The sequence below is a fragment of the Hydrotalea flava genome (assembly GCF_001623405.1).
Lineage (GTDB): Bacteria > Bacteroidota > Bacteroidia > Chitinophagales > Chitinophagaceae > Hydrotalea > Hydrotalea flava.
In genome coordinates, this window is the sequence record NZ_LUHG01000039.1 from 230,687 (window position 1) to 288,357 (window position 57,671).

Genomic DNA, 57,671 nt, shown 5'->3' on the forward strand with positions numbered 1-57,671 from the left:
CATTTAACAAAAGAAGAATTGGCTTTTGTTAAAAATTATTTCGATAATACCGTTCGGGTAAATGTAATTCCTTTAATGATTGAAAGTTTGCCGCAAATGCCCTATCTGCGTGATAAAAGCATTTACCTCGGGGTAGTTATGCGAAAAAAAAATTCGGCTTATCAGCAAAAATATGCGTTAATTGAAATACCTGCAAAAGCAGTAGGGCGTTTTGTTTTACTGCCCTCAAAAGAGGGAGAAAGTCACATTATGTTATTGGAAGATGTGATTCGGGCTAATTTGCCGAATATTTTTTCATATTTTGAATATGACTATTTTAGTGCACATGTATTTAAAGTTACCAAAGATGCTGAGATAGATATTGACAATGATGTATCTACCACATTTGTTGAAAAAATTGAAAAAGGTTTAAAAAACCGACGCAAGGGCAAGCCCGTAAGATTTGTGTATGATAAAGAAATGGATGCCGGATTATTAGAATATCTGATTAGACGCCTGAACCTCAACAGAAAAAGTAATATTATACCTGGTGGTCGAATCCATAATTTCAGGCATTTTATGGATTTCCCGGATGTATTTCATCACACTACCGAACGCCGGAAACCCTTTACACATCCTGATTTGCAGCATGCACAACGTATTACAGATGTTATTCTAAAGCAGGATTTAATGTTGCATTTTCCCTATCACTCATTTAACGCAGTAATCGATTTATTGCGGGAAGCTGCTATTGATCCGGATGTAAAATCAATAAAAGTAACTGCCTACAGACTGGCACCAACATCTAAAATCATTAATGCACTCATCAATGCAGCCCGCAACGGAAAAGAAGTGGTAGTAATGCTGGAATTAAAAGCACGATTTGATGAAGAGGCTAACTTAGAATGGAAAAAAGTATTGGAAGAAGAAGAAGGAATCAAAGTACTGTTAGGCGTTCCACGCATGAAAATACATGCCAAATTATGCATCATCAAAAAAAGAGTAAAACATAAAATTATACAATATGGGTTTGTAAGCACCGGCAATTTGAATGAAGATACCGCCAAAGTGTATGGTGATATATGCTTATTTACTACCAACAGAAATGTAATGGCAGATATTAACCGTATTTTCAGGTACCTGGAATTTTGGAAACTGGGTACCGGCAATTTAAAATTGTGTAAAACATTAATGGTATGCCCTACCAATATGCGCAACGAAATTAATGCCCTTATTAATAAAGAAATTAAAAATGCCAAAGCAGGTAAAAAAGCAGGCATTACACTAAAACTAAATTCGTTAAGTGATGCCCCACTCATTGAAAAATTGTACGATGCAGCTGCCGCAGGTGTACCCATTCAACTAATAGTAAGAGGAATATTCTGTGCACAAATGGATTTTGGTAAAATGCGTAAAAATGCAAGCGCCATCAGTATTGTAGATGAATATTTAGAACATGCCAGAGTAATGATATTTCAAAATGAGGGCAATCCTAAAATATATATATCATCAGCAGACTGGATGGTAAGAAATTTAGACCATCGTGTAGAAGCGGCAATACCCGTATTGAATGTAAAACTTCGGCAGGAAATTATTGATATCATCAACATTCAACTTTCAGACAATGTAAAAGCACGGATATTAGACAGTGAATTATCCAATAATTATGTTCCCCATTCAGGGAAAAAACAAATCCGTTCTCAAATAGAAACCTATTTTTACCTGTATAAAAAAACACAACAACAAATTGAGATTAGCAGCAATTGATATTGGCAGTAATGCAGCAAGGCTATTAATAGCAGATGTTATTGAATACAAAGAAAAAGTTCAATTTAACAAAGTAAATTTAGTGCGGGTGCCTTTGCGTTTGGGTTTTGATGTCTTTGAAAATGCTGAGATTTCAAAACACAAACGCGGAATGATTTTACAAACGATGAAGGCTTACAGCCATTTGCTCAATGTTTATGAGGTACAGCACGTAAAAGCCTGTGCTACCAGCGCCATGCGTGATTCTAAAAACAGCAGCGATATCATTAGAAAAGTAAAGTTGGAAACCGGAATTGAAATTAAAATACTTACCGGTGATGAGGAGGCTACCATGATATTTGAAAACCATATTGCCGAAAATTTAGACACACAGCACGCTTACCTGTATATTGATGTTGGCGGCGGCAGCACTGAACTTACATTTTTTGCAGAAGGAAAATTAAAGTACAAGGAATCTTTCAATATCGGCACCATCCGTTTATTAAAAGGACTGGTGGCAGATAATACCTGGTTAGAAATGAAAGAACACCTGAAGACCAATACCAAATCAGCTTTACCAATTATAGCCATTGGTAGTGGTGGTAATATTAATAAAATATTCTCACTAAGCAAAAAGAAAGAAGGGAAGCCATTATCAATAGACTTACTGAAAGATTATTACAAAGAATTATCAAATGTAAGCCTGGAAGAAAGAATCAGAATATATAAACTACGCGAAGACCGCGCAGACGTAATTGTTCCGGCTCTACAGATCTACACCAATGTAATGCGCTGGGGAGGCATTAATGAAATTTATGTTCCCAAAATTGGATTGGCCGATGGATTAATTCAAAGTTTATATGAAGAGCTTACACAGGCTTCAAAATAAATACATGTTCTTGTTTCTGTAAAATAGAAAAAATCAATCATCATGTCGCTTCAAAAAGAAATAAAAAAAATAACCACCCACACTTTACAAAAAATGAAATCCGGTGGAGAAAAAATATCCATGCTTACTGCTTACGATTATTCATTTGCAGGCATTTTTGATGCAGCAGGAATAGATGTAATATTGGTAGGCGACAGTGCCAGCAATGTAATGGCCGGTCATGAAACTACATTGCCTATAACACTTGACCAAATGATTTATCATGCAGCCTCCGTTATCAGGGCAGTGCGCCGTTCGTTGGTTGTGGTAGATCTTCCTTTTGGAACCTACCAGTCTAATAGTGATATTGCTTTGGCTTCAGCCATTAGAATTATGAAAGAAACCGGCGCCCATGCCATAAAATTAGAAGGCGGTGAAGAAGTGCTTGAAAGTATTCAAAGAATTGTAAAAGCAGGTATTCCGGTAATGGGGCATTTAGGTTTAACCCCGCAAAGCATTTACCAGTTTGGCACCTATGCAGTTAGGGCTACTCAAAATGAAGAAGCAGAAAAACTGAAAAATGATGTATTGCTATTGCAACAGGCTGGTTGTTTTGGCATTGTATTAGAAAAAATACCGGCCCAATTAGCCAAAACAGTAACACAATCTGTTCAAATTCCTACCATTGGCATTGGTGCAGGCCCTCACTGCGATGGGCAGGTATTGGTAATGCACGATATGCTGGGCATTAATACAGAATTTAAACCACGTTTCTTAAGGCAGTACCTCAATTTACATGAGCAAATTACACAGGCAGTTCAGCAATATATTCAGGATATAAAAACCAATGATTTTCCAAACAAAAATGAGTCTTATTAAATTTTTACCGACAGATTGAATATTTCACCCGAAAAAAATGAACAGACTGAAACTACTGATTAGCTTTATATAAAGCAACCAACTGTATGCAAACGGGTTCAAAAAAATTCATTATTGTTCTAATACATATTGTTGCATGGATTTCATTTTTCATGCTTCCCTATATTTTTGCTCCGCAGCCAAAAGATATTCCCCAACAAGTTAGTCGTTATATCATTACACTGTTTATCACCATCAACCTTTTTTTGCTGGTATTTTATTATTTAAACACCTTGTTGTTTATACCCAAACTACTTTTTAAAAAGCAATGGATTATTTACATATTACTCATTGCTATTTGTTTATACGGATTTTTAAATCTGCCACGGCAGTTAGCATTGTGGATGAACAATACCACTGAAACAAAAATCAGAACTGAGCTTAGAAGGGATTTAAAAAAAGCTGACTCTCTTAATTTTAATATACAACAAAAGGGAGTAGGTGATAAAAATTCCACTCCGGCCCCATCTATTCCCAAAAGAAGATCCAGCAGGTATTTTCCGGGAAGTTATGCTGTTTTTTTATTAGTATTTGCTGTAGGTACCAGCATTTCTGTACTGCAGCAATGGCTAAAGGTAGAGCGTACCAAAGAAAAAATTGAGAAAGAGATGTTGCAAACAGAACTTTCGTTTCTCAAATCACAAATCAATCCCCATTTCTTTTTTAATACACTCAACAATATTTATTCATTATCCATTACCGGAAGCGATCAAACACCTTCTGCCATATTAAAACTTTCGGCCATAATGCGTTATATTTTAGCCGAAACTAAAAACGATTGGGTACCTCTGCAAAATGAAATTGATTTTTTGAACGATTATATTGATTTGCAGAAAGTCAGACTTACACAGAGTGTAGCATTAACCTTTACAGTAAATGGCAATATCAGTAATCAACGTGTTGCCCCCCTTATTTTTATTCCATTTGTAGAAAATGCATTTAAATATGGGGTAAGCACAATTGAGCCGTCATTTATTCATATTAATATTGCCATTCAGAACAATACTATTATTTTTTCTGTCAAAAATTCCATTGTTTCTAATGCAGGTAATTCGCTAACAGAAACAACAGGAATTGGAATAAAAAATGTGGAAAGAAGACTTACCTTACTTTATCCGGCCAAACATGAGTTGAAAATAAAAAATGAAAAAAATATATTTAGTGTAGAATTAACACTCGTGCAGGTTGTTTAAACATTTTTTAGCTATCTAACCATAGTTTAAAACAATTAAATTTTCATTTGAAAATACAATATTCAACATCAAAAATATATGCATATGAAATGTATTGCTATCGATGATGAACCCCTGGCACTCCAAATTATTTCTCAATACTGCGAAAAAATACCATTCCTACAGTTAGAAAACATTTTTACCAATCCGAATGATGCTCTACAATATTTGTCAGAAAATAAAATGGATTTGTTGTTTTTGGATATTCAAATGCCCGATATCAACGGATTGCAGTTATATAAAAATTTAACCAATAAGCCATTGGTAATTTTTACCACCGCCTATAAAGATTTTGCTGTAGAAGGGTTTAATGTAGATGCAATTGATTATTTATTAAAGCCCTTTGATTATAATCGCTTTTTAAAAGCAGCTTACAAAGCAAAAGAATATCAGGAATTTTTATCTTCTCAGGAACTACAATTAAATTCTATTTATGTAAAGGTGAATTATGAAATGATGAAAATTAATTTGAAGGATATTGAATTAATTGAAGCATTGGATGATTACATCAAAATTCACATAAAACCCTACCCTGTATTAACTTTAATGACCTTAAAAAGTATGCAGGAAAAACTTCCAGACAAAGAATTTGTGAGGGTACATCGCTCCTATATTGTACCCATTAGCAAAGTTGACAAATTCAATAAAAATAAAATTTTTGTAGCCGGTAAAGAAATACCCATTGGCAGTAGCTATTCAGATGTATATGATTTATTATTGAGCCGTCAGCTACAATAAGTTCTCCGATATTTTCTTCCCATTCACCTATCAAATTATAAATTTATTAAAGTTGCTTCGAATTTTACATTTGTTTCAAACTGTTTTATTTTCATGCAGGGTTACATTGAAAAGGTATTGCTGATTGATCACAATCCGGGCAATACCTTTTTTATTTTTACATTTATCTTACCTTGCAGTCCTTAAATATTTATCATGGACTTTATCAGATTGCTGCATATAGAAAAAACCAATCCGGGTACATCGACCGGTTCAGAATGGATAAAAAGTTATGGTGCTGAAATAGAAAGCTTTACACCTGTTAATGGCGCTTCAATTGCTGCTGTAATTAGCACCGACAAAGAAGCTTATGAAGCTGTTGTGCATAAAGCCGCTGCAGCATTTAAAATTTGGCGTAACTGGCCGGCACCTAAAAGAGGCGATGTAGTTCGCCAAATTGGTGATGCAATAAGATTGAATAAAGAAAATTTAGGCAAATTAGTGAGTTATGAAATGGGAAAAAGTCTGCAGGAGGGCTTGGGTGAAGTGCAGGAAATGATTGATATCTGCGATTTTGCCATTGGCTTATCACGCCAGTTATATGGCTTAACCATGCACAGTGAACGGCCTAACCACCGTATGTACGAACAATGGCATCCGCTGGGTGTGGTGGGAATTATTTCCTCTTTTAATTTCCCGGTGGCTGTATGGAGTTGGAATACCGCCATTGCCTGGGTATGTGGAAATGTTTGCATTTGGAAACCAAGTGAAAAAACACCGCTTTGCAGCATTGCCGTTCAAAAAATAGTAGCTGAAGTTTTTGCAAAAAATCATGTACCAGAAGGCGTAAGTTGTTTGATACAAGGTGATAAAACTGTTGGAGAATGGATGAGCCATGATACCAGAATTCCTTTAATCAGTGCCACAGGCTCTACCAGAATGGGAAAAGCTTTGAGTACAGCCATAGCAGCAAGGCTCGGAAAATCAATTCTTGAATTAGGAGGCAATAATGCCATTATTATTTCGCAACACGCAGATTTAGATATGGCTTTACGCGGCTGCCTTTTCGGCGCCGTTGGCACAGCCGGCCAACGTTGCACAACAACGCGTAGATTAATTATTCACGAATCGGTATATGAAACATTTAAAGCCAAACTTGTTGCAGCTTACCAGCAACTTAAAATTGGCAATCCATTGCAACCCGAAAATCATGTAGGACCCTTAATTGACAAAGCTGCCGTACAACATTATTTACATGCTATTGACCAATGTATACAACAAGGCGGAAAATTTGCAGTGCCCGGAGGTGTTGTAGAAGGTACTGGATACGAAAGTGGTTGTTATGTAAAACCCTGTGTAGCCGAGGTACAACCCGGTATGCCCATCGTTCAACAGGAAACCTTTGCTCCTATTTTGTACATCATGCCTTATACCAATTTAGAAGATGCCATTGCTATACAAAACAACGTACCACAGGGCTTATCTTCTGCGATCATGACTTTAAACCTGCGTGAAGCTGAAGCCTTTTTATCATATGCCGGCAGCGATTGCGGCATAGCCAATGTAAATATTGGTACCAGTGGTGCTGAAATAGGCGGGGCTTTTGGTGGAGAAAAAGAAACCGGAAGTGGCAGAGAAAGCGGAAGCGATGCCTGGAAAGCCTATATGCGCCGACAAACCAATACCATTAACTGGGGAACCCATTTGCCTTTAGCACAGGGCATTACTTTTGAATTATAATAATTATGCCACTTATTCATGTAGCCGAACTACCTGTTAAAGAAATTGTTCCGGGTTATAAAGCACAGTTCATACATACCGGAACCAATACATTTTCGTATTTACAGGTTACTGCCGGTAGTAAATTAGGCCTGCACCACCATCCGCACCAGCAAATTGCACATGTATTACAAGGTACTTTTCAACTAACTGTTGATGGAATTGAATATACCTTACAGCCGGGCGAAGTAATGGTCGTTCCACCTAATGTACCACATGCCGGTTTAGCCATTACCGATTGTAGCTTACTGGATGTATTTTATCCAGAAAGAGAAGATTATAAAAAACTGTAAATGCAGCTTTTTACTTAACATTTAGCTAAATCGCATTGTACTGTTGCCCTTTTTGCAGGGATAATCAGACATTTGCTAATGGTAGTTACCCAATTGTAATCAAATTACTGCCTTTTATTTCTACTGTATCGCTTAAAATGCACCCCAATGAACAAACGTTATTGCCTCGTTTTATTTGTATCTATTTTTATCAGTTTCACAGCCCCCGCACAAATGGGCGATGTACCTAAAGGCTGGCATTTGATGGATGCAACTAAAGACAAATACTATGGCATTAGTTTAAATGAAGCTTATCAATACCTGAAAGCTAATCACATCAAATCAACGCCCGTTATTGTAGCTGTTTTAGATTCTGGTGTAGATACCACCCATGAAGACCTGAAAGGCATTTTATGGCATAACCCCAAAGAAATTCCTGGCAATGGCATTGATGACGACCACAATGGATATGTAGACGATGTATATGGATGGAATTTTCTAGGGAATAAAAATGGAGAAAATTTAAAAAAAGCCGGAGATGAACGATCCAGAGTATTTTATCAGTTTAAAAATCAATTTTCAGGTAAGAATATTGACACTACCCAATTCAGTCAAAAAGACAAATACGAATACCGAATTTGGAAAATGGCAGCCGATGAAATGAATAAAAGCAACGACGATCAAATGGAAATTGCTTTTTTAAACTTCACCCTGAACTCTATCAAAAAACACGATTCTTTAATACAAAAAGAAATGGGCACTAAAGTATACAATTGTGCCCAGTTAGAAAGCTTTGAACCTACTACGCCTGAAGGGAAAAAAGCCAAATTCGGGTATCTTACTTTAATGAAAATGGTAGGAATTGATCCCGATGAAAAGAATACAGCAGTAATCAGCGAATTAAACGATTATATTGAAGGAAAACAGGATGCACTCAATGAAAAAGATACACCACCCATTAATTACCGCAGCAAAATAGTTCAAGACAATTATAACAATATTCAGGATAAATATTATGGCAATGCAGATGTAATGGGCCCCGACCCCATGCATGGCACGCATGTAACCGGCATTATTGCTGCACAGCGCAACAATGGCATTGGTATGGATGGCGTTGCAGACAATGTAAAAGTAATGATGGTAAGAGTTGTTCCCGATGGGGATGAATACGATAAAGACATTGCCTTAGGCATTTTTTATGCTGTAAATAATGGAGCCAAAGTAATCAATATGAGTTTTGGGAAATCTTATTCGCCCCAGAAATATTGGGTAGATAGTGCCGTAAAATATGCCGAACAAAAAGATGTTTTAATTGTGCATGCTGCCGGGAATGAATCGGCAGATATAGATACAAAAGAAAATTATCCCAATCCTCATTTTCTATTTCAAAACAGTACAGCCAATAATTTTATTACAGTAGGCGCCAGCAACGACCCGTCAATGGGTCAGGGTATGGCTGCAGATTTTAGTAACTATGGAGACAAAGAAGTAGATGTATTTGCCCCGGGTGTAAAAATATATTCCACCTTACCCAAAAAAAATGAATACGGCAATTTACGGGGAACCAGCATGGCAGCTCCTATTGTAACTGGTCTTGCTGCAATGATTCGATCTTATTTTCCGAATTTAACTGCAGTAGAAGTAAAACAAATTATCATGGCTTCTGTTCTGCATCCTGATAGCACACTAGCCGACTTTAAGCCCGGAACACAACAAACCATTCCTTTTGCAGCTCTTTCAAAAAGTGGGGGTATTATCAATGCTGCCCATGCAGTAAAACAAGCAGAAGATTTGGGAAGGAAATGGGCTGCAGAAAAATCGAGTGCCGATAAAAAAACCGCTACGCAACTGAAATAAAGATATTATTCACCCTACAATCATCGTATATGAGCAGACCACTCCCCCGAGAATATCCTTCTTATTATGAAGATTATATTCAACAAACAGCAGGTTGCAATAACCTGAAAGAACTGGTTACAACATTCAGCCATTCCATCATTCAGTTCTTTTCAGGTATTCCGAAGGAGAAAGAAAATTTTATTTATGCTCCTGGCAAATGGACACCGAAAGACATCCTGCAACATATTATCGATACAGAACGTATTATGGCGTATCGCATGCTCACCTTTGCAAGATCAGACAACAAAAATTTACCCGGCTTTGATGAGCAATGGTACGCTGAAAGAGCGATAGCCAATAACAGAAGTTTAAAAAATTTGTTGGATGAATTTATTGCACTCAGGCAATCTACCGATTGTTTTTTGCAATCACTGCCAGAACCAACGCTCTCATTATCGGGAACTGCTAATAATTATCCCATAACAGTAAATGCCATCGGCTTTATCATCTTTGGGCATTTGCTGCATCACCAGCGGGTTTTAGAAGAAAAATACTTGCAGTAAAGCTTTTTTTAATACCATAAACACCCGTATAAGCATTACAAAAACCTTATCTTCGCATCCTAAATAGCTACGTATGAATTTACATGAATTTCAGGCGAAAGAATTATTGAAAAAATACAATGTACCCGTTCAAGACGGTATGGCGGTAGATACAGTAATGGCTGCTGAAGAAGCATACAGACAAATTAAAACACAAACCAATAACAATTTTGCGGTTGTTAAAGCGCAAATACATGCCGGCGGTCGCGGAAAAGGAAAAATTGTAGGCTCTGAGCAAAGAGGAGTTGCCGTTGCCAAAAGTGCAGAAGATATTACCAATATTGCCAAAAATATTTTAGGTGGTACATTGGTTACCATACAAACAGGACCTTTTGGGAAAAAAGTGAATAAAATTTTTGTTGCCCAAGATGTTTACTATCCGGGCCCCAATCCTGTAAAGGAATTTTATTTATCGGTTTTATTAGATCGTACAAAAGGCCAAAATGTAATTATGTATAGCACCGAAGGCGGTGTTGATATTGAAGAAGTAGCCCACAAAACTCCGGAAAAAATATTTAAAGAATGGGTGCATCCTTCCGGTGGATTGCTTCCTTTTCAGGCCAGAAAAATTGCCTTCAATTTTGGTTTAACCGGCGAAGCATTTAAAAATTGCGTAAAATTTGTAACCAATTTATACAATGCATATGTGGGATTGGAATGTTCCATGCTAGAAATTAATCCACTCTTCAAAACCAGCGATGATAAAATAATTGCGGTAGATTGTAAAATGAATTTGGATGATAATGCTTTAATGCGCCATTCAGATTTAGCAGCCTTACGCGACATTACAGAAGAAGATCCTACAGAAGTAGAAGCCGGCCAATACAACTTAAATTTTGTAAAATTAGATGGCAACGTTGGTTGCATGGTAAACGGGGCTGGATTGGCGATGGCTACCATGGATATGATAAAATTAAGCGGTGGTGAACCTGCCAACTTTTTAGATGTAGGTGGAACTGCCAATGCCCAAACCGTTGAGGCTGGGTTCAAAATCATCATGAAAGATCCCAATGTAAAAGCCATTCTTATCAATATTTTTGGTGGCATTGTTCGCTGTGATCGGGTTGCTGCCGGAGTAATTGAGGCTTATAACAAATTAGGCAATATTCATATTCCCATTATTGTTCGCTTACAGGGAACCAATGCTACAGAAGCCAAAAAATTAATTGATGAAAGCGGACTGAAAGTTCAATCTGCCATTGAATTAAGCGAAGCTGCTGCTTTGGTAAAAAAAGCAGTTGCATAAATATATTTCAAATTATTGTAAACGTTGGATGGTTTTGCTGTCTAACGTTTTTTTATTGTGCTGCATACAATTTCACTTCACAAATAGCGCTGAAAGCATACCTTAATCCTGATTGCACTTCCACACATTCATATCGCTTTCTTCGTTTATGCCCCTTTTTAAATAACCGGCCATTTTCAGTAATAAAAACTGCACCCTCCGGCACATGCGCCAACAGCAACACATCTGTTGTTGAAACTGTGTTATATTTTCGTAATACAATCAGCAATTCTGTTTCGCCATTTGCAGTAGCTGAAGGATTGCGAATGCTTTTCTGTAATGCCAACGCAATATCTTCGGGAAATACCTGCTGTTCAGTAAAGCGAAGCAATAACTTGCTGTAAAATTGTTTCCATTCTTTACCATGTGGCTCTACCCTATGGCCAAACGCTTCAAATGTAAGTAAATGCGCCAATTCATGTAAAAGTGTTATCAAAAACTCATATTTATTCAAATTTCCATTAATAGTAATGGAATGATTTCTGTGTTGCGATGCATGCCTGTAATCGCCCAATACCGATTTTCGTTTTCGGGTAATGGTTAAATGCACTTTATAGTGGTTTAAATAATCTACAACAGGTTCAAAACAGCCTTCGGGTAAGAACTCCGCCAGTATATGCATTGGATGTTGCGTAACAGCCATATCTATTTGTTATTTCCATTAATTTTAGCCGCAATAGATACTTCTAAAAAAGTATACACCAAATACAAAACCATACCCACAAAAACCGCATAAACACTTCTGTTTGGGCCGGCTAATACCAAATATAAAATAGCTGCACCTCCCAACACCAATAATTTCATAAGGGTAACCAGCATTACATTACCTACCGATGCCAAGGGTGTTTTTTTATGCGAAGCCTGTAAATGCAAGGCAAGACTTAATATGCTGATTACAAATAAAATACAATTCGCAGCAAATATAACCCATACATCTATTTGATGCGTATACATCAATTTTCTAAAGAAAATCAGCAAACTATTCACCAATACAAATAAAAAAAATAGAGGCAAAATACTTTTGGAGAATGATACGGGGTTTTGTTGTTGCATACTATTTCTTATTTGTGTCTTTAATAACTTTTATAATCAGGGTAATAATAACAATTAAAGGCAATAGCCACACCAATAAAGGGAAAGCAAATGAAAATTTTACATCCATCCACCAACCCAAATACACTGCAATAGCAATGGCAATCATCAATTCGCCGGTAAGTGCGGCATATTGCAATAATAGTTTTTTATTATTGGGAAGCCTGCTCATTCTTTAATTAACTCTTGTTTAGGAATCATTAAACTGGCGGTATCTTTCTGTGCAGGCATATTACCCGAAAGCACTTTTTTCAGATTTTCTAAATACTGATCTTTATATTGAATAGATTTCTCTAATGAATCGGTACGCATTTGCAAAAGTTGTAATTCTGTTCTGCTTTCCCTTGAACCATAACCGGGAATGTAATATTTTAGCGGGGTAAAAACAATCAGCGCTACCGTTAAACTAATCAATAAAACAAATGCAGTACTAAAAACAACATATACACTTAAACGTGATAATTTAAAAGTTACCAGCTCTTCATAAGTATCATCATTAATTAATACAAGCCGGTACTGATTTCTTAATCGTTTAAAAGTGTTGGTTTCAAAAGTTTGTTTTGCCATGCTACAAAATAAGGTTAAAGGTACATAACAAGGGCTGTTTTGCCACATTTGTTAGAAAATACCTGTACTTTTAAACAGTTTAGATTTGTGTTGAATTATGCCTATGAAGCAGAAGTATTTTTTGATGTGGTTTCTTTTCTTCCCTGCCCTGCTGTTTTACCAGCCCAAGGTATTGGGACAACCCAATACTACCATTAATTTAGATAAAGAAAAACCCGCTCAATACCAGGATCGGCAACTGGCTTCTGAAAAAACAGGCGAAAAAAAAATAGGATTTGTAAAGCGTACTTATCAGGATATGGTAAGCCATTACAACTATTTTTTTAATGCCAACAATAAATTAAGCCATATTATTGAACTGGCACAACAAATGCATACGGATGATTATAGTAAACTTCTGCCATTCTATAATTACAGCCTTTCGGTTACTGCTTTAGATAAGCGGGATATTGATTCCATTATTTACAAGTGTTATGCAGGTATTCTGTTACATGATTTAAGATCTGACTGGGTAGATGATTTTTATTTGTTGCTGGGCAAAGCTTATTTACTACGACAAAATTTTGATTCTGCCGCAACCGTTTTCCAATACATCAATTACATATATGCACCAAAAGATGATGGATATGATATTCCAATAGGTAGTAATGTAAGTAACCAACAAGGTATTTTTACCGTTGCAACCAATGAAAACAGAAGTCTGCTGAAAAAAATTATCACAAAACCAACCACCCGGAACGACAGCTTCATCTGGCAAATCAGAAATTATATAGAAAGCAACCAATTAGACAAAGCCACCGGTTTAATAGCTATTTTAAAAGCCGATCCTTTCTTTCCGAAAAGATTAGAAAAAGATTTGTTTTTGCAGCAAGCTTATTTGTTTTATAAACAAAATATGCACGACAGTGCTGCTACCTATTTAAGCAAATCCGTTTCAGTAGCTTCCAATAAACAGGAACAGGCAAGATGGGAGTTTTTAACCGGCCAGCTTTTTCAATTGGCATATCAAAACAAACCCGCCATCCAGGCATTTGAAAAAGCCATCCATCATACCATTGATCCCTATCTGGAAGTGTATGCCCGCCTGAATATTGTGGCACTTTCTGATACTGCAAATGGCAATCATTCATTGCAAAACAATTTGAAACAATTGTATCAATTGGCCAGAAGAGATAAATATGCTGATTACCGAGATATTATTTATTATGCTGCAGCTTCGCTTGAAATTAAACAACAGCATTTTAAAGAAGGTATCAATAATTTATTGAAAAGCATTGTATTCAGTGTTAACAACCCAGCACAAAAGCAAAAAAGTGTGTTATTACTGGCATCAACAGCCTACAATATCCGCCAATATCCGCTTGCTTCATTATATTATGATAGTGTGCAGGTTAATCAGTTAGATTCTTTCCGGCAAAATGAAATTACTACCCGAAAAAAAGCTTTAAAAATTATTACGAAAAATCTGGCATCGCTCCATTTACAGGATAGTTTATTGCAACTAAGTAATTTGAATGAAGCGGCGCGGCTGGCTGCTGTAAAAAAATTATACCGCCGATTACGCAAAGAGCAAGGCCTGGCAGATGAAAAGGAAGAAATTGATTTTGGCAGTACCAATTCCACCACAAACGCAGCAAGCAGTGGCTTATTTGGCAGTACCACCACAAATAGTGCCAGTGATTTTTATTTTGCCAATACTGCACTTAAAACACAAGGTTACAAAGAGTTTAAACAAAAATGGGGTAACCGGCCCAATGTAGATAACTGGCAACGGCAATCTGCCATTAACAACAGCATGCAGTTGAACAATAATAATGTAACTACAACAGCCAATGCTACCGCAGAGGCTGCTAAAACCAATGCAGCCAATGCCTTAACTTTAAAGGGCATGTTAGATAATATTCCCCTTACTGAAAAACAAATTGGAGATGCACATAATACAATTATTGACGACTTATATAAAAATGCGCAAACTTTCCAAAACGATTTAGAGAAATATCCTGACGCAGTAGATGCTTATGAAACCCTTATGAAACTGTATCCGGAAAACAAATATGAAGAGCCCGTTTTATTCAATCTGATATACTGTTACAACCAATTGGGTTTATTGGCAAAATCAGACTCAGTAAGGAAAAAATTAATGCTTGCTTTCCCGAATGGCATCTATGCTGAAAAAATAAAGAATACAGGTAAACCCACCATTCAAGACAAAGCAACGGCACAATACGAACATATTTATGATTTGTTTATTGAAGGAAATTTTAAGCAGGCATTAGCGGAAAAAGAGCAGGCCGATAAAATATTTGGAAAAAATTACTGGAGCCCGCAATTAATGTACATTCAGGCCGTATACGATGTAAAACAAAAAAATGACAGTACTGCCATCCAAACTTTGGAAGCATTGGTACACCAGTTTCCCCAGTCGCCAATGGTTGAAATGGCCAATACCCTCATTAGCGTAGTAAAACGTAGAAAAGAAATTGAAAATTATTTAACCAATTTGGTGATTGAAAAAAATGAAGACAATGTTGTGGGCAATATTGACCTACACCCGCCCACCATTGCAAAAATACCTGTTAAAAAAATAGTAGATACTTTATCAACACAAATCCATAAACAATTAGATACCACTGCATTGGTTCAGGTACCCGTTAGCAATCCGGTAATACAGGCTGTAAACAATTATGTATTCAACCCGGCCGATTCGCAATACATTGCGGTAATATTACATAAAGTTGATCCCGTTTTTGCCAGTGAAGCCAGAAATGCATTTTACCGTTTTAACTTAGAAAAATTTTATACACTTCATTTAAAAGTTACCGAAGAAAAATTAAATGATTCAACCGCAATTGTACTAATTGGCCCATTTGAAAATGCCGGAGATGCAGTTGATTATTTAGACAAAACCAAGCCAATGGCTACCGGCAGAATAATACCTTGGCTTAAACCTGATAAATATGTTTTTAGTATGATTAGTCCTTTAAACTTACAGTTGTTGCATACTAAAAACAATATTACAGATTATATTCAGTTTATGAAAAACACTTTACCCGAGAAATTTTAACTACTTAGCAGGGTAACATCTGCCGTAGATGCTTAGTTTTACAACCTTAACCATACCTTGTTTATGTTGCGTTCAGTAAAAATATTTTGGAAAGCCTTTTTTATAGCTGTTGCTGCTTTTATTTTATTTCTCCTGCTTTGTAATTGGGGTGTTTTCGGAAAAATGCCCTCTATTGAAGATATTCAAAATCCTTCAGCCTCATTATCCAGTCAGGTATATGCGCAAGATGGTACCTTAATGGGTAAATATTATTTAGAAGATAGAGTAAATGTTGATTATAAAGATATTAGCCCCAACATAGTACATGCATTGGTTGCAACAGAAGATCAGCGGTTTTATGATCATAGCGGAATTGATTTTATTTCGTTATTGCGTGCCTTAAAAGGATTGGGTCGCGATGGCGGGGCCAGTACTATTACTATGCAAACAGCCAAAAACTTATTTACTGAAAACTGGGCAACTCGAAATTTTTTACTCCGTGCCATACAAAAAGTTAAAGAGTCAATCATAGCCGTAAAATTGGAAAGAAATTTTACCAAAGAAGAAATCATTAATCTGTATTTGAATACCGTTGCTTTTGGCGATAATGTTTTTGGCATTCGCAATGCCGCTAAAACCTTCTTTCAAAAAGAGCCGGATCGGGTAAATGTAAATGAAGCAGCCGTTTTGGTGGGCATGATTAATGCGCCTACATTATACAATCCCAGACGCAATCCCAAACAGGCTTTAGAACGCCGTAACCTGGTTTTAAACAGAATGGTTACCAATGGTTATTTAACAGCACAGGATGCGGCAAAAATTAAAATGGATCCTATTGAATTAAATTATAAAAAATTAGATGAAACAACAGGTTTGGCTCCTTACTTCAGAATGATTCTGGGCGAGTACATGAAAGTATGGTGCAAAAACCACAAAAAAAGTAATGGTGATGAATATAATTTGTATACAGATGGTTTAAGAATTTATACAACCCTCAATCCACGTATGCAAATCTATGCCGAAGAAGCAGTAGCCAAACACATGAGCTACATGCAGCAAATTTTAAATCAACAAACCAACATAAAAAAAGGAACTGTATGGGATGGGCATCAAAACATTTTGGAATCGGCCATGAAACAAAGTGACCGCTGGCGTAATTTGAAAAAAGATGGGATGAATGATGCAGACATAAGAAAAACATTTTTTGTGCCTACACAAATGCGGGTTTTTGCCTGGAATAATAACCGGGAAAAAGATACGACCATGACGCCAATGGATTCTATTAAATATTCCCGCCAAATGATGCAGGCCGGTTTTATGGCATTAGACCCTTTAAGTGGTGAGGTTCGTGCATGGGTAGGTGGCATTGATTTTAAAACCTTCAAGTTTGATCATGTGAATTACAATACCAAACGGCAGGTGGGCTCTACTATTAAACCATTATTGTATAGTTTAGCTATTGAAGATGCCGGTTTTACACCAAATACAATTGTGCAGGATGTTCAACAAAGTTTTGGTGCATATGGAATGGTGCCTGCTACTTCCACCTCTTGCACCGGAGCCTCTATTCCTATGGCGCAAGCCCTTGCATTTTCCAGAAACTGTGCCACTGCTTATATTATGAAGCAGTTAGATCCCAAGGGCAATAATGCAGCCATCCGTTTTGTTGATTTTTTAAAAAACAAATGCGGCTTACAAACCAATATAGAACCACACCCCTCCATTGCTATTGGTGCATGCGAAATTTCATTGTATGAAATGATGCAGGCATACAGCATGTTCCCGGGAAGAGGATTCAATGTAAAACCACTATTTATTACCCGTATTGAAGATAGAAATGGCAATGTTTTGGAAAATTTTGCACCCATAAGAAAAGAAGTCATCAGCGATATTACTGCTTATTCTGTCATTAAAATGATGGAAGGTGTGGTTGAATTTGGTACGGCCCGTGGCCTGAAAATGCAATTTGATGTTAAAGGGAATATTGCTGGCAAAACAGGAACTACCAATGATAACAGCGATGCCTGGTTTATGGGCTACACACCGCAATTATTAGCAGGTGCCTGGGTAGGGTGCGATGATCGGTTTATACACATCAATAGCAGTAGCTATAATGGGCAGGGTGCACGTGCTGCCATGCCTATTTGGGGCTATTTTTATGAAAAAATTTTAAAAAATGCAACCACTTTAGGCATTGATGCAAATGTTGACTTCTCTAAACCGGAAGGTATGACCAACGACATTGAATTGGATTATACCAATCCCACACCCAATGTGCCTATTGGTGTTGAGGGCGACCAGCAATTAATGGGAAATGGCACCTCTCAGGATTATGTACCAGCCAATATTAAACCGGAAGATCTGGCACCCGAATCACAAATAGATACCAATAAATTACCGGAATTATCACCCAATAAAAAAAATAATAATATATTTAAATTACCTGCTCATCAGCAACCCATTCCAAAAGCTATTTTGCCCAAAAAAGTAGGAGGAAATCATTAATGTAATTAAGAAAACAAATTTTAAATATTTTTTCCGGTTAACATGGGTACAAAAGAAAATAAATCAAACGATTCTTCTTTGCAGGCATCGGCAGAAACTTTGGTAATGCGCAGCATTCTTTGAGAAGCACCTTCATCAACAGGTATTACCATTATTCCGCCTACTTTTAATTGTTCTATTAGTTTAGGAGGAATAAATGGCGCCGCTGCTGTGATGAGAATTTTATCGAAAGGTGCAAAAGTTGGCAGGCCTTCAAAGCCATCGCCAAAAAAGCATTTGATATTGGGGTATTTATTTTTAAAACTAAACTGCTTATTTAAATCAAATATTTTTTTCTGCCGTTCAATAGTATACACCCAGGCACCCATTTCGGCCAATACACAAGCCTGATACATACTACCGGTACCAATTTCCAATACTTTATCCGATTTTTTTATTTGTAATAATTGTGTTTGATATGCAACTGTATAAGGTTGAGAAATGGTTTGACCTTCAGCAATGGGAAATGCACGGTCTTCATAAGCAATTTTATCGAAAGCAGAATCTAAAAAATAATGACGTGGTACATTTTGTAACGCTAATAAAACAGCCTCATCGGTAATACCTTTTTGTTTTATCAGTTCTACCAACTGTTTACGCAGTCCTTTGTGGCGATAAGTATCTTCAAACTTTCTCATAAACCATACAAAGCTAATAGTATCGGCACATTTTAAAGCATAAATTCATTACATGGGGAAATTAAAATGCCGTGCATTTTTTTTGCACAGCATTTTAAGAAAAGTTGTTTGAGAAACTGCTTCCCTTTTATGGAATATTTGTTCACACTGTAAAAGCTGCAGTTAAGCGTATTAAGACAATTGCATGGATGCAATGATACCCGAAATTTTTTGCTTCAGTTCTTCTAACTTTTTGTCAAATTCATTTTTATTGGGAAGCCTAGTATGTACACTAAAATAGAATTTTATTTTAGGTTCTGTACCCGATGGTCGGGCCGAAATTTTGCTGCCATCTTTAGTAATAAATTGCAGCACATTGCTTTTAGGTAGTTGAATTGCCCATTGCTCACCTGTTAATAAATTAGTGCCTTTTTGTGATTCATAATCTAACAATGTTACTACCTGACTATTATTAATGGATTTAGGTGGATTAGATCGGTAACCTTCCATCATTGCAGCAATCTCTTTCTGGCCATCCATTCCCTTTTTGGTAATACTGATTAGGTTTTCATAATAAAAACCATATTGCATATACAGTTCAATCAATTTATCAAACAAGGTTTTACCTTGTTGTTTTTCATAAGCTGCCATTTCACATAATAAAGCTACGGCACTGATAGCGTCTTTATCACGTATCTGGTTGCCAATCATTAATCCAAAACTTTCTTCGCCACCAATTACATAGTTTTCTTTGCCTTCTTTTTCTTTTATTAATTCAGCAATCCATTTAAAGCCTGTTAATACATTGTAGCAAGCTACATTATTTTGACGGGCAACTTCATTAATCATTTCAGTGGTTACAATTGTAGTGATCACCATATCATTGGGCTGTGCAATTCCCTTTTTTCTGCGGGCTTCAATCAAATATGCAAAAGCCAGTACTGCAGTTTGGTTGCCATTCATTAATACCCATTCGCCTTTGTGGTTTTTTACACCAACGCCTACCCTGTCTGCATCCGGGTCGGTACCTAACAAAATATCTGCATCTAATGCTTTTGCTTTTTCAAGGCCCATTCGCATGGTTTCACTTTCTTCCGGATTGGGATAAGCAACTGTAGGAAAATTGCCATCGGGTGTGGCTTGTTCTTCCACAATATGTACATTGGTAAATCCGAATGCCGATAATGCAGCAGGTACTAATTTAATACCACTGCCATGTATGGGCGTATAAACAATTTTAAGGTCTTTTTGCTGTTGTATTACTTCCGGATACACACTCAGGCTTTTCACCATTTTCAAATACTGTTGATCCATCTCTGCGCCAATTATGGTAATATTGGCATTACCTCCACTCCATTTCACATCATCAATACTTTGGATGGCTTCCACCTCTTTAATTACGTTTTTATCGTGTGGTGGTACCAATTGGCCGCCATCATTCCAATAGGCTTTATAACCGTTGTACTCTTTTGGATTGTGTGATGCGGTACATACCACGCCTGCATTACAGTGTAAAGAACGAACTGCAAAACTCAGTTCCGGTGTTGGGCGTAAATCTTCAAACAAAAACACCTTAATACCATTGGCTGCAAAAACCTGTGCTGTTGTTTCGGCAAAAAAACGGCTGTTATTTCTACAATCATGTGCAATGGCTACCCGTATGGTTTGGTTTGGATAGGTTTTCATCAAATAGTTGGCAAAACCCTGAGTGGCCATTCCAACCGTATATTTATTCATTCTGTTGGTACCTACACCCATAATGCCACGCAGGCCACCGGTACCAAACTCCAAGTTTCTATAAAAAGCTTCCATCAGCTCATTGGGATGGTGGTTAATCAATTCCTGTACTGCGTTTTTTGTATCGGCATCGTAATTTCCATTCACCCAGCTGCGGGCTTTTTCTAAAATAACTGTATCCATGTTATAAATTTTAAAGATGGGATTTTGGCATTTGAATATACCGCACTAAGATAGAAAAAATGGATTATAATAAATAGGCTCCTTTTATTTGATGATCATCCATTTCCACAACAATATGTTCCTGAAGTGTAGTAGCAAGAGAAAGGCCAACATAATCGGGTTTTATCGGAAATAATTTATGCATTCTTTCTATCAATACCATGGTTTGTATACGTTTAGGGTATTGTTGCAATAATGGTTTTAATGCATATAACAAAGTTCTGCCCGTATTAGCCACATCATCAATTAACAAAATACATTTGCCATTTGCAGAAAATGGAACATCTAATTTTATTTCTTCAGGTTTTTGTTTATTCATGGCAATACCATTTACTTCCACTTTTTGTTTTAAATAGGGTTGTATAAGTGTAGCCACCATATTTGCCATTATATAGCCATTGTTCCGTATACCTATCAAAACAATATCTTCCGGTTCATCCCCCAAATTTTCGGCCACTTCTAATGCCAGCCGCTCTAATTTGAATTGAATAATTTGTTGCGATAATATTTCCTTCTTTTCTTTCATTCACGCTTAATTTAATGCATTATAGTTTGTATGATCTTATAACTTTTAAAAAAATTATTCAGCTATCTGTTTATCAAAATTCGAATTAATTTGTTGGATTTGACAGTTCCTAAAAACTTTTTTGAAAAAAATTTCTGTTATGTTTTCAACCACTGTATAGGCCAATGATGGCGCTATTGTTAGTAAATGTATTATTTATTGCGTAAAATATATGCACTTAACTATTAACTTAGCATTACAAGATAACTACTATGCATATTATTCCACAACTTGTTTTTATACTCATACTGGCCGCAGGCATTTATCTTTTTTCTGCAAAAGCACGCTATATCAGAAAAAATATTTTAATGGGAAGAGATGAAGTACTAAACGACCGGCCTGAATTACGTTGGCGGAATGTTTTATTGCTGGCATTTGGGCAAAAAAAAATGTTTAAAAACCCCTTAGTAGCAGTAATGCATTTTATTATTTATGCAGGTTTTATCATCATCAATATTGAAGTGCTTGAAATTATATTAGATGGTATTTTAGGAACCCACCGCTTGTTTGCAGCCCCGCTTGGGCCGATGTATGCTTTATTAATTAATTTGTTTGAATGCCTTGCAGTAGGCGTTATTGTTGTTTGTGTTATTTTTTTAGTGAGAAGGAATATATTACACATTCGGCGTTTCATGAGTAAAGACCTGAATGGATGGCCCAGAAGTGATGCCAACTATATATTAATTACCGAAATTATATTAATGAGCCTGTTCCTTACCATGAATGCAACAGATACGCTTTTACAAAGCAGAGGGTATGGACATTATGCCGAACATATAACGGGTAATTTTTTGTTTTCCGAAAAGCTGCATTCCCCTTTTAACGGCTTATCTTCCGGGCAACTTGCCTTTATTGAACGTAGTGCCTGGTGGTTGCATATTGTTGGTATTATTGCATTTTTAAACTATTTGCCCTATTCTAAACATTTGCACATACTATTGGCATTCCCCAATGCATATTATGCCAGTTTAGAGCCTAAAGGCAAAATGCACAATATGCCCGACATTCAAAAAGAGGTACGGTATGCCATGCAACCGGAATTAATACCTGCCAATGCTCCGCAAGCAACAGCCCATAAATTTGGTGCCAGAGATGTGATGGATTTAAGCTGGAAAAACCTGTTAGATGCTTATGCCTGTACGGAGTGTGGCCGTTGCACTGCCGCATGCCCTGCTAATATTACCGGCAAATTACTCAGCCCCAGAATGATTATGATGAAAACCCGCGACCGTTTGGAAGAAGTGGGCCAAAAAAGAAAAGCCATGCAAAACTGGCAGGATGATGGAAAATCATTGCTGCACGATTATATTACGGAAGAAGAATTAAGAGCTTGTACAACCTGTAATGCATGTGTAGAAGAATGTCCGGTAAGTATTTCACCACTCGATATTATTTTGCAAATGAGAAGATACCTGATTATGGAAGAAAGCAATGCACCACAAGAGTGGAACAGTACATTCAGCAATATTGAAAATAATTTTGCACCCTGGAAATTTTCGCCGGAAGAAAGAGACCAATGGGCCAAAGATTAGTGTTATTATTATAATATTAAAACATAGAAGAAAACAACATTCTGTATAATTGAATCATTGCCGCAAATAAGAAAACAATACCCATAATAATGTTTAAAGTTCGGGTACCGGCATTCATTTTCTTAATCAGCCAGTTGCCACCATGCATGTAAAATGCCAGCCCGGTAATCGTTCCAATGCCACATCCAATGGTAAATACGTTTAATGAAAGCGTATTTGTTTGCAAAGCTTTTGCATTAATTAGATAGGTGCTCCATATAAACCAAAAAGGTATTTGTGCAGGATTCAAAGCACTCATACACATGCCTAATACGAAGCGGTTCAACTTATTTTGCAGTAATATGTTTTTTTCATTCGCTTTATTTTTAACTACCATTACAAAACTAATGATAGCAAATAAAAGAAAAAAAACAACTGTTAACCATCCTATAATAGTAAACAATAATTTGTGGGCATACATCCACTGTACTCCCACCAACACTAACCTTAAATAAACAATTTCAATAATTGCAACGCCAATGGCATAGCGCCAGGCATTTTTAAAACTTTCTAAAATAGCAATATGGGTAGCTGTAATGCTCATAGTACCTAATGGCAATTGACCTAAAAAACTAACAAGCCAACCCATTAAAAGTATAAATAAAAAATGCATGCAAAAAAGTTAGTACAGTAATGCTTTTTAAAGCAGTGAAAATAACATCTTTATTCAAAATACCTACTCAAAATAAATTTACAGTACATTCGTAAAAAGGTTATATATGAAGGTTTCTGTAATGGCAGATTTAGCCGCAACCGGCACCCAACCGGAAATTTTGTTTTGGGTAGGATGTTCAGGTAGTTTTGATGTTCGTGCACAAAAAATTACCCGTGCATTTGCTGCAATTTTAAATAAACTCAATATCCAATACGCTATTTTAGGAAAAGAAGAAGCCTGCACCGGCGATCCTGCCCGACGAGCCGGTAATGAATTTTTATTTCAAATGATGGCATACAATAACATTCAGGTATTAAATGGTTATGGCATCAAAAAAATTGTAACCACCTGTCCGCATTGTTTTAATATTTTAAAAAATGAATATCCTGAATTAGGCGGCCATTATGAAGTAATACATCATACCGTTTTTTTACAACAATTAATTGATGAAGGAAAAATTGTAATGAAAGAAGATGGCCCTTTTAAAGGTAAAAAAATTACTTATCACGATAGCTGTTATTTAGGCCGTGCCAATGGAATTTATGAAGCGCCTAGAAAAATTTTAGAAGCATTAGATATTGCTTTAACTGAAATGAAACGATGTGGTAGTAAGGGTTTGTGCTGTGGAGCGGGTGGTGCACAAATGTTTAAAGAAGATGAACCGGGAAATAAACGAATTAATATTGAACGCACCGAAGAAGCACTGCAAACCAATGCCAATATTATTGCAGCAGCCTGTCCATTTTGTAATACCATGATGACAGATGGTGTAAAAAACAAAGAAAAAGAAGCAGAAGTACAGGTTTTAGATATTGCCGAATTAATTGAACAATCAATGGCATAATTAAATATAGCGTAACCTGTTAATATATGTTTTATTCGTTATTCATTAAAATACACTTTCATTTTAAAAAAATTTTGTTAGCACAATCCTCTTATTTCCGTTACTGTTACTATTAGATGCAGTTTATGATATGTTGATGCATGAATGGGATACCACCACAATTTTCTCAACAGAAAATATCATTTTTAAAGCCATTGCTGCTGGTATTGGGAGCTATTTTTATGCCATACTTTCCCAAAAAGAAAAAACGTGAACGTTAAAAAAGAATACCCATGCTCAAATATGAGCAGGTTATAATAATTTTGCAGCATGAATATGCAAGTTGAAAACTTTATTCCCGCCGATTTTTCAGATAATTCAAAAGTTTGGGTATATCAATCCAGCAGATTGCTCACCATTCAGGAGGCCATGCAATTAGAACCATTGCTTTCAAATTTTACAAAGGAATGGCGCAGTCATGGTGATCCGGTTAAAGGATATGCCAATTTATTATACGGCCAGTTTATTGTATTAATGGCAGATGAAACCTATACGCAGGTGGGTGGTTGCAGCACCGATTTCAGCATGCACTTTATTCAACAAGTAGAAAAACAATTCAACATTCAATTGTTTGACCGCCAGATGCTGGCTTTTATTATTAAAGATAAAGTGGAGTTATTGCCTTATTCACAACTGGAATATGCCATACAAAATGGTTTTATCAATCAGCATACCCTTTATTTTAATAATCTGGTTGCAACCAAGAAAGAGCTGATTCAAAACTGGATAATTCCGGCAGGTAAAAGCTGGCTGGGCAAACGTTTCTTTAACCTCCAACCCGCTTCATAATGTTGTATCAGGTATATGGTATACCCAATTGTAATACCGTAAAAAAGGCATTAAACTGGCTAACAGTGCACCATGTGCCACATACCTTTCATAACTTCAAAAAAGAGGGTATCGCAGCATCCGTTTTAAAAGAATGGAGCAGTCAGGTGGGTTGGGCTGTTTTATTGAACAAACAAGGTACTACCTGGAAAAAATTAGATACATCCATACAGGAAACCATTACTACTGAACAGAAAGCCATAGCCCTCATGCAACAATCAGTCAGTATTATTAAACGACCGGTGATTGTAAAAGATGGTACCGTTGTAGTGATAGGATTCAATGAAACACTTTATCAGCAAATTTTTAATTCCAAAGCTTATTAGCACTTTTTTTCAACAAAAATGAACATAGTGTTTATTTGGCAAATAATTTATTGAATTACTTCTTCTAATTTTTGTTTCAGTTGTTCACTTCTCAGCCCTCTGGCAATGATTATTCCATTGGGATCAATCAACATATTATCTGGAATGGATTCAATATGGTATAAACGGGCAACTGCATTATTCCAAAATTGCAAATCACTTACATGTGTCCAGGTTAAACCATCATCATGAATAGCTTTTATCCAATTATCTTTTTGCTGGTCTAACGACACACCTAAAATGGTAAAATTTTTATTTTTAAATTCATTGTACACTGCAACAACGTTCGGATTCTCCATACGGCAAGGCCTGCACCAACTGGCCCAAAAATCAACCAACACGTATTTTCCTTTAAAAGATGCAAGTGATACGGGTTGATTGGCAGTATCGTTTTGTGTAAAATCAATGGCCTTAGTTCCAATTGCACCCACTTTTGCAGCTGCTACTGTTTGAGCAATTAATTTTCCATAAAAACCATCTTTGGCTGTTGGTGCCAATTGATTGTATTTATTTTCCAATTCATCCGGGCCTGAAAAAAGAGGGTTTACTGCATATACCACAAAAGCACTTACCTGTGATGCAGGTTTTTGTTTGATAAAGGTATCTACCTGCCGAATCACCATATTTTTATACACCCCAAAAGAAGTAATGAGTGAGTCACGCTTTTCGCCGGGTTTTTCGGCATTAATGGCGGTTACTAATTTGGCTAATTTTTCTTTGAGCGGATTAAATCCTTTTAAATACTGCACATAATCGTTTTGCAAAGCAGAACCTGAAAAAACCAAATCTTTTAAATGTTTTACATCGCCATTTACAAATACCTGATCATTCTGCATAAACACTTCAGGTGTTTCATTGTACCCAATAAAATTTAATTGATAGATATCGGCATTTTCAAGATCGCCTTTTAAAGTAAAACGACCATTTTTTGAATAATCTTCAGCAATTGATTTTCCTGTTGCCCCACTTACCAAAAATACCAGCGTGCTATCTTTCAAGCCTTTCACATCACCTTTCATCACAAAACCTTTTTGTGCAATAACACTAAAAGGTAACAACATAAATAAAATTAATTTTTGCATAAATGCGTTTATTTTAAAATTCAAATTAACCAACAAAAATGTATTTGAGCATTTGCATGAAATGCTTCATTTATTGTGCATGTCTTTCCTGCAACACTTTTATAACATCTTTTAACGAATAATTTTTAGCAGCCAGCAGCAGTAAATAATGAAACAGCAAATCGGCAGATTCGTTTAAAAATAGTGTTTCATTGTTGTCTTTTGCTTCTATCACCATTTCTACAGCTTCCTCGCCAACTTTTTGTGCAACTTTATTAATGCCTTTTCCTATCAATCGGGCTACATAAGATACTTCAGGTGAAGCCTGACTTCTTAAACGAATGACCTCTTCCAGATACAATAAAAAATTGTCTGAATGGTTCTTTTCACTCCAACAAGTATCGGCACCGGTATGGCAAACGGGCCCATTGGGTATTACCTTTATAAGTAAAGTATCATTATCACAATCGGGTGTAATGCTCTTTACATCCAAAAAATGGCCACTCTCCTCACCTTTTGTCCATAATCGTTGCTTACTTCTGCTATAAAATGTTACTCTTCCGGTTTGTTCTGTTTGCTGGTAGGCTGCTTCATTCATAAACCCAAGCATTAATACTTTAAGGGTGTTGTAATCCTGAATTACTGCGGGTACTAATCCATCACTGTATTTTTTAAAATCAATTTGCATGTGTAATCTATCTAAATGAATCTTATTTTTCAGTCTTTGCAAAATTACCTATAAATACCCGATTGAAAATGCAACAACTTACTTAAATGCTGTTTTAATTTAGCTTTTCCAATACATAAATAACTGAACTGCATTTCTTAACATCCTGCCACATTTTAAAAGCAGAGCGTAAACCTACCCAGCCTGCATTGATAAGGTTGGTGCTTCCATGTTTATATTTTTCGCTTAACAAAGCCACATAAAAACTATCGAAGGGCATTGACCGATATTGCTGAATTTTAAATTTGTCTTGAGCAGCCAAAACTGCCATGCTTTCCGGGGAAAAATGATACAAATGGCGCGGCACATCATAAGCTGCCCAATATTGCTGATAATAAGCTGCATCGTACGATGTATAATTTGGTACTGCAATCACTAATTTGCCATTGGCAGTTAACAACCGATGAAAAATTTGCATATATCCATTCAAATCATGAACATGTTCTAAAACATGCCAAAGCGTAATAATTTGAAAAGATGCCGGAGAAATTTGGTACAAATATTCAGGTAAATGAAAGTTGAGTTTGAATTTTGAGGCTGCAATGTTTCTGGCTCCTGTATCTACTTCAACCCCACTCACCTGCCAACCCGCCTGTTGCATAGTGAATGCAAAAGCTCCTGTACCGGCGCCAACATCTAAAATTGTTTTGGCTGCACCGGCTGATAATTGCTCTATAAAATTTCTTTTTCTTTTTAATGTAATAGAACGAACAGAATGGTACAGCTGATTGATGAACCCCTTTTTGGTATCACTATGCGAAATATAACTGTCCGATTGGTAATAGGCAACAATTGCGGAAAGATCGGGTACATCCTGTGTAAACCGGCCATTACAGTGGTTGCAATGCCAAATTGCAAACAGCTCATGCGATACGGTAAAATCTTCAGCAAAAAAGGAAGGTTGAATTGATGCATTGTTACAAATAGGACAATGGGTATAGTGTATTCTGTGGTTCATTCAATCAAAAATTACAAAAATGCAATAAATAGTGCAGCCAAACCAATCACCGTTAAAATAATGGCATAAATCCACCATTTATCTTTTGTTTCATTTTCAATAGAAGGCTCTGCCTCGGTTGCTAAAGTTTCCGCAGCAGGAATATTATCTAAAATTGAAATGGGCTTTGATGTGGAAGGAGGAACAGCAGTTGTAATATGCATGTGGCTAAACGAAATATTTTTTAATAACCCATTGTTTTGGGGAACCGGCCTGAAAAACACTTCCCCATCCGGATTGAGCAGTAAAGTACCTATACCCGGCAATAAAGCGCCACCTTGTTGCAACTGCTCTTTTAAATGATACACAAATTCAGTGAATTGTTGAATGGCCACAACTTCCGAAATATTTAATTGTTGGGTAACGGTTCGGTAAAAGGCATGATCGGCTTCCATCGTTTCGTGTACAAAACTGATTTGATGTACCGGTGGGTGTACCGTTTTTTCTTCCCAATCAACAGAAGGCGCTGTTCTTATCAATTGAAAACAACCTATGCCCGGTATGCCCAAACGTTGATGCACCATTAAATATGGGAACAAAAGTTCATTCATCTGGTTTCATTAATGGAACGAATATACGATTCCTCCCAGAACATTAAAACCCAAAACCTGATATTGATTCCAACGTTGGTATTTATTATTAAAAATATTATTGAATTGCAGCCATATATTCAGGTTTTTATGCACTGCAAATTCGGCAGCGGCATTCAAATCAATTGCAGCGGGTAATTTACGGGAGGCAAGGGAAACGGGGTCACGGTATTGTGCTCCATCCCATAAAAATAAATCAGACTTCAACGAGAAATCTTTGGTGAGTTTATAAAGTAAAGTTCCGGTAACATCTAAAGGCAATAAACCCCAGGGCTTATCATACACCTGTTGCTGGGTATATTGGGTATAATCCATCCCGGCAATAAAAGACAATTTTTCCTGATCGGTGTAAGTAATTTCGCCATGCAATTTTAAAGCCTGCAATTTTGGTTCATTCAACACCACAAACCCCTGCGATTTTCCGGCAGCAGTATCATTGGCAAATAAGGGCTGGTTATTGATTTGCAGGAAAGAAACCTTTGCCAAGTAAGCGAAATGTTTGCCTGCATTACCTTTTAATCCTGCATATTGTTCCGTGAATTTTGTATTCAATAATGCAGTGGGCTGTTCAATGAATGGATTAAAAGCAGCCAGACTCTGGTAAGTATTCTTATGAAAATATCCCTGCCATCCTGCTAATAATATCAACTGATTTTCTGCAATATTTGCCTGAAGGGTAATGTCGGGTAGCAAAGAAAACTGACTATTGTCCCAACTTGGCTGCATACCAGCTTTAATTTGCACATTGGGTACTTTAAACTCTAAAGCTGGTGCCACATAAAACAAATTATTGTTGATAGTGGTATTCGGTATTTGCAAGTGTGTAATATCGGCCAAACCTGTTACATGAAACGTAAGCAGTTTGCCCAATGTTTTACTAATGGGGGCTTTGATGATAGCATTCATTTCATTGGCCTGGCGGTTATCAAAAAAAGAGGAGAATCCTACCTCGGGATGATAAGCAATACCATAATCGTTTGGCATGGTAGTTTCCAAACCTAAATTACCACCAATGGTATTAAACTGCTGCTGCAACTGATCTTTTGTATAATTATTGCTTCCGGTAAATCCATATAAATATTGTGTACTGTTCTCAAAATAAATTTTTCCGGTTAACTGTTGCTGATGGGGTAATGCAAAAACACCATTGGCATCTATACCGCCCTTTGTAAAATTTTGATAAGGTAAATTACCTTTTGAAGAAGTATATTTTCCATGCAATAAAATGGCCGATTTTTGTCCATCGCCCAATGCAACGCCTGCTTCTGCATAAGGGGTAGCATAGTTGCCATAACCTACTTTAATATATCTGTCTTTATTCCAGTGCAGAGCAGTATCTACCATTAATGCCAGCGGTTTAATAGCTACAGGATGATAAGAGAAGGTTAAATTTTCTGCAGGAATACTATACATTAAAGGTATTATCGATACTTCAGCAGGTGCAGTTGCAGCCGTTAAATTTATTTTGGCAGCACTGCGCAAAGAGGGTTTAAAAACGGAAGTAACCACAACCACTTTAGGGGCAGTAGTATCTTGCAATGAAGCCACAGAAATTACTGTTTTTTGAGCACTTGTTACCGGTTTTACAAGGGTTTGAACAGAATGTATAACTTTTTTATGTACCGCAGTTTTTTTTGCAACGGTATGCTGCTTGCTTTTTGGTTTTTTCTGGAAAGCATGATGGCGTGAGGCCAATGCAGGTTGCAGCATACTACAAAAAACAAAGGTTGTAAATAATATATTCAAACAATATTTTTTCATCATCATTTGATTGATTAAATGCATTACTGATGGGTTTGTGGTAATTTATTTTTTGCGGCCTGAACCATTGCCAGTTTTTGTACTGCAATGTTTTTTAATGCTTCAATGGTGGCATTTTCGGCAACACTTTTAAAAGTAGCTTCAGCATTAAACAAATCATTCTCTTTAAAATATATATCGCCCAATAACAGGTAACTGTCGGTTACCCAATAATCATAAGAACCATATTTTTTAATCACTTCAAAAGCAGCTTTTTCTGCAGCCGGTAATTGATTTTGCAGGTATAATATCTGAGCAATTCTATATTGCGCTTCTGCACTGTATTCTGATTTGCCTAATTTAATAACCTGTTGGTAAGCATTTGCCGCTTCTGTTAATGAGCTATCTGCCTGAAAACTTTTAGCCACAATCATATTGGCCATCATCCGGTCATCTTCTGCAGCACCTTTTTCCTGTAGTATATCCTGCGCATTGGCTACTGCAGCTTTCCATTGTTGTAATTTATACTGGCAACGCAATAAACCACGCATAGCTTCTAATATGTTTTCCTGTTGTGTTGCAATAGACTTTAGTTGTTCATAATAAGACCCCGCTTTTGTATAATCTTTTACATCAAAATATTCAATACGGGCACATTGCAGTACACTTCTTTCTGCATAAATATTGGGAGCCTTTGCAGCTATTGCAGCATAATAAGGCAAAGCCTTTTGCGGATCTTTATTAACAAGATAAATTTCTGCTGTAAAATAATTGGCTTCAATATTATACTGTCCATCGGGAAATTTTGCCAGATAATTGGTAAACCCTTTCATTGCCGCAGGCAAATTTCCGGCATCATAAGAAAGTTGCGCTGAACGGTAGGTCAATGAATCTTCTTCACTATACGATACCGGCTTGCCGTTTTGTTTCATGAACGCAATAAAAGCATCGGGTTGGTGATTTTCTAAAAATATATTTCGAATATATTCTATTGCCTCATCACTTTCGGGAGAATTTGGATAATGAGAAACTAATTGGGTAAACTGTTGTAAAGACTGGTTGTTTTCATTTAAATTAAAGGTACAAACGCCTAATTTTAAATATACTTTAGGCCACAAGGCAGTAGCTTCATTATTTTGTAAAATAGCCTGTAAATAAGGAATGGCTTCACTAAAATTTTCAGATGCCATGTATGTGTTGGCTATTTCAAAATTTGCTTCATTCGCAAAATCAGAATTTTTATACTGCTGCACCAAACTTTGTAATAAGCTTATTTTTTCACTGCTCTTATTATAAGCCCCTGCTATAATGGCTTTTTGGTATAAGGCATAATCGGCACCCTTTGCATTGATATCTATTACTTTATCATAAATAGCCAGTGCCTGTTTGTAATTTCTATTCATAAAATAACAATCACCGGAACGGATGTAAGCATCTAATTCAATGGGTGTTGGATTGAAAGATATATTACGGGCAACCTGTTGAAAGTTACTCAGCGCTTCGCTGTACATTTCTTTTTTCAATAAAGCATAACCCAAATTATAATGTGCATTCACCGGATTTACTTCACCCAATACTACCGGATTTTTTAAATAAGCATTATCGTATTGTATAGCCTGATCAATATTTCCATTCCGATAGGCAATTTCGCCTTTCCAGAAATAAGCATATGGTAACTGCGTTTCATTATAAGGCACTTGTAAAATGCGAGTAAGCAATGCATCTGCTTTATTGGTATGCTGATCGTTCAGTAACTCTACTGCCCTTCCGTATAAAATTCGCGGATATATTTTTTTTACATTTTCTCTTTGTACAGGCAAACTTTCAAACAATAACAATGCATCTTTATAATTACTGGTATTGGCTAAAACACTTACTTCAATTTCTTTTGCTTCCTGCACATAAAGCGATGAAGGATAGTTATTGATGAAATTTTCCAGTTCGCGTTGGGCAATATCAAAATATCCCAATTCATAACTTAATTTGGCATAATTAAATATAGATACCTGTTTTTGAGTTGGATTGGAATTGTTGGTAGCACAAAATAAAAAAGCGTTTCTGGCATTGGCCTTCTGGCCTGTTTTTAAAAATGCATCGGCCAATAAATACATGCTATTTTGTGCCAGCGAATCTTCTTTACCGCCCAACTGCTTAAATCCTGGAATACTTTGCTGATAGTTTCCGGTTGCATAATAGCAGTACGACAATTCATAAACATCCTCACGATTAGGCGTTGGCGTAGCGTTAATGTAGGCTTCTAAATAAGGCCTTGCTCTCGCATAATCTTTTTTATCAAAATACAAATGCCCTATCAATTGTTTTAGCGGCAACTCGTAGTATTGATTACCGGTTAACAATGCAGCTTCAGCATACAGTAACGCTTTATCGTAATTTCCATTAAAATAATAAATTTCTGCTATATAAAATGGAACGATATTTTTATAAGTTTTATCTTTTTCAATAATGGTAAAAGCCTGTAATGCAGTACTATAATTTTTGTCATAGAAACAAATAAATCCATAATAATAATTGGCATCAATATAATTAGGGTCTGATTTTATTTGTCTGATTACATCAAATAATGGCTTGGCTTCTTTAAATTTTTGTAAAGTAAAATAAGCGTAGGCCATATGAAACTTTAAAGCAGAAATTTGGTTATTGCTTAAATTTTCGATACCTGCTTTTTGATAGTAGGTAAGTGCATCGGTATAATTTTTTTGTTGAAAGAAATATTCTGCCAAATAAAAACTCATCATTTGTACCAAAGGCGTGCCCGTTTCCAAACTAACAAATTCTATGGCCTTATTAGCTGCACCTGAACTTTTTAAGTATAATTCACAAATAATTACATAAAATTTTATTTGTTCCTGAATGGTGGCATCTATTAATGTAGCGCCATATTCGGGCTTTTGCAAATTTTTAAAAACAGGATAAGCCAAACTATATTCATCATTTTGAAAATATTCTTTAGCCTGTTTAAATTGTGTGGTGGGGTCGTTGTTCATTTTGGTAGCCTGTGCATACAAAGAAGATGCGGCTAAGCTAAACAATACAACGAAAGTATATTTTTGTATTAAACGCATATGCATGAAACGTGTATGATGAGCAAAGATTATGTTATGAATCTTAAATAAAAGTAAAATCAGCCTAAAGTTACTAACCGCATACTGTAACCAAATACCATTCCATAATTTGTGGATAAAGAGTAAAGCTTAATACCTTTACCAACAAATTTTTAAAAAAATGTACGAAAGTGTTACTCAGGTTCGGGTTAGATATGCAGAAACAGATCAAATGAATGTGGTATATCATGGAAATTATGTTCAATATTTTGAAGTGGGCAGAACAGAAAGTATTCGGCAGTTAGGATTTACCTATAAGGATATGGAAGCCATGGGTATTGTAATGCCTATTGTTGAAGTACATGCTAAGTATTTAAGACCCGCACATTATGATGACCTCCTTACCATTAAAACTATTTTAAAAGAATTACCCACAAATCATAAAATTGAATTTCATCAGGAAATTTATAACGAAAGCAATAAATTAATTACGGTAGGACGAGTTGTTTTATATTTTATCCATGCAAAAACAAAAGAAAAAACAACCATGCCCCCACATTTGTATGAAAAGTTAGCAGTATACTTTAAACAGTAACCTACACCCACCCCGGTCGTCTCAAAAAATATGCATCAGTTGTTGAAATTTTAGTGCAACATTTCTGCAAAAGGAAAATGATTGCTATTATTTTACTATTTACTGTTTTACTTTGCATGCAATTTGAAATTTATGGATACCGTTTCAGCATCGATTATTACCATTGGAGATGAATTATTGATTGGACAGGTAATTGATACCAATAGTGCCTGGATGGCGCAAGAATTAAATAAAATTGGCATTCCTGTACATCGCAGAATAGCAGTTGGTGACAATTGGGATGCTATTTGGAATGCATTGAATCAGGAAAGTGTAGCATCTACAATTGTTTTGATTACCGGTGGACTGGGGGCCACATCAGATGATATAACCAAACCCCTGCTTTGCAAATATTTTGGCGGAAAACTGATCATGCACCAACCCACATTAGAGCACGTTGCTTATTTATTTGAACATGTGTTTAAAAGGGGGCTTCCTTTGGCAGAAAGAAATATAAAACAAGCCGAAGTACCTGATAATTGTACCATCTTAAAAAATGAGCTGGGAACGGCACCCGGTATGCTTTTTGAAAAAAATGGATGTTTGTTTTTTTCCTTACCCGGCGTTCCGCACGAAATGCAGGGATTAATGAAGCAGGAAGTAATTCCTTTACTGCAAAAACGCTTCACTACGGGTTGTATTGAACATCGTACACTTTTAACAGCCGGAATTGGTGAATCGATGCTGGCAGATCGGTTGGTTGATTTTGAAGCGGCATTACCCAAAAACATTTCATTAGCTTATTTGCCCAATTTTGGAATGGTACGTTTACGTTTAACAATGTTTGGCAACCACCATGATGAGGTGAATCTATCTATTAACAAACAGTTTGCAGCCTTGAAATTGCTGGTAAAAGATGTGTTAATTACAGATAAGGATGAACCATTAGAGGCTGTTATTGGCCATTTATTAACCGAACAAAAGAAAACCATTGCAACTGCCGAAAGCTGCACCGGTGGATACATAGCGCATTTAATTACATCCATTGCAGGCTCATCTGCCTATTATGAAGGCAGTGTAATCAGTTATTCGTACGAAGTAAAAGAGAAAGTACTGCAGGTTAAAAAAGAAACCCTAGAAAAATATGGAGCAGTGAGTGAACAGGTGGTTACGGAAATGGTTAAAAATGTACTTGCACTCATGCAAACAGACTACGCCATTGCAGTGAGTGGTATCATGGGGCCAGCCGGCGGCACTCCCGATAAACCGGTGGGTACCGTTTGGATGGCTGTGGCCGGCAAAGAACGGTTGATTACTAAAAAAATGTATTTCAGGTTTAACCGGCAGCGCAATATTCAACTTACTGCTGCCAATACTTTGCTTTTAATGCGACAATTAATGGTTGAATAATGATGAAGCAACGTTATTAAATTATTGGCATCTGTCAAAAAACCTTCGTATGTACCATTGTAAAATACTATTTTTGACGCGAATTAATGTATATTGAAATTTATAGGGTTGCTGCCATTAATCATACAAAATAATTTTTTCAGGAACACCCTTTCACAAAAAAAACAATTTTATGGCCTTAGCAGATTTAGTGATGCCCAAAATGGGTGAAAGTATTATGGAAGCCACCATTTTACGCTGGCATAAAAAAGCAGGTGATTTTGTGCAACAGGATGAAACCATCTTAGATATTGCCACAGACAAGGTTGATAGTGAAGTGCCCAGTACTGTATCGGGCATTATTAAAGAAATTTTATACAATGTAAATGATGTGGTACCGGTAGGGGCTGTATTAGCTAAAATTGAAGTGGCCGATACTGCCGGCAGTGAACCTCAAAAACCGGAAACAGGAACGATGCAGGTTACAGCCAATGGTATTTACAAACCTTTAGAACCGGCTTTATCAGAAGAACCTATCACTGTACCCTATACGCCTGCTGCAGTTTCATCTGCTGCAACCGGCGGAAATAATAGGTTTTATTCACCATTGGTATTAAATATTGCCAACAGTGAAGGTATTAGTATGGCTGAATTAGAAAATATTCCCGGAACAGGTGCAGAAGGCAGGGTTTCAAAAAAAGATATTTTACAATATCTGGCCGATAAAAAATCAGGCAAAATAGCAGCACCAACAACTGCTGCACCAATGCCTGTTAAAACAATTGTACAGGAAAATGTTCAACCCAATACAAATACAACAGCAACTACCCAAGTGGAGATAGCACCGCAACAAAATGTTGAAATAATTGAAATGGACAGAATGCGGAAACTCATTGCCAAACACATGGTTGACAGCAAGCATATTAGTCCGCATGTTACCAGTTTTACAGAAGCAGATGTTACCAACATGGTGCTATGGCGCAATAAAATAAAAAACAATTTCGAAAAGGTAGAAGGTACCAAAATTACTTTTACCCCTATGTTTATAGAGTGTATTGTAAAAGTGCTGAAACGTTTTCCCATTATCAATAGTTCAGTAGATGGTGATAAAATCATCATTAAAAACTATTTTAATATTGGAATGGCTACTGCCCTACCCAACGGAAATCTGATAGTGCCGGTTATTAAAAATGCCGAGAACCTAAGTTTGGTTAGCTTAACCAAAACCGTCAACAATTTAGCCGAAAATGCCAGGCATAATAAACTAAAACCCGATGATACGCAGGGTGGCACCTTTACCTTAACCAATGTAGGCACATTTGGCAGTTTAATGGGTACGCCCATCATCAGTCAGCCGCAGGTTGCTATTATGGCTGTTGGTACCATTAAAAAAAGGCCGGTAGTAATAGAAACCGAAAAAGGTGATTATATTGGTATTCGCCACATGATGTATTTATCTATGAGCTACGATCATCGCATTATTGATGGAAGTATTGGCGCCAGTTTTTTACACGAAGTAGCCAAAGAGTTCGAAGCCTGGGATGTTCATCGCGAATTAAAACTGGTGGTTCAGGAACATTATATTGATTAATTTTTTATAACAAGTTATTATACCAAGCGAGGCTGCCCCATTCCGAAACAGCCTCGTTTTTGTTAGGTTTAAAATGAAATAGAATTAGTTGGTTTCCAATCCCCAATCTCTTCCTTTTAAAACGGCGGGTACACCTTCTGTTAACCATTTTACAGGCTTATCGCCTTTCAATTGCCAGTCAAAAAATTGTTGTTCTCTTATTTGAATATCTTTTCTGTTTCGGCGTTCTACTAAATTATGTGCTTCACCATTATACACCAATAACCAAACCGGTTTATTCAATCGCCGCATGGCGGTATAAAACTCAATGCCTTGGTACCAAGGTACGGCACCATCTGCATCATTACTCATAATGACCAACGGAGTTTGAATTTTTTTGAGGTGAAATAATGGCGAATTTTCTATATACAAATCGGGCCTTTGCCAAATATCAGCCCCAATTCTGCTCTGTGTTTTTTCATATTGAAATTGGCGGTTTACACCTGTTTCCCACCGAATACCACCATAAGCACTAAACATGTTGACAACTGGAGCACCGGCCCATGCTGCTTTAAAAAGATTGATTCTGGTAATTACATATGCGGTTTGATAGCCTCCCCAGCTTTGCCCCTGAATTCCTATTTTAGTACTGTCTACAAATCCTGATTTTACTACAGCCCTTGCACCGCTTACAATATAATCGTATGCACTCTCGCCGGGATGCCCTTTTCTATACCAAATATCAGGCACAAAAACCACATAACCCCTGCTTACAAAAAATGAAATATTTAAACGGGATGGCGTTGGTGCAGGTGGAATGTAATTATATAATGTTTGATTGTTGCGTTCATAGAAATAAACAATCATGGGATATTTTTTTGTACTATCAAAATTCTCAGGTTTATAAAGAATTCCTTCTGCCATTTTACCATCATAAGCTTTCCATTTAAACAGGTGTGCAGTTCCCCAGTTATATTGCTGTTGCTGCAGATTGAGTTCAGTTAACTGAACAGGCAAAGATTTTAACTGATAAGATTTTGGCTCATTGAGAATAAACACATTCGGACTGTTGGTATAATCTTCCATCGTGAAGAGTAAGGAATGCAAATTTTTATCGGGTTCTACCCCATTAATGGATTTGGGAACAATTAGAACTATTTCATTTTTACGCTGCATAGTGGCATTAGATGGAGCACCAGGAAATGAAAGTGTAAAACCGCTATATTTATTTTGTTCATTGAATACTTTTAACCATGCCGGTTGATTTGAAACAATAAAAGGTTGATCTTTTATGGCAATATAGCGGTATTGGGTTTTTGTACCTCTTCCATTGGTGATTTGAATTGAACGAGCTTTTCCCATCGGATCTACCTGCCAAATATCAAAACGATCATACAACCAAATAAATTGATCATTTTCTGTAAACCCGGCTACACCATAATTATAGGCATCATCCGGCATATCATTGGTTTCATCGTAAAGTGAAACATTAATATCTTTCCCAACGGTATAGTATTGCTGTGTTTCAGCATTGTAGCAGCTGTATTTTTTCAAAATTTCATTATATACCAAAAGAAATTGACCATTTACAGACGGATACATACGCATTTTAATATTAGAAACAATTTTATTTCGATGGCCGTTATCGGGATTGATGACATAAACATCTTTAAAAGTAAATCCCTGCCATTGTTTTTGTACGCGTTTGCCGGTATCGGTATATGCATAAAAATAGCGGCCATCACTCTTTTGGGTCTCCATTACATTTTCAAAAATTGTATTGGCCAATTGTACAACAGTATCTGCCGTAAAATCGTATCGGGCTAAATAATTTTTGTGCAGTGTTCTTTCTAAATTTTTTAATTGCACCGGCATAATATCTTCATCGGCATAATGCCAAATATCCAATCCTGCCTGCTCAAATGCAGGTGTGGCGGTATCTTTAGGAGGTAGTATGGGTGCAGTTCCAAAAAACAAACGTTTACCCGACTCGCTAAAATGATTGTTACCATATTGGCTTACTGCCCAATTTTTTTGAACACCTTTTGTGTATCGATGAACAATTAACCGGGCACTGTCATCTCCATTTTTATAATAGTACAGGTTAAAAAAACGCTGTAATGCTTTACTACTGCTGTCTTTTTCGGCAACAAATGCCAATTGGGTGTCTTGATCATCAATTGTTAAGCCATTTGTTTCATGCAGGTGTTGTGCAATGCTGTTACTTTGTCTGGATGTAGTTTGATACCAATACACAGCAAAATTTTCAGGAGCCATCCAATGGTCATATGCAATGGTGTTACCTGATTTAGAAAGTTGTACATGTTGAACTTTTGGTATAGCCTGCGGCTGCATATCGGGTAAATGAAAAATATATAAATCAGTTTTTACACCCGGCTCATTCATTTTATTACCATTCTCTGAAGTTTTGGCAGAATAGGTATTGAAATATTGAAAGCCCTTCTCCTCTAAAAGCTGAACCTGTTTTTTTAGGCTGTCTTCTAATTTTTGTGTACCATTTAACTTCTTTTTTAATTGCATTAAAACGGTTGTAGAATCTGAGGCAACAGGTTCATGCGCAGGCATATTTTCTTTCAAACAAACCAATATACCATTGCCTTTTTCAGGCAACATAAATGTTTGCACAGCGGCTATTTTTGTTACCTGACCGGAAAGTATATTAATAATGGCCATACTGTCTTTAGGCATATTTTCCGGTTTTGCTTTTTGAATTTTTGCCTGTCGGGTTTGCTGAAATAATGGTTTAATTTTACATATCACAAAGGCAGCATCGTTGGAAATTTTGGGCTGATAGCCTCGGGGAATTATGGCTACGGTATCCCAGGTGTTTCTATCCTGAATCAATCTTCTTATCCATAAAGTACCGTCACCTTCTTGTGGCACAATGGTGTATACCACTAATTGCCCATTATTACTGATTTGTTTTTCTTCAATGCTTTGCCATTCATCGTACACTGAATGGTTTAATTCTTTTTTTTGAGCAGAAATGGTTAAAACAATCATGACTGAACAGCAAAGGAATAAATATTTTCTCATATACATTTCTTTCAATGATTGCTAAGATAAATATATACTCTTAAAGCGAAAGGAAGAATGATGAATGGCTTAAGGCAGTTGCTCAATTGCAATAGTATTAGAAGATGCGTTCAATGAATGTTGAATCAATATGCTGAATCAATATGACCTGCCATTTACAATTCTGCGCATTTGTATACCAACAGAAAGTGCAATACAGGCCATCCCTACATAAAAAGTATTTTGTAAATACCGGTTTTCATGAAATACCAGAAAGGCCAGTAAAATACCATAAACAGGTTCCAGATTTAGCGTTAAATTTTGCGTAAAAGCCGATACATTGTGTAAAGCTTTCAACATTAGTTCCATGGCCAACACGGTGCAAAACCAAGCTAAAATAAGTAGCCAAAACACATCGGTTAATGAAGGTATCCATTTTGCGTCAGGAAAATGCACTATATAAGCGGGTAATAAGCATGTTAAAAACAAAAATCCACCACCCATTTCAAATAACATAATGGTTTGAGGGGGAGCAGTAGCTATATTTTTTTTATTCAGCACTGAAAATAAAGCAGCAATAATGGCAGAACCCAAACCAAATAAAATACCGGTTCGGTATCTGATATCAAATTGAAAAATGATATAAATTCCTAATAAACTTAATATGCCCAACAGTAATTCAGCTTTTCGCCAAGGGGTACTATTCAACAAAGGTTCAAGCAGTGCTGTAAATAGTGAAGTAGCAGCAAAACAAACCAATCCGATGGATACATTGGCGAATTTGATACTGGCATAAAAAAATACCCAGTGCAAGGCTATTAATATGCCAATGCTGAGAAGCAACATTATTTTTCGAAAGCCTAGTTCCAGTTTTTGTTTTTGAATTATAAGAATCAATAGCAGGGTAATGAATGTTATACCCATTCTGTACCAAACAAGCGGTAATTCATTTAATTGAATTAACACCCCCAAAACACCTGTGAAGCCGGCTAATAGAACAGATATATGCAGTTGAATAAGCGATTGCTTCATGTGCCAATGAAAAAATAAATAGAAAATATATTAATTAGTGAATATCTGTAACCTGTTTCGCTATGTCGGTTGATGAAATGGCAGCCACTTTTTTACGGTAATTTTTAAACATGCTAAGCCATTGAATTTTAATAACACCAAATACTCCTTCCTTTAAAATGCCTTTACTCATTTTACTGACGCCAATTTTTCGGTCGATAAAAGTAATAGGTATTTCTTTGATGGTAAATCCCAGTTTCCATGCTGCAAATTTCATTTCTATTTGAAAGGCATACCCAACAAATGTGATAGCATCAAAATTAATGGTTTGCAATACTTTTCTTTTATAACAGATAAAGCCTGCCGTTGGGTCTTTAACCGGCATAAAAGTAATGAGCCTTGTATAAATTGCACCACCTTTTGAATAGATGTGTCTGTCTAATGGCCAATTTTCAACCTTTCCGCCTTTTGTATAACGGCTGCCAATTGCCACATCAGCACCATTGAATTTACAGGCTTGATACAACCGTTCCAAATCGGCAGGATTGTGAGAGAAATCCGCATCCATTTCAAAAATAAATTGATACCCGTTTGCCAATGCCCATCTAAAACCATGAATATATGCGGTACCTAATCCTAATTTACCCTTTCGTTCTTCTAAAAATAAAGCACCGGGATATTTTGAAAAAAGATTTTTTACTGCATTTGCAGTTCCATCAGGCGAGCCATCATCAATCACCAATACATGATAGTTTTGGTTTAAAGCAAAAACAGTTTCAACAATTGAAACAATATTTTCAACTTCATTGTAAGTGGGTATAATAACGATTTTTTCCAACTGTATGAATACTTAAACCTGAAAATACAAAGTTCCTGCAAATATGAAGTGAAATGATTTACTAATTTTTATAAATACTGGCATTTTTAATTTTTATCCTTTTTTAAGTAAGTTCTATTGAGTATTTCGGTAAACTTTTGCTTGGTATTCATCGGAAAATCGCCTTTCATCATCCAATCGTAATACTGTGGTTCTTCTTTTAGTACCTGTGTTACCGGTTTACCTTTGTGTTTGCCAAAATTGAATACTTCCACTCCATTCACTTTAATAAATCTACGTGCAAAATCTACCATATCATCTTCACCTGAAAACTTTGCTAATTCATCGGTAGTTTTACCAATATCCGGATAACGTTCTACCTGTGCCTCCAAAATTTCCCAGGTTGCCATTGCATCCACTTCGGCACCATGAGCGCCATCTAATTGTTTATTGCAGTAAAATTTATACGCTGCACTCAGGGTTCTTTGTTCTTTTAAATGAAATATTTTTTGAACATCAATAAACTTTCTTCCTTCAATTGAAAAGTCAAGCCCCGACCGTGAAAATTCTTCAATTAGCATAGGTATATCAAACCGGTTGCTATTATAGCCACATAAATCGGCATTGCCAATAAATTGTTTTATTTCGTTGGCTACCTGTTTAAAAGTTGGTGCATCTTTTACCATTTCATCTGTAATGCCATGCACATCTGATGCGCCTTTTGGAATGGGCATTCCCGGATTGATGAGTTTACGTTTCACCTGCCGGGTACCATCGGGCATTATTTTAACAATGGCAATTTCTACAATTTTATCGGTGCCAATATTAATACCGGTTGTTTCTAAATCAATGGTAGCAACGGGTTTGTTCAATTGAATGTTCATAAATAACGTTTAAAACTGCAAAGAAAAGAATTGATTGTAAACGAAAGTAATACAGATTAGCCTGTTTACCTTGTATTCTGTTAAAATGTTTGTTGAATGATCAGTTGAATGCTTTTTGCAATTCATCTAAATTCAAACCATCAAAATTGCCACTGCTCATCAATAATATATTTACATGATGTTTAGGCTGTTGGTATAACCAATTTTGTAATGCTTCTTTGTTATGAAAAATGCATACCTCCGGTTTTGCAAAGCCTTCTCGTAATAATGCTTCATTAATAAGCGGCATTTTTTTAATGGCTAATGCATGTTCTGCATAAAACACCGCACATGAGTCGGCCATTTGAAAAACGCCCTGATACTCTTTGAAAAAAGAGGCGTTGAGGCTGCTATAAGTATGTAATTCAAATACTGCTGTTAAATGTCGGTTCGGATATTGTTGTTTTACTGCCTCAATGGTTGCTTTTACTTTACTGGGTGCATGTGCAAAGTCCCTGAAAATAGTTACAGCATCTGTTTGCATAATAACTTCCAACCGCTTGCTGGCACCGGTAAAACTACACATGGCAGCTAAAAAAGCGGCTGCGTTAACACCCAGCACTTTGCAAACAAAATAGGCAGCATTTAAGTTAAAGAGATTATGATTTCCAAAAACCTTTAATGGCGTGGTAATGCCTTCAATTGTAATATAGGTAATACCATCCTTCACTTCGTGTTCAGGCAAAATATAAGGAATGTATTGAATATCATTTCGGGGATGTTTTTCAACCAAATCTTTTAATACGGCATCGGCAGCATTGTAAATCAGTATACCATGCTGTTCTATTTTCGATATAAAAATTTCGAACTGTGTTTTATAGATTTCAAAAGTTGGAAATACATTGATGTGATCCCATGCAATACCTGTTATTACAGCTATATGTGGGAATAAGAAATGAAATTTAGGCCTTTTATCTAATGCACTTGCCGGATATTCATCGCCCTCACAAACAATAACTGGCGCATTGGTCAGTTGAACGGATTGCTCAAAACCATTGAGTTGAGCTCCAATCAGGTAATCAAATTTTAATTGTTGTTGTTGCAAAACATGCATAATCATGGCAGTTGTGGTGGTTTTACCATGACTACCCCCTATCACTACCCGCTTTTTATTCCGGCTTTCATTAAAAATAAATTCAGGAAATGAATAAATTGGAATACCTAATGTTTTTGCCTGCATTAACTCCGGATTATCTTCCCTGGCGTGCATACCTGCAACCACTGCATCTAAATTATTTGTAATTTTTAAAGGAAACCATCCCAGCGCATTGGGTAATAAACCTGCAGCTTTTAAGTTAAAAAGTGCCGGTTCAAATATTTCATCATCCGAACCTGTAATGGTATACCCTTTTTTGGCAAGCGTAATGGCCAATTGATGCATTACATTTCCTCCAATGGCAATAAAATGAATATTTGGCATAAAATTTATTACTTGTTTTAACGTTTAAGTGCATAGGTAAATAAAAAAACAGCATTAAAGCAACATTTTGTAACGAATTCTTATCTTTGAATTTTGGTAAACAGCCAATTTGAACAAACACATTTTTTATGAGAAAAATTTTTATTGCAACAACACTTTTGATAATGGTAGCTTTTACCGTTAGTTCCTGTGTGTCATCCAGAGGACGTGGTTGCCCTACTACCAACAAAAATTACTTTAAACCATAACAGCTTTTTTTTGTTGCTTTGCATAAAAAGTACCTATGAACTGGAAAATACTTTCCACAGAAGATCAATTAGCGCAAATAAAACAGGCCTCATTCAAAACTCCTCAGGTAATATTTAAGCATAGCACCCGTTGCAATATTAGCAGTACGGCACTCAACCGATTAGAACGTGCAGCAATGCCAGAAGGCGTTGATTTTTATTTTTTAGATTTAATTCAATACCGTTCACTCTCTGCAAAAGTTGCAAACTATTTTCAGGTGCAACACGAATCACCGCAAATACTTTTAATTAAGAACGGAAGTTGCGTGTACGATGAAAGCCACATGTCTATTTCTATGGATGAGATAGTAGAAAATGCATTTACGCAGTAATCTACTATTTTTGTAGAAAAATAGAAAATATGTTGCACTGGCTTCAACAACCCTGGCCTTGGTATGTTTCCGGGCCTTTGATTGGTTTAATGGTTCCGCTTTTGTTGTTATTGGGCAATAAAGCATTTGGTATTTCATCCTCGCTGCGGCATATTTGTGCAGCTTGCCTGCCTGCAAAACTGCCCTTCTTTCATTATAACTGGAAAGCAGAGCGTTGGAATCTTTTTTTTGTTGGCGGTGTGATGGCAGGTGGCTTTATAGCCGCCCTTTTCCTTACCAATGGTAAACCCATAGCCATCAATCCGGCATTATTGCAACACCTCAATCAATACCAGATACAAGAGGGCAACAGTTTTGTGCCAACTACTATTTTTAGCTGGCAGGGACTACTAACACTCAGGGGTTTTATCATGATGGTTTTAGGCGGATTTTTAGTTGGGTTCGGTACCCGTTATGCCGGAGGCTGCACATCGGGACATGCCATTAATGGACTCAGCAATCTTCAATTACCTTCATTCATTGCCACCATTTGTTTTATGATTGGCGGATTTATCATGGCCAACTTTATTTTACCTTTTATTTTACAATTGTAACCATGCAAAACACAACAAGCATACAAAAAATAGATACAAATACTGATTTTGAAGTTCGTTCATTAGATACTATGTGCACGAATGACAGTAGTTTACAACATCCCTGGTGGTATAATTTAAAATATGTGATGGCCGGAATTATTTTTGGCATTATTTTAATCAAAGCAGAAGTGATTTCCTGGTTTCGGATACAGGAAATGTTTCATTTGCAAAGCTTTCACATGTATGGAGTAATTGGTTCTGCAGTTATTACCGGCGCTTTAGGTGTATTCATCATCAAAAAAATGCATTTAAAAACCATTCATGGAGAGCCCATCTTTTTTATACAGAAAAAATTCAGCAAAGGGCAGATATATGGCGGAATTATATTTGGTTTAGGATGGGCTATGACCGGTGCCTGTCCGGGACCACTTTATGCCCTGATTGGGTCAGGTATTACCGTTATATTGGTGGTTTTATTCAGTGCCACTGTTGGTACCTGGGTATATGGCGCTATTCGCGAAAAACTACCCCATTAAACTTTCGGCATCAATTTCACATTAGATAGCGTTTTAAAGATTATTACTAAGAGTTGCTTTCATTACCCAATCAAACTGTACATCCTTTCCCAAAATAAATTGTTGTTCACCTGCAATGGTAAATCCCTGTTTTTCATAAAATGAAATAGCGGGATGATTTTGTTTCCATGCAATGAGCCAAAGCAGGCTGCAAGCATTTTGTAGGGCCACCTGTTTAGCCATTTCTATGAACCGCTTACCTATTCCTAAATTTTTATAGTTTTTTACCACATACAATCTGGCAATTTCGAGTGCATGTTCAAAACATACATGATCGGGTTGGGTATGCAGTGCCAATTTACAATAACCAACAGGTATAGTACCGAACCAGGCTATGTAAAACAAATTTTCCGAATTTTTCCACTCTTTAAAAATGGTTTCATCATTCAAATTTGTTTCCAAATATAACTGCATATCTTCCGGAGTATTATAGGCATGGTAGGTATCGAAAAAAGTAGTGCGACTCAATTCAGCCAATTGTTGTAATTCTGAATTCAATACTTTGCGAATAATGAGGTCTGCATGTTGAATACCCGGCAATATTTCATTCATACCTTTAAGAGAAAGATGCATTTGCAGATAGCGGAATATCAATTACCTGACCTCTTTCGGTTTTAAGCATGCGAGAAGGATAACGATTAATCACTATAAAATCATGTGTAGCCATGATAATACTGGTACCATAATCTTTTGCAATTTGAAAGAGCAATTGCATAATTTCATCGCTGGTTTCGGGATCCAGATTTCCGGTAGGTTCATCTGCTAAAATTAATTTAGGAGAATTGAGTAGTGCACGGGCAATATCAACTCTTTGTTGTTCGCCTCCGCTAATTTCAAAAGCCATTTTAAAGCCTTTGCTTTTTAAACCAACTTTATCTAAAACATCATTAATTTTTTCGTCCATTAAACGTTCATCTTTCCATCCGGTTGCTCTTAATACAAAACGAAGATTTTGATGAATATTTCTATCGGTTAATAATTGAAAATCCTGAAAAACAACACCCAGATTTCTTCTTAAATAAGGCACTTTCTTCCAATTCATATCGCGCAGGTTAAACCCTACTACGTTACCCTGCCCTTCCCGAAGGGGTAATTCGCCATACAAGGTTTTTAATAAACTACTTTTACCGGTTCCGGTTTTACCCACCAAATACACAAATTCTCCTTTTTCAATGGTAAAATTTACATCCTGCAGTATTAAAGCAGATCCCTGATATATATTGGCATTACTGAGTGTTACAACTGGTTCCATGATAGCGCAATAATTTTTTGTATTACAGATGCTTAAAATTAAGTAAAAAGGGCTTTCAATTGTGTTAATAAGTATATTGAATAGAGCCAAATGCACCTTGAATAAATAATTCATTTTGCCGGGCTGCTTCGGTATGGCCAATAATTACAGCTTCAATATTAAACTGAGCAGCCGTTGCAATCATTTGTTGAGCAGCTTTTTCATTGGTAAAAACTTCTAACCGATGCCCCATATTAAAAACTTGAAACATTTCTTTGTTATCAGCTCCTGAATTTTGTTGAATTAGTTGAAAAACTGGCGGAATAGGCATTAAATTATCTTTTACCACTTTCAAAGGTTTGGGCAAGTATTTCATGCATTTGGTTTGTCCGCCGCCGCTGCAATGAATTATTCCATAAATATCTTCAAATTGTTGTTCTAACAATTGTTTTACCAACGGTGCATAGGTACGGGTTGGCGATAATAATAATTGGCCTACTGTATAATTTTTTTCATCAATGGCAATGGTATCTGTTAATCTTTTATTGCCGATATAAACTACATCATCGGGAAGGGTTGGTTCAAACGTTTCGGGATAATGTTGTGCATACCATTTGCTCAATACATCATGCCTGGCGCTGGTTAATCCGTTGCTGCCTAATCCACTATTATAAGTTGTTTCATAAGTTGCCTGGCCACTGCTAGCAAAACCAACAATTACATTTCCGACATCAATTTTATTGTTTGTAATTAATTTGTTTTTAGGCCATCGTGCAGCAATGGTTCCGTTAACGGCAATGGTGCGCACCACATCGCCCACATCGGCCGTTTCACCTCCTAAATAATGTATGTGAATGCCATAAGCAGCTAATTGATTAAAAAAATGCTGTGTGCCATTGATCAGTTGTTCTATAATTGCCCCATCAATCAAATGTTTATTTCTATCAATTGTAGAAGCAAAAATCATTTTATCATAAATGCCAATACATAACAGGTCATCAATATTCATGGCTACAGCATCCTGTGCAATGCCTTTCCAAACATCCATATTACCAGTTTCTTTCCAATACAAATAAGCTAAAATTGATTTGGTGCCCGCACCATCGGCATGGCTTACATTTATCATTTGCTCATCACCGCCCAGGTAATCAGGATATATTTTGCAGAAAGCATTGGCATATAACCCCTGATTCAAATTTTTGATAGCCTGATGAATTTCTTCTTTTTGGGCAGAAACGCCCCTTTGCGCATATAATGACATGAAAAAAATTTAATGTATACAATCGGAGCAAAGTTAAACAAAGCTTACATACAATTGTGCTAACGAATTTTTGTAGCAATGCTTTGTATTAAATTTGCATACCCGAAAAATCAGTTGCTTTAGCAAAGCACATCAATGGCATACTAAATAAGCCTTATGCAAGTACATAGAAATCTCACTTCATTACCCAAATTTCATCATGCAGTAGTTACCATTGGCACGTTTGATGGTGTGCATATTGGCCATAGAACCATTTTACAGCAATTAAAATCGGAAGCTGCTACCGTAAATGGGGAAACAGTGGTCATTACTTTTCATCCGCATCCCAGAAAAATTGTGGGCGATGTGCCGGATATTAAGATATTGACTACCCTGGAAGAAAAATTTTTTTTAATAGAAAAAGAAGGTATTGATCATTTGGTAGTGGTTCCCTTTGATGAAGATTTTTCTAAATTAAGTGCTGAGGCTTATATCAAAGATTTTTTATTTGAAAAATTTCATCCGTATACCATTATTATTGGCTACGACCATCATTTTGGGCACGATCGTACCGGAAACTTTGCATTATTGGAAAAATACGGCAAAGCATTGGGATTTTTCGTGAAGGAAATACCGGTTCAATTAATTGAAGCCGCAGCCATTAGTTCAACCCGCATCCGGAAAGCATTACTGCAGTGCGATATTGCAACAGCTAAGCATTTATTAGGGTATGATTATTTTTTTGCAGGCACTGTAATTACCGGCGATCAGTTGGGCAGAACCATTGGTTACCCTACTGCTAATATACAATTAGCCCATCCTGATAAATTGGTCCCGGGTGATGGGGTGTATGCCGTGCATTTTTATTATAAGGAATCGGCAGCCAGCCAATCTGCTGCCATAGCTTTTAAAGGTATGATGTATATTGGCAGCAGGCCTGTAGTAAATGGCAAACGAAGAGTAATTGAAGTAAATATTTTTGATTTTAACCGCGACATTTATGGCGCAACTGTACAGGTTGCTATTTTAGATTATATTAGAGGAGATATGCAATTAAGTGGCTTAGAAGCATTACAACAACAATTAGCCATTGATAAACGCGCTGTACTGAACGTACTACATGATTAACGGCATTATAACATTATTTTAGCCACCAACTCTTTCATTAAATCGGCACCGGAACTACCTGCATCATGAATACCAATACTTTTTAAATTGTATTCATGTAATAATAACAGTATTTGCTGTGTTTGCTGATAACTATAATATTTAACAGCAGCAGTATGATCGGCAATGGCATTGGGGTGATTACTGCCAATAATGGCGTTGGTATTTTTTGAGCCACTACCTGCCTCATGCAACATTAGTACCCTGCAAAAAAAACCGTGAATGGCAGGCAATACCAATTGTAACGGCCCTGCCTTTGGGTTGGCATCAAAATACTGAATAATTTTAATAGCCTTTCCCATGTTTTTTTGAGCAATGGCACTTTGCAGTTCAAAAACATTGAACTCTTTGCTAATACCCACATATTCTTCCACATCATCTTCTGTAATTTCTTTTCTGCCTTTTAAATTAAGGGTTAGTTTTTCAATTTCATTATACAGCCGATTTAAATCATTGCCAATGGCATCCACCAAAAGTGATAAAGCTTTGGGTTGAATAACATAACCCATATTTTGTGCAGTTTGCTTTACCCAAACCGGCAATTCGTTCTCATATAATTTTCGGGTAGTAAATACCTCATGTTTTTGCTTTAAAAGCTTTGCCATTTTGAGGCGGCCATCTAGTTTTTTCTCCTTATAGCCTACAATTAAAATAGTAGAAGTAAGTGGCTGTTCTATATAAGCCTCTAATTTTTCAATATCCTTCATTTGTTGTGCCTCTTTCAATAGCACCACTTGCTTATCGGCAAACATGGGGTATCGTCTACAGGCATTAATCAGTTGCGCCCAATCGGTATCCCGACCATAAAATACAGTTAAATTAAATCCCTTTTCAGCATCAGAAAGCAATTTTTCTTCTGCAAATTGCATTAAATGGTCAATAAAGTAAGGCTCCTCGCCTTCTAACCAATAAATTGGTTTAAACTGTTGCTTTTGCCAGTCGGTTAGAATTTTTTCGAAACTCATATCCGCAAAAATAAGCAGATAGGCAGGCTTTAAAAGCATTTGCTTGAATTGTGTATAAATTAGGAAAAGTTGTTCACTTAATTAATGTACTACTAGTATGTTATTTTCTTGCAAAATGGGTAATTGCATGAATTTTAAAATAATATTGGCTGTTACCACAACATCGCGTTCGCAATAGCTAACAATACGGCTTAAATTTTTTTCTTTATAGTACACTTCCTGCACCATACTGCCATTTATATCGGTTTTAGAGGTAGGTATTTGGAGTACTTCGGCTAATAAATCGAGAGAAATATAATTTTTGTTATCCCCAAATTTCCACCAGTTTAAAGTATCCATCATTTTTACTTCCCAAGGCTTTCTGTTGTGCAACTGCAGGCAGGCCGGTAAGGGTAATCCATTAATAATCATGCGCCGGCAAATATAGGGTATATCAAACTCCTTTATATTGTGGCCGGCAAAGGTAAAACCATGATGAATACTACTCATTTTACTGCATAGCAGCGAAAAATTTTCTAAAATCGGACGTTCATCATCACCATAAATACTCTTTACTTTTAAACAATTTTCTTTGGCTTCATTTTCATAAAAAAAAGCAGTTGAAATGCAAATAATTTTGCCAAATTCGGCCAAAATACCCGCCCGCATACGATAACTTTCTTCAGGTGTAATATTTTCTGGCACGGTTTTAGAAATTTTATTCCACCATAATGATTTCCACCTTTCAGACAGCTCATCATAATGAGCAGTTTGCGGAACAGTTTCAATATCCAATACCAATAAATCGCTGAGTTGCATGAAAATAATTTTAAACAAAATATTACCTTAAAGTTATGCTTTACGAACCAATAGAACCGCAACAGGTTGCTAAAAAAGATAAAAGGAACTGGATTTATTCGCTTTTTGTAGTAATGTTATTAGGAACATGGGCTTATATTATTTATGATAAAAGTACCACCACCCATTCTAAAGAACAATTACAGGCACAGGTAAACGCCATTGACAGTTCAAAGGCTGAATTAAGGGTTGAATTCAATGCCACCTCTGCCCGATTAGATGCTTTAACCGGCAAGCACATTCAGTTAATTGATAAACTGGCTGATAAAAACAAAACCATTCAACATTTAAAAAACAATATTGTGGTGTTATTGCAACAACGCAATACTACTACTACACAATTGTTACAGGCCAAAAAAATGATTGATGAATTAAATGAAAAAGTGAATGATTTATACAATGAACTGGCACTTTTACAAAGTAAAAACCAGGCATTAACTTTAGCCAATGAACAGTTAAACAATGACAAAGCCCAATTACAGGATACCCTTAGTAAAACGGTTGCATTCAACAATTATATAACCAATGAGGCTTCTACACTGCATGCTTCCAATTTTAGTATTGAAGCATTAAAATTACGCAACAATGGTAAAGAGAAAATGATTACCATTGCCAAAAAAGCAGATATTTTGCGAATCAATTTTGATTTGGATGAAAACAGAATAGCACCCAGCGGCGAAAAAGAATTATACATCTGTATCGTTAACCCAGATGGTGTTATTGTTTCTTCCGGCAATACCATCCTTACTAAAAAAGAAGGTGTAAAACCTTATACTGCAAAAGTAGTAGTGCAATATGAGCAGGGTAAAACTGCAACGGTTAATTTAAACTGGCGCAACAATGAAGATTATCAGCCCGGCGACTATACCATTATGGTTTACCAAAATGGATATAAAATAGGTCAGGGTTCTATTTTACTCAAGAAAAGTAGCCTGTTTGGTTAACAGATACATTCCAAATAAAATACAATTCAATATTTAAAAACAGTTTCACTATAAAAATACATTTACAAAGATTATTTTAGTACCGTAAAACATACAACTATGAGTTATACATCACCAACAGAAAACCCACAAAGCCAACCTTCCTCATCAGGAAGAGACAATCGCAAAACCTTTTATGGCATTTTAATTGCCGCCCTTGTTTTAACTTGGGGATATATCATTTATGACAAGAGTAAAACAAATGATATCATTTCTCAAAAAGAAACACAAATTTCAACAGCTTTAACCGCTAAAGATTCTTTACAGGTATTGTTCAATGATGCTTCTGCAAAGGCAGATTCACTCACCGGAAGTAACGTAAAATTACAAGGTGATTTGGCTGAAAAAAATAGCGAGATTTTAAAATTAAAATCAAATATCAGAGGTATTTTAAACAAAAAGAACGCTACAGAAGCCGAATTAAAACAGGCCAAAGAAATGATTGCAGAATTAAATGCAAAAATTGATAGTTTGTTTGCTGAAATTCAACAACTGAAAGGCGAAAACCAACAATTAACTGCAGCCAATCAGCAATTAACTACCGACAAATCACAATTAACTAGTCAGAACACTGAGCTACAAGGTAATTTATCAAAAACCCAAACAGAAAAAGCCAATATTGAAGACATTGCTTCTACACTGCATGCCTCTAACATCAATGTTAAAGCTGTGATTGTTAAAAAGAGCGGCAAAGAAGTAAGCACCAATAATGCCAAAAGAGCCGACATGTTTGTGATTACCTGCAATATTGATGAAAACAGGATTACACCAAGCGGCAAAAAAATCTTATATGTTTGTGTTACCAATCCTGATGGTACTCCATCCGGCACACAAGGTACTTTTAAGTTGAGAGATGGTAGCGATAAAGCTTATTCAAATGCAGTAGAAGTAAATTATGAACAAGGTAAAACATTACCGGCCAGTTTTAACTGGAAACCCGGCAGCAAATTTGAAGGCGGAGAGTATAAAATTGAAATTTATAATAATGGGTTTAAAATTGGCGAAGCCAAAAAAACCTTGAATAAAGGCGGACTTTTAGGCCTTTAATCTGTACACCCTTTTCTATCACATCTAACAAGCCGTCTCAATATCAATTGAGGCGGTTTTGTTTATTTTACATGGTTACCTTTCTTGCAAATGAAAAGTGGCGGTAAAAAATTACCACTTCAACATACATTCAAATTGTATCTTGCACTCATGGCAAAAAAAGTAAAAAAAGAACAACCTGTTATATTGGTTACAAATGATGATAGCATTGGCGCTCCGGGCATAAAAGCATTAGTAGAAGCAGTGATGGATTTAGGAAGAGTGGTGGTGGTAGCACCCGATAAACCCCAAAGCGGTATGGGACATGCCATTACTATTGGTCATCCGCTGCGATTACAAAAAGTACATTTTATAGAAGGCGTAGAAGCCTACACCTGCAATGGCACACCGGTAGATTGTGTTAAATTAGCAGTGGATAAAATTTTACACCGCAAACCCGATATTTGTTTAAGTGGCATTAATCATGGTGCCAACCATAGTATTAATGTAATTTACAGTGGCACCATGAGTGCTGCTATGGAAGCTGCCATTGAAAGTATACCTTCTGCCGGATTTTCGCTTTTAGATTATAGTATGGAAGCCGACTTTACTGCAGCTAAAATTTATGTGCGAAAAATTACAGAACAGTTATTGAAAAGAAAACTACCCAAACACTTATTGTTTAATGTAAATATTCCTGCTTTGGATGCAGGGCTTATTAAAGGCATTAAAGTTTGCAGGCAGGCTTACGCCAAATATGAAGAAGATTTTATTGAACGCACCGATCCGCATGGCAGAAAATACTATTGGCTTACCGGCGATTTTGTAAACTTTGATAAAGGAAAAGATACCGATGTATGGGCACTCAACAACAATTATGTTAGCATAGTACCCATTACATTTGATTTAACAGATTACCAACTGAAACAACAATTAGAAACCAACTGGCAATTATAATGTTTTTAAAAAAAGATCATATTCAATTAGGCATTGTGTTAGGTTTGTTAGCACCTTTTGCCGGCATGTTAGGTTTTTATTTTTGGCGTTTTAGAAGGTTAACCATTGTAGAATTTATACAATATTTAGGCATTGAAAAACACTTAATTACAGCCATGCTTAGTTTTTCATTGTTGGCCAATGCAATTGTATTTACCATTTATATTAATGCAAGAAAAGATAAAACAGCCAGAGGCATATTTGTAGTTACTGTAGTATATGCTATTGGCGTATTGCTATTAAAATTGTTTTACTAAAACAAACTTTAACACTAAAGCCGTAGTCGGCCTGCCTACCCGCAGTTCGAACTTTTTGAAAGTTGTGATAGGGGTGGCGGGGTTTTGAGGGGAATGTTATTTTTGTATGCGTATGGATGTTTTGTGAACAGGTGAATGGTACATTTTATTCCACAAGCAGGTAGGCAAATAGCCAATTGGCTTATAGGAATATTGTTGATAGTAGCTGAAAGCTACAAAAAAGTACGGCGTAGGCAAAGCCATACGCCAAGAGAAAATTTTTACTTTTGATAAACTACGCTGAGGGGCAAAATATTATTAATAATTAATGTTTCCCTATTCCAGGTGGAACTATTATCATGTATATTATTAACTAACCAACTGTACAAAAAAAGAAAATAGCAAGGGAAATTATTATCCCCACTTTTTTACTAATTCCAAAATTTTTATTAATAATTTTTTCATATCTTCCCTTTTTAACATAAACATATACTAATGAATAGTATATAATAAGGGCAACGATTACAACTAAATACGCTGGTGTTTTAAAATTGCTTTCAGCCCATATTGTATCTTCTAAATTTATTTCTACAATAACAAATATTCCAGTTAATGCAATTACAACTCCATATATTGCCTGTTCTAAAGGTGTATTCCAAGCAAGCCTTTTTTTTCGCTGCTCAAACCATTGCGTTAAGTGATAAACTAAAAAATCAAATATTATCATAACTAATTTATTTTTTAAAATAATCTACAATACCATCTACAGCAATAGTTCCTAAATTCTATCCTAATTCAACTTCAGCCCCTCCACCGGCTAAAAATACACCAGTGGCAGTAGCTTCTGTACCTTTCCAAATAGCCAAACCTACATGTCCTTGATTCCATTCTGAACGTGCCTCTTTGGCATTAGCATAAACTGAATAGACCCCTGTTACTTTTTGAATAAATCCCAGAAATGGTATTTTCTTTAATGGAGTTATGGTATTTTTTGTTTTGGTAAGAATGTTTGATAGTTTTTGTGCTCCTTGCAAATTGGCATCCGTTAAAGTCAATGCCTTATCTAAAGCATCTGTTGTTTTTGTGATAACATTTTCAACTGTAGAAGAATGATTTGCTTCTTGTTTATTTTTACCATTTGTATTGCCTTCTTTTGAAGTTGATTCACCATTATCATTAAAAGAGGGTATATTTTTTAAATTAGGTTCTTGGTTATTATTACCACCAGGTGGTATCGGGCCATCATTCTTTTTTTTCTTTTTATCACCTCCTTCAGATTCTTTGGATGTACCTTCCCCTGAAATATCTCCATCAACTGTTGTTACCGTTAGCCCTCCCTCAAATGTAGCGGAATGATTATAAATAGAACCAGTGGGATCTTGTGCCCAGTTTGCACTCTCCGCTTCCATCCCATCTCTATCAATAAACCTAATTGGATTATCCAATGCATAATTATACGGAGAGAAGCGGCGCATTTGGTCGGCCAATGGGTCTATACCAGTTCACAACACCACTGCTGCCTACAACGCTAAATCCTACGCTAATATACTGAAATGGATCATTCTATACAATATAATTAATATAAGATTTTTGATGGAGCGTTAATTGATTGCATATGTGTAAAACAAAAAGGCAACCCTTTGAAGGATTGCCTTTTGAAGCTTTCGTCGGCATGGCTACCAGCGATTCTAACTTTTTTAAGGATGTGAAGGCTGTAGGGCGCAGGCACAGCCATATGACAGGAGAAAATTTTTACTTTTGATAAACTAGGCTGAGGTTAGGGGCTTTTCTGTTTAGCTTCTATTTCGCTTTACAATTTCCCTGGTCTGAAAAATGCAACTGCAAAAATCAATAAGAAAGATAACGCTACGTAAACGGCAACAATAGCATTACCCTTCTTTCTTTCTGTTTCGCTTTCTTGTGAATACTTATTAAGCACTGCAGTACGTTTATTTTTTCTATAGTAAAGCATTGCTAAAATAATCATTACTGCAGTAAGCCACGCCCCTTCCTTTGGGTCTTTAAAGAAAAAAGTACCAATGCCTATTTTCGCTAAGAAAGCGTTTACTATCATAATATGAAATAGTTAAAACTTAATCTGACAGTTGGGTTAAATTGCAAATGAAATAACAAACAATTTAACCACTTTAAAAACTGTCAGAAATGAATGTAGAATCAAAGTTAATCCAAAGCAAATTAGGATTACTCAAATTAGCAGAAAAATTAGGTAACGTATCAGAGGCTTGCCGTGTTTACGGTTACAGCCGCGATAGCTTTTACCGCATTAAAGAACTCTATGATACAGGCGGTCCGATTGCCTTGAAAGAAATTAGTCGCAAAAAACCAATTCCGCAAAACAGAATTGAGCCGGAAATTGA

The 57,671-nt window shown here is 36.3% G+C and carries 55 protein-coding genes (2 of these 55 running past the window's edge); 28 read left to right on the forward strand and 27 right to left on the reverse strand.

What is annotated here, in order from left to right:
• The 10 genes from ppk1 to sucC all read left to right on the forward strand — a co-directional run.
• On the forward strand, positions 1-1,746 hold the 3' portion of the coding sequence (gene ppk1 / locus A0F92_RS02935; protein ID WP_068241467.1) for a polyphosphate kinase 1. The gene continues 351 nt to the left of window position 1, outside the view; 1,746 of the gene's 2,097 nt are visible here — the last part of the coding sequence; the start codon falls outside the window, past its left edge; it ends in the stop codon at positions 1,744-1,746.
• Entirely contained in the window at positions 1,727-2,614 is an 888-nt protein-coding gene (locus A0F92_RS02940; protein WP_068241470.1) for a Ppx/GppA phosphatase family protein, read from the forward strand. The genes ppk1 and A0F92_RS02940 overlap by 20 nt, the downstream gene beginning before the upstream one ends.
• A 42-nt stretch (positions 2,615-2,656) precedes the next feature.
• Positions 2,657-3,472: a 3-methyl-2-oxobutanoate hydroxymethyltransferase gene (gene panB / locus A0F92_RS02945; RefSeq protein WP_068241472.1), complete on the forward strand. Its 816-nt coding sequence runs from the start codon at positions 2,657-2,659 to the stop codon at positions 3,470-3,472.
• A 152-nt stretch (positions 3,473-3,624) separates the two neighbouring features.
• Positions 3,625-4,704, forward strand: a complete 1,080-nt coding sequence (locus A0F92_RS02950) for a sensor histidine kinase (RefSeq protein ID WP_167516767.1) — start codon at positions 3,625-3,627, stop codon at positions 4,702-4,704.
• Positions 4,705-4,788: 84 nt separating this feature from the next.
• Positions 4,789-5,481, forward strand: coding sequence for a LytR/AlgR family response regulator transcription factor (locus A0F92_RS02955; RefSeq protein WP_167516768.1), 693 nt, complete (start codon positions 4,789-4,791; stop codon positions 5,479-5,481).
• Positions 5,482-5,676: 195 nt separating this feature from the next.
• Positions 5,677-7,200: an L-piperidine-6-carboxylate dehydrogenase gene (gene amaB, locus A0F92_RS02960; protein WP_068241478.1), complete on the forward strand. Its 1,524-nt coding sequence runs from the start codon at positions 5,677-5,679 to the stop codon at positions 7,198-7,200.
• A gap of 5 nt (positions 7,201-7,205) precedes the next feature.
• Complete coding sequence (locus A0F92_RS02965; RefSeq protein WP_068241480.1) at positions 7,206-7,532, forward strand: cupin domain-containing protein; 327 nt, start codon at positions 7,206-7,208, stop codon at positions 7,530-7,532.
• A gap of 147 nt (positions 7,533-7,679) precedes the next feature.
• The gene (locus tag A0F92_RS02970) at positions 7,680-9,368 is read left to right on the forward strand and encodes a S8 family peptidase (RefSeq protein ID WP_068241481.1); all 1,689 of its coding nucleotides are present in this window, start codon (positions 7,680-7,682) and stop codon (positions 9,366-9,368) included.
• A gap of 29 nt (positions 9,369-9,397) precedes the next feature.
• Complete coding sequence (locus A0F92_RS02975) at positions 9,398-9,913, forward strand: DinB family protein (protein ID WP_068241483.1); 516 nt, start codon at positions 9,398-9,400, stop codon at positions 9,911-9,913.
• A gap of 73 nt (positions 9,914-9,986) precedes the next feature.
• A complete protein-coding gene (gene sucC, locus A0F92_RS02980; RefSeq protein ID WP_068241485.1) occupies positions 9,987-11,198 on the forward strand; it encodes an ADP-forming succinate--CoA ligase subunit beta in 1,212 nt (403 codons plus the stop codon).
• Between the two features lie 52 nt (positions 11,199-11,250).
• On the opposite strand, the gene A0F92_RS02985 is transcribed toward sucC, so the two are convergent.
• From A0F92_RS02985 to A0F92_RS03000, 4 genes are read right to left on the reverse strand one after another with little or no spacing between them, the layout of a single operon-like run.
• On the reverse strand, positions 11,251-11,880 hold the full coding sequence (locus tag A0F92_RS02985; protein ID WP_068241486.1) for a SprT-like domain-containing protein: 630 nt from the start codon (positions 11,878-11,880) through the stop codon (positions 11,251-11,253).
• Positions 11,881-11,882: 2 nt separating this feature from the next.
• A complete protein-coding gene (locus A0F92_RS02990) occupies positions 11,883-12,290 on the reverse strand; it encodes a hypothetical protein (RefSeq protein WP_068241488.1) in 408 nt (135 codons plus the stop codon).
• A 1-nt stretch (position 12,291) separates the two neighbouring features.
• Positions 12,292-12,501, reverse strand: a complete 210-nt coding sequence (locus tag A0F92_RS02995; RefSeq protein WP_068241490.1) for a hypothetical protein — start codon at positions 12,499-12,501, stop codon at positions 12,292-12,294.
• Positions 12,498-12,896 (reverse strand): hypothetical protein, encoded by a 399-nt coding sequence (locus A0F92_RS03000; protein WP_068241623.1) that lies wholly within the window; start codon positions 12,894-12,896, stop codon positions 12,498-12,500. Before A0F92_RS03000 ends, A0F92_RS02995 begins: the two co-directional genes overlap by 4 nt.
• Positions 12,897-12,999: 103 nt before the next feature.
• On the opposite strand from A0F92_RS03000, the gene porW reads away from it, so the two are divergent.
• Positions 13,000-15,960, forward strand: a complete 2,961-nt coding sequence (porW, locus tag A0F92_RS03005) for a type IX secretion system periplasmic lipoprotein PorW/SprE (protein ID WP_167516769.1) — start codon at positions 13,000-13,002, stop codon at positions 15,958-15,960.
• Between the two features lie 63 nt (positions 15,961-16,023).
• Positions 16,024-18,444 (forward strand): penicillin-binding protein 1A, encoded by a 2,421-nt coding sequence (locus tag A0F92_RS03010; RefSeq protein ID WP_068241493.1) that lies wholly within the window; start codon positions 16,024-16,026, stop codon positions 18,442-18,444.
• A 20-nt stretch (positions 18,445-18,464) separates the two neighbouring features.
• Here A0F92_RS03010 and A0F92_RS03015 read toward each other — a convergent pair whose 3' ends face one another.
• From A0F92_RS03015 to A0F92_RS03025, 3 genes are all read right to left on the reverse strand, one after another.
• A complete protein-coding gene (locus A0F92_RS03015; RefSeq protein ID WP_068241495.1) occupies positions 18,465-19,121 on the reverse strand; it encodes a protein-L-isoaspartate(D-aspartate) O-methyltransferase in 657 nt (218 codons plus the stop codon).
• Positions 19,122-19,292: 171 nt separating this feature from the next.
• Positions 19,293-21,020: a phospho-sugar mutase gene (locus tag A0F92_RS03020; protein WP_068241496.1), complete on the reverse strand. Its 1,728-nt coding sequence runs from the start codon at positions 21,018-21,020 to the stop codon at positions 19,293-19,295.
• Positions 21,021-21,084: 64 nt separating this feature from the next.
• Complete coding sequence (locus A0F92_RS03025; RefSeq protein ID WP_068241498.1) at positions 21,085-21,585, reverse strand: phosphoribosyltransferase family protein; 501 nt, start codon at positions 21,583-21,585, stop codon at positions 21,085-21,087.
• Positions 21,586-21,836: 251 nt separating this feature from the next.
• Here A0F92_RS03025 and A0F92_RS03030 point away from each other — a divergent pair, with 251 nt between their 5' ends.
• Positions 21,837-23,156 (forward strand): (Fe-S)-binding protein, encoded by a 1,320-nt coding sequence (locus tag A0F92_RS03030; RefSeq protein ID WP_068241500.1) that lies wholly within the window; start codon positions 21,837-21,839, stop codon positions 23,154-23,156.
• 16 nt (positions 23,157-23,172) lie between these two features.
• On the opposite strand, the gene A0F92_RS03035 is transcribed toward A0F92_RS03030, so the two are convergent.
• A complete protein-coding gene (locus A0F92_RS03035; protein WP_068241502.1) occupies positions 23,173-23,808 on the reverse strand; it encodes a LysE family transporter in 636 nt (211 codons plus the stop codon).
• Between the two features lie 106 nt (positions 23,809-23,914).
• On the opposite strand from A0F92_RS03035, the gene A0F92_RS03040 reads away from it, so the two are divergent.
• The 3 genes from A0F92_RS03040 (at position 23,915) to A0F92_RS03050 (ending at position 25,887) form a co-directional block, all read left to right on the forward strand.
• Positions 23,915-24,694: a (Fe-S)-binding protein gene (locus A0F92_RS03040; RefSeq protein ID WP_068241504.1), complete on the forward strand. Its 780-nt coding sequence runs from the start codon at positions 23,915-23,917 to the stop codon at positions 24,692-24,694.
• Positions 24,695-25,003: 309 nt separating this feature from the next.
• A complete protein-coding gene (locus tag A0F92_RS03045) occupies positions 25,004-25,522 on the forward strand; it encodes a hypothetical protein (RefSeq protein WP_068241506.1) in 519 nt (172 codons plus the stop codon).
• Positions 25,522-25,887 (forward strand): Spx/MgsR family RNA polymerase-binding regulatory protein, encoded by a 366-nt coding sequence (locus A0F92_RS03050; RefSeq protein WP_068241509.1) that lies wholly within the window; start codon positions 25,522-25,524, stop codon positions 25,885-25,887. The genes A0F92_RS03045 and A0F92_RS03050 overlap by 1 nt, the downstream gene beginning before the upstream one ends.
• A 47-nt stretch (positions 25,888-25,934) precedes the next feature.
• Here the strand turns inward: A0F92_RS03050 and A0F92_RS03055 are convergent, their stop codons facing one another.
• The 6 genes from A0F92_RS03055 to A0F92_RS03080 form a co-directional block, all read right to left on the reverse strand.
• Positions 25,935-27,008: a TlpA disulfide reductase family protein gene (locus A0F92_RS03055; protein ID WP_068241625.1), complete on the reverse strand. Its 1,074-nt coding sequence runs from the start codon at positions 27,006-27,008 to the stop codon at positions 25,935-25,937.
• A gap of 70 nt (positions 27,009-27,078) precedes the next feature.
• A complete protein-coding gene (gene hisIE, locus A0F92_RS03060; RefSeq protein WP_253810103.1) occupies positions 27,079-27,717 on the reverse strand; it encodes a bifunctional phosphoribosyl-AMP cyclohydrolase/phosphoribosyl-ATP diphosphatase HisIE in 639 nt (212 codons plus the stop codon).
• A gap of 52 nt (positions 27,718-27,769) precedes the next feature.
• Positions 27,770-28,672 (reverse strand): class I SAM-dependent methyltransferase, encoded by a 903-nt coding sequence (locus A0F92_RS03065; protein WP_068241512.1) that lies wholly within the window; start codon positions 28,670-28,672, stop codon positions 27,770-27,772.
• 11 nt (positions 28,673-28,683) lie between these two features.
• On the reverse strand, positions 28,684-29,262 hold the full coding sequence (locus A0F92_RS03070) for a hypothetical protein (protein ID WP_167516770.1): 579 nt from the start codon (positions 29,260-29,262) through the stop codon (positions 28,684-28,686).
• A 9-nt stretch (positions 29,263-29,271) separates the two neighbouring features.
• On the reverse strand, positions 29,272-31,047 hold the full coding sequence (locus A0F92_RS03075; RefSeq protein ID WP_167516771.1) for a TonB-dependent receptor: 1,776 nt from the start codon (positions 31,045-31,047) through the stop codon (positions 29,272-29,274).
• A 38-nt stretch (positions 31,048-31,085) separates the two neighbouring features.
• On the reverse strand, positions 31,086-34,124 hold the full coding sequence (locus A0F92_RS03080) for a tetratricopeptide repeat protein (RefSeq protein ID WP_068241519.1): 3,039 nt from the start codon (positions 34,122-34,124) through the stop codon (positions 31,086-31,088).
• A 160-nt stretch (positions 34,125-34,284) separates the two neighbouring features.
• Between A0F92_RS03080 and A0F92_RS03085 the strand changes: the two genes are divergently transcribed.
• The 3 genes from A0F92_RS03085 to A0F92_RS03095 all read left to right on the forward strand — a co-directional run bounded on the left by A0F92_RS03085 (position 34,285) and on the right by A0F92_RS03095 (position 37,657).
• Positions 34,285-34,698: an acyl-CoA thioesterase gene (locus A0F92_RS03085; protein WP_068241521.1), complete on the forward strand. Its 414-nt coding sequence runs from the start codon at positions 34,285-34,287 to the stop codon at positions 34,696-34,698.
• Positions 34,699-34,830: 132 nt separating this feature from the next.
• Positions 34,831-36,087, forward strand: a complete 1,257-nt coding sequence (locus A0F92_RS03090) for a CinA family nicotinamide mononucleotide deamidase-related protein (protein WP_068241523.1) — start codon at positions 34,831-34,833, stop codon at positions 36,085-36,087.
• A gap of 172 nt (positions 36,088-36,259) precedes the next feature.
• The gene (locus A0F92_RS03095) at positions 36,260-37,657 is read left to right on the forward strand and encodes a dihydrolipoamide acetyltransferase family protein (protein ID WP_068241524.1); all 1,398 of its coding nucleotides are present in this window, start codon (positions 36,260-36,262) and stop codon (positions 37,655-37,657) included.
• 84 nt (positions 37,658-37,741) lie between these two features.
• On the opposite strand, the gene A0F92_RS03100 is transcribed toward A0F92_RS03095, so the two are convergent.
• The 5 genes from A0F92_RS03100 to A0F92_RS03120 form a co-directional block, all read right to left on the reverse strand.
• A complete protein-coding gene (locus A0F92_RS03100) occupies positions 37,742-40,693 on the reverse strand; it encodes an alpha/beta hydrolase family protein (RefSeq protein ID WP_068241630.1) in 2,952 nt (983 codons plus the stop codon).
• 138 nt (positions 40,694-40,831) lie between these two features.
• Entirely contained in the window at positions 40,832-41,704 is an 873-nt protein-coding gene (locus A0F92_RS03105; protein WP_068241526.1) for a DMT family transporter, read from the reverse strand.
• Between the two features lie 34 nt (positions 41,705-41,738).
• The gene (locus A0F92_RS03110; RefSeq protein ID WP_068241528.1) at positions 41,739-42,521 is read right to left on the reverse strand and encodes a polyprenol monophosphomannose synthase; all 783 of its coding nucleotides are present in this window, start codon (positions 42,519-42,521) and stop codon (positions 41,739-41,741) included.
• Positions 42,522-42,607: 86 nt separating this feature from the next.
• The gene (locus A0F92_RS03115; RefSeq protein WP_068241529.1) at positions 42,608-43,384 is read right to left on the reverse strand and encodes a 3'-5' exonuclease; all 777 of its coding nucleotides are present in this window, start codon (positions 43,382-43,384) and stop codon (positions 42,608-42,610) included.
• Positions 43,385-43,484: 100 nt separating this feature from the next.
• Positions 43,485-44,843, reverse strand: a complete 1,359-nt coding sequence (locus A0F92_RS03120) for a UDP-N-acetylmuramate--L-alanine ligase (RefSeq protein WP_068241531.1) — start codon at positions 44,841-44,843, stop codon at positions 43,485-43,487.
• Positions 44,844-45,126: 283 nt separating this feature from the next.
• Between A0F92_RS03120 and ytxJ the strand changes: the two genes are divergently transcribed.
• From ytxJ to A0F92_RS03135, 3 genes are read left to right on the forward strand one after another with little or no spacing between them, the layout of a single operon-like run.
• The gene (ytxJ, locus tag A0F92_RS03125; RefSeq protein ID WP_068241533.1) at positions 45,127-45,462 is read left to right on the forward strand and encodes a bacillithiol system redox-active protein YtxJ; all 336 of its coding nucleotides are present in this window, start codon (positions 45,127-45,129) and stop codon (positions 45,460-45,462) included.
• A gap of 29 nt (positions 45,463-45,491) precedes the next feature.
• Positions 45,492-46,055 (forward strand): YeeE/YedE family protein, encoded by a 564-nt coding sequence (locus A0F92_RS03130; protein WP_068241535.1) that lies wholly within the window; start codon positions 45,492-45,494, stop codon positions 46,053-46,055.
• Positions 46,056-46,057: 2 nt separating this feature from the next.
• Positions 46,058-46,573 (forward strand): DUF6691 family protein, encoded by a 516-nt coding sequence (locus A0F92_RS03135; protein WP_068241537.1) that lies wholly within the window; start codon positions 46,058-46,060, stop codon positions 46,571-46,573.
• A 33-nt stretch (positions 46,574-46,606) separates the two neighbouring features.
• Here the strand turns inward: A0F92_RS03135 and A0F92_RS03140 are convergent, their stop codons facing one another.
• The 3 genes from A0F92_RS03140 to A0F92_RS03150 form a co-directional block, all read right to left on the reverse strand.
• A complete protein-coding gene (locus A0F92_RS03140; RefSeq protein WP_167516772.1) occupies positions 46,607-47,164 on the reverse strand; it encodes a GNAT family N-acetyltransferase in 558 nt (185 codons plus the stop codon).
• A 4-nt stretch (positions 47,165-47,168) separates the two neighbouring features.
• Positions 47,169-47,864: a cell division ATP-binding protein FtsE gene (locus A0F92_RS03145; RefSeq protein ID WP_253810105.1), complete on the reverse strand. Its 696-nt coding sequence runs from the start codon at positions 47,862-47,864 to the stop codon at positions 47,169-47,171.
• A 64-nt stretch (positions 47,865-47,928) separates the two neighbouring features.
• Entirely contained in the window at positions 47,929-49,104 is a 1,176-nt protein-coding gene (locus A0F92_RS03150) for an AIR synthase related protein (protein WP_068241539.1), read from the reverse strand.
• 156 nt (positions 49,105-49,260) lie between these two features.
• Here A0F92_RS03150 and A0F92_RS03155 point away from each other — a divergent pair, with 156 nt between their 5' ends.
• On the forward strand, positions 49,261-50,211 hold the full coding sequence (locus A0F92_RS03155) for a bifunctional riboflavin kinase/FAD synthetase (protein ID WP_068241541.1): 951 nt from the start codon (positions 49,261-49,263) through the stop codon (positions 50,209-50,211).
• 5 nt (positions 50,212-50,216) lie between these two features.
• On the opposite strand, the gene holA is transcribed toward A0F92_RS03155, so the two are convergent.
• Entirely contained in the window at positions 50,217-51,215 is a 999-nt protein-coding gene (holA, locus tag A0F92_RS03160) for a DNA polymerase III subunit delta (RefSeq protein WP_068241636.1), read from the reverse strand.
• Positions 51,216-51,296: 81 nt separating this feature from the next.
• On the reverse strand, positions 51,297-52,013 hold the full coding sequence (locus A0F92_RS03165; RefSeq protein ID WP_068241543.1) for a ribonuclease H-like domain-containing protein: 717 nt from the start codon (positions 52,011-52,013) through the stop codon (positions 51,297-51,299).
• Between the two features lie 35 nt (positions 52,014-52,048).
• Between A0F92_RS03165 and A0F92_RS03170 the strand changes: the two genes are divergently transcribed.
• From A0F92_RS03170 to A0F92_RS03185, 4 genes are all read left to right on the forward strand, one after another.
• Complete coding sequence (locus A0F92_RS03170; protein WP_068241544.1) at positions 52,049-52,996, forward strand: hypothetical protein; 948 nt, start codon at positions 52,049-52,051, stop codon at positions 52,994-52,996.
• A 99-nt stretch (positions 52,997-53,095) separates the two neighbouring features.
• Complete coding sequence (locus A0F92_RS03175) at positions 53,096-54,082, forward strand: hypothetical protein (protein WP_068241546.1); 987 nt, start codon at positions 53,096-53,098, stop codon at positions 54,080-54,082.
• 150 nt (positions 54,083-54,232) lie between these two features.
• Positions 54,233-55,018, forward strand: a complete 786-nt coding sequence (gene surE, locus A0F92_RS03180) for a 5'/3'-nucleotidase SurE (RefSeq protein ID WP_068241638.1) — start codon at positions 54,233-54,235, stop codon at positions 55,016-55,018.
• Positions 55,018-55,314 carry a hypothetical protein gene (locus A0F92_RS03185; RefSeq protein ID WP_068241547.1) on the forward strand — a complete coding sequence of 99 codons (297 nt, stop codon included), beginning with the start codon at positions 55,018-55,020 and terminating at the stop codon, positions 55,312-55,314. The genes surE and A0F92_RS03185 overlap by 1 nt, the downstream gene beginning before the upstream one ends.
• A 352-nt stretch (positions 55,315-55,666) precedes the next feature.
• Here A0F92_RS03185 and A0F92_RS03190 read toward each other — a convergent pair whose 3' ends face one another.
• From A0F92_RS03190 to A0F92_RS03200, 3 genes are all read right to left on the reverse strand, one after another.
• Positions 55,667-56,020 carry a hypothetical protein gene (locus A0F92_RS03190; protein ID WP_068241549.1) on the reverse strand — a complete coding sequence of 118 codons (354 nt, stop codon included), beginning with the start codon at positions 56,018-56,020 and terminating at the stop codon, positions 55,667-55,669.
• Between the two features lie 58 nt (positions 56,021-56,078).
• Complete coding sequence (locus A0F92_RS03195) at positions 56,079-56,738, reverse strand: hypothetical protein (protein ID WP_167516773.1); 660 nt, start codon at positions 56,736-56,738, stop codon at positions 56,079-56,081.
• A gap of 365 nt (positions 56,739-57,103) precedes the next feature.
• Positions 57,104-57,367 carry a hypothetical protein gene (locus A0F92_RS03200; protein WP_068241553.1) on the reverse strand — a complete coding sequence of 88 codons (264 nt, stop codon included), beginning with the start codon at positions 57,365-57,367 and terminating at the stop codon, positions 57,104-57,106.
• 89 nt (positions 57,368-57,456) lie between these two features.
• Between A0F92_RS03200 and A0F92_RS03205 the strand changes: the two genes are divergently transcribed.
• Positions 57,457-57,671, forward strand: part of the annotated coding region (locus A0F92_RS03205; RefSeq protein WP_167516643.1) for a helix-turn-helix domain-containing protein (this coding region is incomplete at its 3' end). The annotated region continues 62 nt past the right edge of the window; 215 of its 277 annotated nt are in view.

Coding starts and splice junctions, on each gene's coding strand:
- A0F92_RS03130 (WP_068241535.1), top strand. CDS start 45,492: ATGTTGCACTGGCTTCAACAACCCTGGCCTTGGTATGTTTCCGGGCCT.
- A0F92_RS02955 (WP_167516768.1), top strand. CDS start 4,789: ATGAAATGTATTGCTATCGATGATGAACCCCTGGCACTCCAAATTATT.
- A0F92_RS03085 (WP_068241521.1), top strand. CDS start 34,285: ATGTACGAAAGTGTTACTCAGGTTCGGGTTAGATATGCAGAAACAGAT.
- A0F92_RS02950 (WP_167516767.1), top strand. CDS start 3,625: ATGCTTCCCTATATTTTTGCTCCGCAGCCAAAAGATATTCCCCAACAA.
- A0F92_RS02965 (WP_068241480.1), top strand. CDS start 7,206: ATGCCACTTATTCATGTAGCCGAACTACCTGTTAAAGAAATTGTTCCG.
- A0F92_RS03090 (WP_068241523.1), top strand. CDS start 34,831: ATGGATACCGTTTCAGCATCGATTATTACCATTGGAGATGAATTATTG.
- A0F92_RS03145 (WP_253810105.1), bottom strand. CDS start 47,864: ATGGAACCAGTTGTAACACTCAGTAATGCCAATATATATCAGGGATCT.
- A0F92_RS03150 (WP_068241539.1), bottom strand. CDS start 49,104: ATGTCATTATATGCGCAAAGGGGCGTTTCTGCCCAAAAAGAAGAAATT.
- A0F92_RS02995 (WP_068241490.1), bottom strand. CDS start 12,501: ATGAGCAGGCTTCCCAATAATAAAAAACTATTATTGCAATATGCCGCA.
- A0F92_RS03135 (WP_068241537.1), top strand. CDS start 46,058: ATGCAAAACACAACAAGCATACAAAAAATAGATACAAATACTGATTTT.
- A0F92_RS03190 (WP_068241549.1), bottom strand. CDS start 56,020: ATGATAATATTTGATTTTTTAGTTTATCACTTAACGCAATGGTTTGAG.
- A0F92_RS03045 (WP_068241506.1), top strand. CDS start 25,004: ATGAATATGCAAGTTGAAAACTTTATTCCCGCCGATTTTTCAGATAAT.
- A0F92_RS02990 (WP_068241488.1), bottom strand. CDS start 12,290: ATGCAACAACAAAACCCCGTATCATTCTCCAAAAGTATTTTGCCTCTA.
- A0F92_RS03040 (WP_068241504.1), top strand. CDS start 23,915: ATGAAGGTTTCTGTAATGGCAGATTTAGCCGCAACCGGCACCCAACCG.
- A0F92_RS03025 (WP_068241498.1), bottom strand. CDS start 21,585: ATGAAAGAAAAGAAGGAAATATTATCGCAACAAATTATTCAATTCAAA.
- A0F92_RS03080 (WP_068241519.1), bottom strand. CDS start 34,124: ATGCGTTTAATACAAAAATATACTTTCGTTGTATTGTTTAGCTTAGCC.
- A0F92_RS03065 (WP_068241512.1), bottom strand. CDS start 28,672: ATGAACCACAGAATACACTATACCCATTGTCCTATTTGTAACAATGCA.
- A0F92_RS03050 (WP_068241509.1), top strand. CDS start 25,522: ATGTTGTATCAGGTATATGGTATACCCAATTGTAATACCGTAAAAAAG.
- porW (WP_167516769.1), top strand. CDS start 13,000: ATGAAGCAGAAGTATTTTTTGATGTGGTTTCTTTTCTTCCCTGCCCTG.
- A0F92_RS03100 (WP_068241630.1), bottom strand. CDS start 40,693: ATGAGAAAATATTTATTCCTTTGCTGTTCAGTCATGATTGTTTTAACC.
- A0F92_RS03120 (WP_068241531.1), bottom strand. CDS start 44,843: ATGCCAAATATTCATTTTATTGCCATTGGAGGAAATGTAATGCATCAA.
- surE (WP_068241638.1), top strand. CDS start 54,233: ATGGCAAAAAAAGTAAAAAAAGAACAACCTGTTATATTGGTTACAAAT.
- A0F92_RS03165 (WP_068241543.1), bottom strand. CDS start 52,013: ATGCAACTCAGCGATTTATTGGTATTGGATATTGAAACTGTTCCGCAA.
- A0F92_RS03095 (WP_068241524.1), top strand. CDS start 36,260: ATGGCCTTAGCAGATTTAGTGATGCCCAAAATGGGTGAAAGTATTATG.
- A0F92_RS03070 (WP_167516770.1), bottom strand. CDS start 29,262: ATGAATGAACTTTTGTTCCCATATTTAATGGTGCATCAACGTTTGGGC.
- A0F92_RS03115 (WP_068241529.1), bottom strand. CDS start 43,384: ATGAACATTCAATTGAACAAACCCGTTGCTACCATTGATTTAGAAACA.
- A0F92_RS03010 (WP_068241493.1), top strand. CDS start 16,024: ATGTTGCGTTCAGTAAAAATATTTTGGAAAGCCTTTTTTATAGCTGTT.
- holA (WP_068241636.1), bottom strand. CDS start 51,215: ATGAGTTTCGAAAAAATTCTAACCGACTGGCAAAAGCAACAGTTTAAA.
- A0F92_RS03030 (WP_068241500.1), top strand. CDS start 21,837: ATGCATATTATTCCACAACTTGTTTTTATACTCATACTGGCCGCAGGC.
- A0F92_RS03055 (WP_068241625.1), bottom strand. CDS start 27,008: ATGCAAAAATTAATTTTATTTATGTTGTTACCTTTTAGTGTTATTGCA.
- A0F92_RS03105 (WP_068241526.1), bottom strand. CDS start 41,704: ATGAAGCAATCGCTTATTCAACTGCATATATCTGTTCTATTAGCCGGC.
- A0F92_RS03200 (WP_068241553.1), bottom strand. CDS start 57,367: ATGATAGTAAACGCTTTCTTAGCGAAAATAGGCATTGGTACTTTTTTC.
- A0F92_RS02985 (WP_068241486.1), bottom strand. CDS start 11,880: ATGGCTGTTACGCAACATCCAATGCATATACTGGCGGAGTTCTTACCC.
- sucC (WP_068241485.1), top strand. CDS start 9,987: ATGAATTTACATGAATTTCAGGCGAAAGAATTATTGAAAAAATACAAT.
- ytxJ (WP_068241533.1), top strand. CDS start 45,127: ATGAACTGGAAAATACTTTCCACAGAAGATCAATTAGCGCAAATAAAA.
- A0F92_RS03020 (WP_068241496.1), bottom strand. CDS start 21,020: ATGGATACAGTTATTTTAGAAAAAGCCCGCAGCTGGGTGAATGGAAAT.
- A0F92_RS03175 (WP_068241546.1), top strand. CDS start 53,096: ATGAGTTATACATCACCAACAGAAAACCCACAAAGCCAACCTTCCTCA.
- amaB (WP_068241478.1), top strand. CDS start 5,677: ATGGACTTTATCAGATTGCTGCATATAGAAAAAACCAATCCGGGTACA.
- A0F92_RS03155 (WP_068241541.1), top strand. CDS start 49,261: ATGCAAGTACATAGAAATCTCACTTCATTACCCAAATTTCATCATGCA.
- A0F92_RS03015 (WP_068241495.1), bottom strand. CDS start 19,121: ATGAGAAAGTTTGAAGATACTTATCGCCACAAAGGACTGCGTAAACAG.
- A0F92_RS03140 (WP_167516772.1), bottom strand. CDS start 47,164: ATGAATGAAATATTGCCGGGTATTCAACATGCAGACCTCATTATTCGC.
- A0F92_RS03185 (WP_068241547.1), top strand. CDS start 55,018: ATGTTTTTAAAAAAAGATCATATTCAATTAGGCATTGTGTTAGGTTTG.
- A0F92_RS03000 (WP_068241623.1), bottom strand. CDS start 12,896: ATGGCAAAACAAACTTTTGAAACCAACACTTTTAAACGATTAAGAAAT.
- A0F92_RS03035 (WP_068241502.1), bottom strand. CDS start 23,808: ATGCATTTTTTATTTATACTTTTAATGGGTTGGCTTGTTAGTTTTTTA.
- A0F92_RS03170 (WP_068241544.1), top strand. CDS start 52,049: ATGCTTTACGAACCAATAGAACCGCAACAGGTTGCTAAAAAAGATAAA.
- A0F92_RS02970 (WP_068241481.1), top strand. CDS start 7,680: ATGAACAAACGTTATTGCCTCGTTTTATTTGTATCTATTTTTATCAGT.
- A0F92_RS02975 (WP_068241483.1), top strand. CDS start 9,398: ATGAGCAGACCACTCCCCCGAGAATATCCTTCTTATTATGAAGATTAT.
- panB (WP_068241472.1), top strand. CDS start 2,657: ATGTCGCTTCAAAAAGAAATAAAAAAAATAACCACCCACACTTTACAA.